40 protein-coding genes and 1 pseudogene (2 of these 41 running past the window's edge) are annotated in these 57671 nt (G+C 71.1%); 25 read left to right on the top strand and 16 right to left on the bottom strand.

Annotated elements, in window-relative coordinates:
* The 18 genes and pseudogenes from ACZ4EG_RS24855 to ACZ4EG_RS24770 all read left to right on the top strand — a co-directional run.
* Positions 1–3998, top strand: partial view of an amino acid adenylation domain-containing protein gene (locus ACZ4EG_RS24855; protein WP_467792138.1) — the 3' portion only. 607 nt of this gene lie to the left of the window's left edge; 3998 of the gene's 4605 nt are visible here — the last part of the coding sequence; the start codon falls outside the window, past its left edge; its stop codon occupies positions 3996–3998.
* Positions 3999–4034: 36 nt separating this feature from the next.
* Positions 4035–16973, top strand: coding sequence for an amino acid adenylation domain-containing protein (locus tag ACZ4EG_RS24850; protein WP_467792137.1), 12939 nt, complete (start codon positions 4035–4037; stop codon positions 16971–16973).
* A gap of 38 nt (positions 16974–17011) precedes the next feature.
* Positions 17012–18190: a cytochrome P450 gene (locus ACZ4EG_RS24845; protein WP_467792136.1), complete on the top strand. Its 1179-nt coding sequence runs from the start codon at positions 17012–17014 to the stop codon at positions 18188–18190.
* A gap of 54 nt (positions 18191–18244) precedes the next feature.
* The gene (locus ACZ4EG_RS24840; RefSeq protein ID WP_467792135.1) at positions 18245–19417 is read left to right on the top strand and encodes a cytochrome P450; all 1173 of its coding nucleotides are present in this window, start codon (positions 18245–18247) and stop codon (positions 19415–19417) included.
* Positions 19418–19428: 11 nt separating this feature from the next.
* On the top strand, positions 19429–20598 hold the full coding sequence (locus ACZ4EG_RS24835; protein ID WP_467792134.1) for a cytochrome P450: 1170 nt from the start codon (positions 19429–19431) through the stop codon (positions 20596–20598).
* Between the two features lie 14 nt (positions 20599–20612).
* Positions 20613–20849 carry a ferredoxin gene (locus ACZ4EG_RS24830; RefSeq protein ID WP_453548663.1) on the top strand — a complete coding sequence of 79 codons (237 nt, stop codon included), beginning with the start codon at positions 20613–20615 and terminating at the stop codon, positions 20847–20849.
* A gap of 183 nt (positions 20850–21032) precedes the next feature.
* The gene (locus ACZ4EG_RS24825) at positions 21033–21551 is read left to right on the top strand and encodes a hypothetical protein (RefSeq protein ID WP_390708080.1); all 519 of its coding nucleotides are present in this window, start codon (positions 21033–21035) and stop codon (positions 21549–21551) included.
* On the top strand, positions 21548–22930 hold the full coding sequence (locus ACZ4EG_RS24820; RefSeq protein ID WP_467792133.1) for a peptidoglycan-binding protein: 1383 nt from the start codon (positions 21548–21550) through the stop codon (positions 22928–22930). The genes ACZ4EG_RS24825 and ACZ4EG_RS24820 overlap by 4 nt, the downstream gene beginning before the upstream one ends.
* Positions 22927–23643, top strand: a complete 717-nt coding sequence (locus ACZ4EG_RS24815; RefSeq protein ID WP_363302167.1) for an ABC transporter ATP-binding protein — start codon at positions 22927–22929, stop codon at positions 23641–23643. Before ACZ4EG_RS24820 ends, ACZ4EG_RS24815 begins: the two co-directional genes overlap by 4 nt.
* On the top strand, positions 23640–24896 hold the full coding sequence (locus tag ACZ4EG_RS24810) for an ABC transporter permease (protein WP_467792132.1): 1257 nt from the start codon (positions 23640–23642) through the stop codon (positions 24894–24896). Before ACZ4EG_RS24815 ends, ACZ4EG_RS24810 begins: the two co-directional genes overlap by 4 nt.
* A gap of 295 nt (positions 24897–25191) precedes the next feature.
* Positions 25192–26031 (top strand): annotated as a pseudogene (locus tag ACZ4EG_RS24805) (alpha-hydroxy-acid oxidizing protein); the annotation flags it as partial.
* Between the two features lie 147 nt (positions 26032–26178).
* Positions 26179–27417, top strand: coding sequence for an aminotransferase-like domain-containing protein (locus ACZ4EG_RS24800; protein WP_467792149.1), 1239 nt, complete (start codon positions 26179–26181; stop codon positions 27415–27417).
* 241 nt (positions 27418–27658) lie between these two features.
* A complete protein-coding gene (gene dpgA, locus ACZ4EG_RS24795; RefSeq protein ID WP_467792148.1) occupies positions 27659–28714 on the top strand; it encodes a 3,5-dihydroxyphenylacetyl-CoA synthase DpgA in 1056 nt (351 codons plus the stop codon).
* Positions 28715–28728: 14 nt separating this feature from the next.
* Entirely contained in the window at positions 28729–29388 is a 660-nt protein-coding gene (gene dpgB / locus ACZ4EG_RS24790; protein WP_467792131.1) for an enoyl-CoA-hydratase DpgB, read from the top strand.
* Positions 29385–30692 (top strand): (3,5-dihydroxyphenyl)acetyl-CoA 1,2-dioxygenase DpgC, encoded by a 1308-nt coding sequence (gene dpgC / locus ACZ4EG_RS24785; protein ID WP_467792130.1) that lies wholly within the window; start codon positions 29385–29387, stop codon positions 30690–30692. Before dpgB ends, dpgC begins: the two co-directional genes overlap by 4 nt.
* Before the next feature lie 33 nt (positions 30693–30725).
* Complete coding sequence (locus tag ACZ4EG_RS24780) at positions 30726–31526, top strand: alpha/beta fold hydrolase (RefSeq protein ID WP_467792129.1); 801 nt, start codon at positions 30726–30728, stop codon at positions 31524–31526.
* Between the two features lie 62 nt (positions 31527–31588).
* Entirely contained in the window at positions 31589–31813 is a 225-nt protein-coding gene (locus ACZ4EG_RS24775; RefSeq protein WP_317633528.1) for an MbtH family protein, read from the top strand.
* A 54-nt stretch (positions 31814–31867) separates the two neighbouring features.
* On the top strand, positions 31868–34009 hold the full coding sequence (locus ACZ4EG_RS24770) for an ABC transporter ATP-binding protein (protein WP_467792147.1): 2142 nt from the start codon (positions 31868–31870) through the stop codon (positions 34007–34009).
* A gap of 103 nt (positions 34010–34112) precedes the next feature.
* On the opposite strand, the gene ACZ4EG_RS24765 is transcribed toward ACZ4EG_RS24770, so the two are convergent.
* The 4 genes from ACZ4EG_RS24765 to ACZ4EG_RS24750 all read right to left on the bottom strand — a co-directional run bounded on the left by ACZ4EG_RS24765 (position 34113) and on the right by ACZ4EG_RS24750 (position 38591).
* Positions 34113–34772 (bottom strand): sulfotransferase family protein, encoded by a 660-nt coding sequence (locus ACZ4EG_RS24765; protein ID WP_467792128.1) that lies wholly within the window; start codon positions 34770–34772, stop codon positions 34113–34115.
* Between the two features lie 35 nt (positions 34773–34807).
* The gene (locus ACZ4EG_RS24760; protein ID WP_467792127.1) at positions 34808–35854 is read right to left on the bottom strand and encodes a type III polyketide synthase; all 1047 of its coding nucleotides are present in this window, start codon (positions 35852–35854) and stop codon (positions 34808–34810) included.
* A 12-nt stretch (positions 35855–35866) separates the two neighbouring features.
* The gene (locus tag ACZ4EG_RS24755; RefSeq protein ID WP_467792126.1) at positions 35867–37378 is read right to left on the bottom strand and encodes an arylsulfotransferase family protein; all 1512 of its coding nucleotides are present in this window, start codon (positions 37376–37378) and stop codon (positions 35867–35869) included.
* Positions 37379–37637: 259 nt separating this feature from the next.
* Entirely contained in the window at positions 37638–38591 is a 954-nt protein-coding gene (locus ACZ4EG_RS24750; protein ID WP_467792125.1) for a DUF389 domain-containing protein, read from the bottom strand.
* Positions 38592–38784: 193 nt separating this feature from the next.
* On the opposite strand from ACZ4EG_RS24750, the gene ACZ4EG_RS24745 reads away from it, so the two are divergent.
* Positions 38785–39705, top strand: coding sequence for an aldose 1-epimerase family protein (locus ACZ4EG_RS24745; RefSeq protein WP_467792124.1), 921 nt, complete (start codon positions 38785–38787; stop codon positions 39703–39705).
* A 23-nt stretch (positions 39706–39728) separates the two neighbouring features.
* Here ACZ4EG_RS24745 and ACZ4EG_RS24740 read toward each other — a convergent pair whose 3' ends face one another.
* On the bottom strand, positions 39729–40253 hold the full coding sequence (locus ACZ4EG_RS24740) for a gluconokinase (RefSeq protein ID WP_467792123.1): 525 nt from the start codon (positions 40251–40253) through the stop codon (positions 39729–39731).
* 94 nt (positions 40254–40347) lie between these two features.
* Here ACZ4EG_RS24740 and ACZ4EG_RS24735 point away from each other — a divergent pair, with 94 nt between their 5' ends.
* Positions 40348–41292 (top strand): 2-hydroxyacid dehydrogenase, encoded by a 945-nt coding sequence (locus ACZ4EG_RS24735; RefSeq protein WP_467792122.1) that lies wholly within the window; start codon positions 40348–40350, stop codon positions 41290–41292.
* Between the two features lie 411 nt (positions 41293–41703).
* Here the strand turns inward: ACZ4EG_RS24735 and ACZ4EG_RS24730 are convergent, their stop codons facing one another.
* On the bottom strand, positions 41704–43035 hold the full coding sequence (locus ACZ4EG_RS24730; protein ID WP_467792121.1) for an NAD(P)/FAD-dependent oxidoreductase: 1332 nt from the start codon (positions 43033–43035) through the stop codon (positions 41704–41706).
* Between the two features lie 169 nt (positions 43036–43204).
* On the opposite strand from ACZ4EG_RS24730, the gene ACZ4EG_RS24725 reads away from it, so the two are divergent.
* A complete protein-coding gene (locus ACZ4EG_RS24725) occupies positions 43205–44791 on the top strand; it encodes a GMC oxidoreductase (RefSeq protein WP_467792120.1) in 1587 nt (528 codons plus the stop codon).
* Between the two features lie 45 nt (positions 44792–44836).
* Here the strand turns inward: ACZ4EG_RS24725 and ACZ4EG_RS24720 are convergent, their stop codons facing one another.
* A complete protein-coding gene (locus ACZ4EG_RS24720) occupies positions 44837–45949 on the bottom strand; it encodes a PQQ-dependent sugar dehydrogenase (RefSeq protein ID WP_467792119.1) in 1113 nt (370 codons plus the stop codon).
* Between the two features lie 190 nt (positions 45950–46139).
* On the opposite strand from ACZ4EG_RS24720, the gene pqqA reads away from it, so the two are divergent.
* Genes pqqA through pqqE form a run of 4 tightly spaced genes read left to right on the top strand, consistent with a single transcriptional unit; the run spans position 46140 to position 48415 of the window.
* On the top strand, positions 46140–46301 hold the full coding sequence (gene pqqA / locus ACZ4EG_RS24715; RefSeq protein ID WP_467792118.1) for a pyrroloquinoline quinone precursor peptide PqqA: 162 nt from the start codon (positions 46140–46142) through the stop codon (positions 46299–46301).
* Positions 46302–46341: 40 nt separating this feature from the next.
* Positions 46342–47058, top strand: a complete 717-nt coding sequence (gene pqqC / locus ACZ4EG_RS24710; protein ID WP_467792117.1) for a pyrroloquinoline-quinone synthase PqqC — start codon at positions 46342–46344, stop codon at positions 47056–47058.
* A 44-nt stretch (positions 47059–47102) separates the two neighbouring features.
* Positions 47103–47327, top strand: a complete 225-nt coding sequence (gene pqqD, locus ACZ4EG_RS24705; protein WP_467792116.1) for a pyrroloquinoline quinone biosynthesis peptide chaperone PqqD — start codon at positions 47103–47105, stop codon at positions 47325–47327.
* Positions 47324–48415, top strand: a complete 1092-nt coding sequence (pqqE, locus tag ACZ4EG_RS24700) for a pyrroloquinoline quinone biosynthesis protein PqqE (RefSeq protein ID WP_467792115.1) — start codon at positions 47324–47326, stop codon at positions 48413–48415. The genes pqqD and pqqE overlap by 4 nt, the downstream gene beginning before the upstream one ends.
* A 14-nt stretch (positions 48416–48429) precedes the next feature.
* On the opposite strand, the gene ACZ4EG_RS24695 is transcribed toward pqqE, so the two are convergent.
* The 9 genes from ACZ4EG_RS24695 to ACZ4EG_RS24655 all read right to left on the bottom strand — a co-directional run.
* The gene (locus tag ACZ4EG_RS24695; protein WP_467792114.1) at positions 48430–48711 is read right to left on the bottom strand and encodes a hypothetical protein; all 282 of its coding nucleotides are present in this window, start codon (positions 48709–48711) and stop codon (positions 48430–48432) included.
* A 56-nt stretch (positions 48712–48767) separates the two neighbouring features.
* Positions 48768–48923, bottom strand: coding sequence for a hypothetical protein (locus tag ACZ4EG_RS24690; protein WP_467792113.1), 156 nt, complete (start codon positions 48921–48923; stop codon positions 48768–48770).
* A gap of 193 nt (positions 48924–49116) precedes the next feature.
* Complete coding sequence (gene fxlM, locus ACZ4EG_RS24685; RefSeq protein ID WP_467792112.1) at positions 49117–51444, bottom strand: methyltransferase, FxLD system; 2328 nt, start codon at positions 51442–51444, stop codon at positions 49117–49119.
* A gap of 147 nt (positions 51445–51591) precedes the next feature.
* Positions 51592–52536, bottom strand: a complete 945-nt coding sequence (locus ACZ4EG_RS24680) for an MBL fold metallo-hydrolase (RefSeq protein ID WP_453548714.1) — start codon at positions 52534–52536, stop codon at positions 51592–51594.
* 257 nt (positions 52537–52793) lie between these two features.
* Complete coding sequence (locus tag ACZ4EG_RS24675) at positions 52794–54362, bottom strand: cellulose binding domain-containing protein (protein WP_467792111.1); 1569 nt, start codon at positions 54360–54362, stop codon at positions 52794–52796.
* A 156-nt stretch (positions 54363–54518) separates the two neighbouring features.
* The gene (locus ACZ4EG_RS24670) at positions 54519–55028 is read right to left on the bottom strand and encodes an AMIN-like domain-containing (lipo)protein (RefSeq protein ID WP_453548718.1); all 510 of its coding nucleotides are present in this window, start codon (positions 55026–55028) and stop codon (positions 54519–54521) included.
* A 126-nt stretch (positions 55029–55154) separates the two neighbouring features.
* On the bottom strand, positions 55155–55958 hold the full coding sequence (locus ACZ4EG_RS24665; protein WP_453548721.1) for an NAD-dependent epimerase/dehydratase family protein: 804 nt from the start codon (positions 55956–55958) through the stop codon (positions 55155–55157).
* A gap of 125 nt (positions 55959–56083) precedes the next feature.
* Positions 56084–57505, bottom strand: a complete 1422-nt coding sequence (locus ACZ4EG_RS24660) for a lamin tail domain-containing protein (protein WP_467792110.1) — start codon at positions 57503–57505, stop codon at positions 56084–56086.
* A gap of 132 nt (positions 57506–57637) precedes the next feature.
* Positions 57638–57671, bottom strand: the 3' end of a protein-coding gene (locus tag ACZ4EG_RS24655) for a hypothetical protein (protein ID WP_467792109.1). The gene runs 365 nt beyond the window's last position; the window shows 34 of its 399 coding nt (coding positions 366–399); its start codon lies off the right edge, out of view; it ends in the stop codon at positions 57638–57640.

Raw genomic sequence — 57671 nt, 5'->3', positions numbered from 1 at the left:
CGTGGCGGGCGGAGCTGGCCGGGACCGACGAGCCGACGCTCATCGTGCCGGCCGACCCGGCCAGGGTGGCGGTGCTGCCGGAGGAGTTCGCCACCGAGCTGTCCGAGGAGGCCACTCGGGCGCTGGAGGAGCTGGCCCGTACCCAGGGGGTGACGGTCAACACCGTCGTCCAGTGTGCTTGGGCGCTGGTGCTGGCGCGCCTTGCCCGCCGCCGTGACGTCGTCTTCGGCGCGACCGTGGCCGGGCGGCCGCCGGAGCTGCCGGGTGTGGAGTCGATGGTCGGCCTCTTCATCAACACCCTCCCCGTACGTGTGCGGCTCGACCCCGCCCAGCCGGTGGGTGATCTGCTCACCGAACTGCAGGCGCGGCAGTCCGCTCTGCTGACGCACCAGCACCTCGGCCTGGCAGAGATCCAGAAGCTCGGTGGAGCAGGGGCGCTCTTCGACACGCTGGTGGTGTACGAGAGCTTCCCTCGGCCCCCGGCACGGCCGTCCGATCCCGACGTGCTCACCTTCTCCGGCCTGGAGACGCGTCAGGCCACCAACTTTCCGCTCACCCTGGGCATCACCCCGCACGACCGGCTCCAGATCGAACTGACCTATCGGCCCGACCTGTTCGACCGGGACGCGGCAGCCCGGACCGGGCGTCGGCTGGTACGGGTGCTGCGACAGATCGCGGCGAACCCTCGGCTCCGGGTCGGCGAGATCGAGGTGCTCGACGGCGAGGAGCGGGTGTCGGTGGTGGAGCGGTGGAACGACACCGCCCGGCCGGTGCCGACGGGCACGGTGCTGGAGAGGTTCGAGGAGTGGGCGCGGCGCGTGCCGGAAGCCGTGGCCGTCCGCTGCGGGGCAGAGCAGCTGTCGTACGCGGAGCTGGAGGCGCGCTCCAACCAACTGGCCCGGTATCTGAGCCGCCTCGGGGTCGGTCCGGAGTCACGGGTGGCGCTGTGTCTGCCGCGCGGGGTCGCCATGGTCGTCGGCGAGCTGGCCGTCTGGAAGGCCGGCGGTGCCTTCGTACCGCTGGATCCGCAGTACCCGGCCGACCGGCTGGCGTTCATGATCACCGACAGTGCTGCCACGGTGGCCCTGAGTACGACCGACACGCTCGACAGCCTGCCGCCGGCATCGGAGCGGGTCGTGCTGCTCGACGAGTTCGAGCAGGCGATCACCGCGGAGTCTGCGGAGCCGCTGTCGCTGTCACCGAGCCCCGACCGGCTGGCGTACGTGATCTACACCTCCGGCTCGACCGGCCGTCCGAAAGGTGTGGCGGTCGCGCACGGCGGTGTGGCGAACCTGGCGGAGGCGATGCGCCCGGTGCTGGGCGTGGAGCAGGGTGTGACGGCGCTTCAGTTCGCCTCATTCAGCTTCGACGCGGCCGTCCTCGACGTGGCCGTCACCCTTGCCGCCGGCGGCACGCTGGCCATCGCGGCGAGCGAGGAGCGGGACGACCCGGGCGCGTTGGCGGAGATGATCCGTACGGCGGGTGTGGGCGTGGCGAGTGTGGTGCCGTCGCTGCTCGGTGTGCTGGATCCGGCCGCCGTGCCCGGGGTGACGAACTGGGTGCTGGGCGCTGAGCGGTTGAGCGCCGACCTGGCCGCCCGGTGGACGGCCCGGTCGAAGATGTGGAACACCTACGGGCCGACCGAGGCCACCGTGATCACCACGGCGACGGCCTTGGACCCAGGCATCCGGCCGCAGGACCCGGCGCCGCCGATCGGCCGCCCCATCGGCAACACCCGGGTCTTCGTCCTGGACGACTTTCTCCGGCCGGTCCCCCCGGACATCACGGGTGAGTTGTATGTGGCCGGCTCCGGCCTGGCCCGCGGCTATGTCGGCCGCGCGGCACAGACCGCGGAGCGGTTCGTGGCCTGTCCCTTCGTACCCGGTGGGCGGATGTACCGCTCCGGAGACCTGGCGCGCTGGAGCGCGGACGGGCAGCTGCACTTCGCCGGGCGGGCGGACGGGCAGGTGAAGATCCGTGGGTTCCGTATCGAGCCCGGCGAGGTCGAAGCCGTGCTCGCCGCTCACCCGGACGTCGGCCAGGCCGTGGTCGTCGCCCGCGAGGACCGGCCGGGTGACAAGCGACTGGTCGCCTACGCCGTCCCGGCCACCGGCGCCGGACTCGACACCGCACTGCTGCGCGAGCACGTCGCCAAGACGCTGCCGGAGTACATGGTCCCGTCGGTGGTGGTGGTGCTGGAGGCGCTGCCGTTGACGGTCAACGGGAAGGTGGACCGGGCCGCTCTGCCCGCACCCGAGGCGCCCGGCGGTAGGACGGGCCGGGCTCCGGTCACGCCCGAAGAGGAGCTGTTCTGCGGGCTGTTCGCCGCAGTGCTGGGGCTGGAAGAGGTGGCGGCCGACGCCGGCTTCTTCGAGTTGGGCGGCGATTCGATCATGTCGATGCAGTTGGCGTCGCGGGCCCGGCGCGCCGGATGGGTGGTCACGCCACGGCAGGTCTTCGAGGAGAAGACCGTCGAGCGCCTGGCTCTCGTTGCCCAGCCCGTCGACGGCCAGTCGCAGGGCGACGCCGACGATGGCGTGGGCGAGGTCGCCTGGACGCCCGCGATGAAGGCCCTGGGCGAACGGGCTGCCGACGCGCGGTTCGCGCAGTGGATGGTCGTCGGCGCACCGGCCGGACTCGACCGGGAGGCGCTCGGCACGGCCGTCGCTGCGGTCCTCGATGCGCACGACATGCTCCGCGCCCGCGTCGAGGACGGCGGATCGCGGCTGGTGGTGCGCGCGCCCGGGTCGGTGGACGCGGCCGCGCTGATCAGCCGCGTCGACGCCACCGACGGCGACCTCGATCAGGTGGTGGGCCGGGCGGCCCGCGAAGCAGTGGAGCGGCTGGATCCCACCTCGGGCGTACTGCTGCAGGTGGTGTGGGCCGATGCCGGGCCGACACGGGTGGGCCGCCTGGTGCTGGTGGTCCACCACTTGGCGGTGGACGGAGTGTCGTGGCGGATCCTGCTGCCGGATCTGCAGGCCGCGTACGAGGCCGTGGCCGCGGGCGAGACACCGGCCCTCGATCCGACGGGTACGTCGTTCCGCCGGTGGGCTGAGCTGCTGACCACTCAGGCCCGCAGCGACGAGCGGCGCGCCGAACTGCCGGGGTGGACCGAACTGCTCCGAGGTGAGGAACCGCTGCTCGGCGTCCGGCAGTTGGATCCGGACCGGGACACCGTACGAACACTCAGGCACCGCTCCTGGACCGTGCCGGTGGAGCAGGCGGCGGTGCTGGCCGGGCGGACGGCGGCCGTGTTCCACTGCGGGCTGCACGAAGTGCTGCTCGCGACCCTGGCCGGGGCGATCTCCTCCTGGCGGCCAGGTCCGGCCGGCCGGGTCCTGGTCGACATCGAGGGCCACGGCCGCGAGCCGGTGGAAGGGGTGGACCTGTCCCGCACGATGGGCTGGTTCACCGGTGTCCACCCCCTCCGGCTGGACACCGTCGGGGTGAACCTGCCCCAGGCCCGCTCCGGCGGCCCGGCTGCCGGAGCGCTGCTCAAGGCAGTCAAGGAGCAGGTGGGCGCCGTGCCCGGGGACGGACTGGGCTACGGTCTGCTGCGTCACCTCAACCCCGACACGGCCCAGGTTCTGGCCCAACTCCCCTCCGCCCAGGTCGGGTTCAACTACCTGGGCCGGTTCACAGCCGGTGAGCAGTCCGGCCCCGTCCGCGTCTGGCAGCTGGCCGGCGAGACGGCGGTCGGCGGTGCCGCCGACCCCGACGCCCCCGTCGCGCACGCCCTCGATGCCGGCGCCGTCGTCCGCGACACTCCGGACGGCCCCGAGCTGACCGTCACCCTCAGCTGGGCCGGCAGGCTGCTGGAGGAATCCGAGGCCGAACGCCTCGGCGGGCTGTGGCTGGAGATGCTGCACGGCCTGGCCGCACACACCACCGACCCCGCCGCCGGCGGCCACACCCCGTCCGACTTCCCCCTCCTCGACCTTGCACAAGAAGAAGTCGACGAGCTCGAGTCCGAATTCGCCGAGGACCACATCTAACACGCGCTTTGAGACGCTGTAAGGAGAGATGGAGCGATGACCCGATCTCGTGTCGAGGACGTCTGGCCGCTGTCGCCGCTGCAGGAGGGGCTGCTCTTCCACGCCGCCTTCGGCGACGAGGGCCCCGATGTGTATCAAGGGCAGCGCATGCTCGATCTGATCGGTCCGGTCGACGCCGGTCAACTGCGGGCGTCCTGGGAGGCGTTGCTGGCCAGGCACGCGGCGCTGCGGGCGAGCTTCCGACGGCGCAAGTCCGGCGAGGCGGTCCAGGTCATCGCGCGTGAGGTCGTCCTGCCGTGGCACGCGGCGGACGTCTCCGGCCTCGCGGAGGCCGATGCGGCCGCCGAGCTGGAGCGGTTGGCGGAACGGGAGCGCGCGGAGAAGTTCGATCCGGCGGTGGCGCCCCTGTTGCGGCTGCTGCTCGTCCGGCTTGCCGAGGACCGGCACCGGCTGGTGATGACCAGTCACCATGTGCTCATGGACGGCTGGTCCATTCCGGTCCTGCTCACCGAGCTGTCCGCGGTGTACACGGCGGGCGGCAGCACCGCCGGATTACCCCGCACGACCTCTTACCGGGAGTACCTGGCGTGGTTGAACCGCCAGGACAAGGCCGCGGCACGGGCGGCTTGGCGCGCGGAGCTGGCGGGGGTCGAGGAGCCCACCCTGGTCGCGCCGGCCGACCCGGGCAGGCCGCCGGTTGCCGCGGAGAACCTGATCCACGAGATCTCCGAGGAACTGACCCAGAGGGTGGTGCAACTGGCCCGTGGCCAGGGGCTGACGGTCAACTCCGTGATCCAGGGCGCATGGGCGATCGTGCTGGCACACCTGACCGGACGCACCGACGTGGTCTTCGGCGCCACGTCGGCGGGACGGCCCATGGAACTCCCCGGCGTGGAGTCGATGGTCGGTCTCTTCCTCAACACCCTTCCGGTACGGGCGCAACTCGACGCCGCCCAGCCTGTCGCCGCGCTGCTCGCCGATCTGCAGGCGCGGCAGTCCGCGCTGATGGCGCACCAGCATCTGGGGTTGCCCGAGGTCCAGCGCCTCGCCGGTGCCGGCGCGGTCTTCGACACCCTTGTGGTGTACGAGAACTACCCCCGCCCGCCCGCCGGGCCGCCCAGCCCGGACGGCTTCGCCATCCGCGCGGGCGGTGCGCAGGAAGCGGCGCACTATCCGCTGACGCTGGTCGTGGTCCCGGCCGACCGGATGCACTTCAAGCTCGACTACCGGCCCGACCTCTTCGACCGAGACGCCGCCATGGCGGTCGTCGACCGGCTGGTGCGGGTGCTGGAGCAGATCGCGGAGAATCCGCAGATCCGGGTCTGCGACATCGACGTTCTCGGCGCGGCCGAGCGTGGGCGGGTGGTGGAGGAGTGGAACGACACGGCCCGTCCCGTGCCGTCCGACACCTTGCTCGACCTGTTCCGGGACCGGGTGCGGCGCTCGCCGGAGGCGGTGGCCCTGCGGTGCGGGGACGAGACGGTCTCGTACGGCGATCTGGAGGCCCGTGCGAATCGGCTGGCCCGACATCTGCGCCGTCTGGGCGTTGGCGCGGAGCCGCGGGTGGGGCTGTGTCTGCCGCGTGGGGTGGACATGGTCGTGGGCGAACTGGCGGTGTGGAAGGCGGGCGGCGCCTTTGTGCCGCTGGACCCCGAATACCCGGCGGACCGGCTGGCGTTCATGGTCGCCGACAGCGGTACGGCGGTGGTGCTCAGCACGCGCGACACGCTCGGCGATGTGCCGCTGGAAGCCGAACACCTGGTGCTGCTTGACGACGCGGCGGAGGCGATTGCCGCGGAACCCGCGGACGCGCCGGAGTCGTCCCCGGAGTTCGACCAGCTGGCGTATGTGATCTACACCTCCGGTTCGACCGGCCGTCCGAAGGGCGTGGCCGTCGCGCACGGCGGTCTGGTGAATCTGGCGGAGGCGATGCGCCCGGTGCTGGGCGTGGAGCAGGGTGTGACGGCGCTTCAGTTCGCGTCGTTCAGTTTCGACGCTGCCGTTCTCGATGTGGCCGTCACGCTGGGGGCCGGCGGCACGTTGGCCATCGCGTCGAGTGAGGAGCGGGGCGATCCGGCCGCGCTGGCGGAGTTGATTCGTACGGCGGGTGTGGGCGTGGCGAGTGTGGTGCCGTCGCTGCTCGGGGTGCTGGACCCGGCCACGGTGCCCGGGGTGTCCAACTGGGTGCTGGGCGCCGAGCGGTTGAGCGCCGACCTGGCCGCCCGTTGGCGGGCGCAGGCACGGGTGTGGAACACCTACGGTCCGACCGAGGCCACCGTCATCACCACCGCCACCCCCATCGACGGCGCCATCACCGCTGAGGACCCGCCTCCGGCGATCGGGCGGCCCATCGGCAACACCCGGGTGTTCGTGCTGAACGACTTCCTCCAGCCCGTTCCCGCGGGTTCGGTGGGTGAGGTGTACATCGCCGGGCCGGGCCTGGCACGCGGCTACGTCGGCCGGCCGGAGCTGACCGCGGAGCGCTTCGTGGCCTGCCCGTTCCTGCCCGGTCAGCGGATGTACCGTTCCGGCGATTTGGCCCGCTGGAGCTCGGACGGCAGGCTGCACTTCGCCGGTCGCGCCGACGAGCAGGTGAAGATCCGCGGGCACCGAGTGGAGCCGGGCGAGGTCGAGGCCGTACTCGCCGCCCATCACGGCGTCGGCCAGGCGGCGGTCGTCGCCCGCGAGGACGGGTCGGGCGACACACGCCTGATCGCCTACGCCGTCCCCAACGGACAGGACGGCACCCCGGACACCGGCGCGCTGCGGGAGTTCATGGCGGCCTCGTTGCCCGACTACATGGTCCCGGCCGCGGTCGTGGTGCTGGCCGCGCTGCCGCTGACGCCCAACGGCAAGCTCGACCGCGCCGCGCTGCCCGCGCCCGACCTGGTGGTCAAGGGCGGCCGGGGACCGGCGACCCCGACCGAGGAAGTGCTGTGCGGACTGTACGCGGAGGTGCTGGGCCTGGAGCGGGTCGGTGCGGAGGCGTCGTTCTTCGGTCTGGGCGGGGACTCGCTGCTGGCGATGCGGCTGCTTGCGCGGGTGCGGTCGGTGCTGGACGCGGAGGTGAACATCCGTGAGTTGTTCGGTGCGCCGACGGTGGCGGGGGTTGCGCGGCTGATCGAGGGTGCGTCCGGCACCGGCCGGTTGCCGTTGCGGCCGCAGGTACGGCCGGAAGTGCTGCCGCTGTCGTACGCGCAGCAGCGCATGTGGTTCCTCAACCGGCTGGAGGAGACCGCCTCCGGCACGGCGGCCGCCGCCTACAACCTGCCGCTGGCGCTCCGGCTGACCGGTGAACTGGACACGGCCGCCCTGGAGGCGGCGCTCGGCGACATGGCGGTGCGGCACGAGAGCCTGCGCACCGTCTTCCCGAGCGTCGAGGGCGTACCGCGGCAGCGGATCCTCGACGGCGACGCGGCCCGGCCGTCACTGACGGTGGTGGACACCGTCGCCGACGAGGTCGCACAGGTGCTCGCCGAGCTGTCCGAGCGCGGCTTCGAGCTGAGCGAGGAACTGCCGTGGCGGGTGTGGCTGCTGCGGGTGTCGCCGAGTGAGCATGTGCTGCTGGTGGTGACGCATCACATCGCGTCGGACGGGTGGTCGATGGGGGTGCTGGCGCGGGATCTGCGGGCCGCCTACGCCGCGCGTCTCGAAGGCCGTATACCGGACCGGCAGCCGCTGCCGGTGCAGTACGCGGACTACGCGCTGTGGCAGCGCGAGGCGCTCGGCGACCTCGACGACCCGGACAGCATCATCAGCGGCCAACTGGGCTACTGGAAGCAGGCCTTGGCAGGCCTCGGCGAGGAGATCGCCCTTCCCACCGACCGGCCGCGGCCCGCTGTCGCCTCGTTCCGCAGCGGCAGCGTGCCGGTGGGGGTGGACGCGGCCACGCACGCCCGGCTGGTCGAGCTTGCGGGGCGGGGCCGTGCGACGATGTTCATGGTCGTGCACGCGGCGCTCGCGGTGCTGCTGTCCCGCATGGGCGCGGGCGACGACATCCCGCTCGGAACCCCGGTCGCCGGCCGGGGCGAGCCGCATCTGGAGGAGCTGGCCGGGTTCTTCGTCAACACCCTGGTGCTGCGCACGGACCTCAGCGGCGACCCGACCTTCGCCGAGCTGCTGGGGCGGGTGCGCGAGGCGGATCTGGCGGCCTACGCGCATCAGGACGTACCGTTCGAACGGCTGGTGGACGAGCTCAACCCGTCGCGCTCCCTCTCACGGAACCCGCTGTTCCAGGTGATGCTGGCGCTGCAGAACGTGCCGGAGGCACAGTGGGACCTGCCCGGTCTCCGGGTGGCGCCGCTGCCGCCCATGGAGGCGCCGCCGGCCCGGTTCGACCTCTCGGTCACCCTGGCCGAGGAACGCGACGCCGACGGCACACCGGCCGGTCTCGGTGGCGGCATCCTCTACGCCGCCGACCTGTTCGACGAGGACACGGCCCAGCGGCTGGCCCAGCGCCTCGCCCGGGTGCTGGAGCAGATCGCGGCCACACCGCAGCTGCGCCTCAGCGACATCGACGTCCTTGGTGAGGCCGAGCGTGCGCGGGTGGTGGAGGAGTGGAACGACACCGCGCGGCCGCTGCCGTCCGGCTCGATAGTGGACCTCATCGCCGCACGGGCCGAGGGCATTCCGCAGGCCACGGCTGTGCGCTGCGGGGCCGAGCTGCTCTCGTACGGGGACCTGGAGGCGCGTGCGAATCGGCTGGCCCGACATCTGCGCCGTCTGGGCGTTGGCGCGGAGGCGCGGGTGGGGCTGTGTCTGCCGCGTGGGGTGGACATGGTCGTGGGCGAACTGGCGGTGTGGAAGGCGGGCGGCGCGTTCGTGCCGCTGGACCCCGAATACCCGGCGGACCGGCTGGCGTTCATGGTTGCCGACAGCGGTACGGCGGTGGTGCTCGCCACCTCCGAGGCGTCGGCCGGGCTGCCGTGGGAGGCCGAGCACGTGCTGCTGCTGGATGAGGCGGCGGAGGCGATTGCCGCGGAGCCGGAGGAGCCGCTGGGGTCGTCACCGAGCCTCGACCAGCTGGCGTATGTGATCTACACCTCCGGCTCGACCGGCCGTCCGAAGGGTGTGGCGGTCGCGCACGGCGGTCTGGTGAACCTGGCCGAGGCGATGCGTCCGGTGCTCGGTGCCGAACAGGGCATCACGACGCTGCAGTTCGCCTCGTTCAGCTTCGACGCGGCTGTTCTCGACGTGGCCGTGACTCTGGCCGCTGGAGGCACGCTGGCCATTGCCTCCGGCGAAGAGCGGGGCGACCCGGCCTCGCTGGCGGAAATGCTCCTCACCTCGGGCGTCTCGGTGGCCAGCGTGGTGCCTTCCCTGCTCGGCGTACTCGACCCGGCCGCCGTGCCCGGGGTGTCCAACTGGGTGCTGGGCGCCGAGCGGTTGAGCGCCGACCTGGCCGCCCGCTGGCAGGCGCAGGCACGGGTGTGGAACACCTACGGGCCCACCGAAGCCACCGTCATCAGCACCGCCAGTCTCCTTGAGGACACTCTGTCTCCGGAGGACGCGCCCCCGCCGATCGGCCGCCCGCTGACCAACACCCGGATGTATGTCCTGGACGATTTCCTGCAGCCGGTGCCCGTCGGTGCCGTGGGCGAGGTGTACATCGCCGGGCCTGGACTCGCCCGCGGCTATGTCGGCCGCCCGGGGCAGACCGCCGAGCGGTTCGTGGCCTGTCCGTTCGCACCGGGCCGGCGTATGTACCGCTCGGGGGACCTGGCCCGCTGGTCGGCCGACGGGCAGTTGCACTTCGTCGGACGGGCGGACGAGCAGGTCAAGATCCGTGGGTTCCGTATCGAGCTGGGCGAGGTCGAGGCGGCGCTGGCCGCTCACCCCGACGTCGGCCAGACCGCCGTGGTCGTCCGCGAGGACCGCCCCGGCGACCGGCAACTCGTCGCGTACGCCGTCCCCGCCACCGACGCCGAGTTCGACGGCACCCTGCTGCGCGAACACATCGCCAAGTCCCTGCCGGAGTACATGGTCCCGGCCGCGGTCGTGGAGCTGGAGGCGCTGCCGCTGACCGTCAACGGCAAGCTCGACCGCACCGCCCTGCTCGCCCTCGACCCGGCAGCCCGCGACGAGAGCCGCGCCCCGGCCACGCCCACCGAGGAGGTGCTGTGCGGGCTGTTCGCGGAGGTGCTGGGCCTGGAGCGGGTCGGTGCGGAGGCGTCGTTCTTCGGTCTGGGTGGTGACTCGCTGCTGGCGATGCGGCTGCTTGCGCGGGTGCGGTCGGTGCTGGACGCGGAGGTGAGCATCCGTGAGTTGTTCGGTGCGCCGACGGTGGCGGGGGTTGCGCGGCTGATCGAGGGTGCGTCCGGCACCGGCCGGTTGCCGTTGCGGCCGCAGGTACGGCCGGAAGTGCTGCCGCTGTCGTACGCGCAGCAGCGCATGTGGTTCCTCAACCGGCTGGACGAGGGCGACTCGGGTGCGGCCGCGGCCGCCTACAACCTGCCGCTGGCGCTCCGGCTCGACGGCGAGCTGGATGTGGCCGCCCTGCGCGCGGCGCTGGGCGATGTCGCGGAGCGGCACGAGAGCCTGCGCACGGTCTTCCCGCAGTCCGAGGGCGTCCCGCGACAGCGCATCCTGCACGGCCCGGCCGCCCGCCCGCGCCTGTCCGTCGTCGAGACGAGCGAGGAGGAGCTGGCGGATCGGCTGGCCACGTACTCCAAGCGGGGCTTCGAGCTGAGCAAGGAGCTGCCGTGGCGGGTGTGGCTGCTGCGGGTGTCGCCGAGTGAGCATGTGCTGCTGGTGGTGACGCATCACATCGCGTCGGACGGGTGGTCGATGGGGGTGCTGGCGCGGGATCTGCGGGCCGCCTACGCCGCGCGTCTCGAAGGCCGTATACCGGACCGGCAGCCGCTGCCGGTGCAGTACGCGGACTACGCGCTGTGGCAGCGGGACGCTCTCGGCGACCTCGACGACCCGGACAGCATCGTCAGCGGTCAACTGGGTTACTGGAAGCAGGCCCTGGCGGGTGCGCCGCAGGAGTTGCGTCTGCCGGCCGACCGGTTGCGCCCGGCGGTCTCCTCGTTCCGCAGTGGGAGCGTGCCGGTCGGCGTGGACGCGGCCACGCACGCCTCGCTGGTGGAGCTGGCGGGGCGGGGCCGGGCGACGATGTTCATGGTGGTGCATGCGGCGCTCGCGGTGCTGCTGTCCCGCATGGGCGCCGGGGACGACATCCCGCTGGGTACTCCGATCGCGGGGCGCGGTGACACACAACTGGAGGAACTGGCCGGGTTCTTCGTGAACACCCTGGTGCTGCGCACGGACCTCAGCGGCGACCCGACCTTCGCCGAGCTGCTGGGGCGGGTGCGCGAGACGGATCTGGCGGCCTACGCGCATCAGGACGTGCCGTTCGAGCGGCTGGTGGACGAGTTGAACCCCGCCCGTTCGCTGTCGCGCAACCCGCTCTTCCAGGTGATGCTCGCACTGCAGAACGTGCCCGACTCCCGCTGGGAGCTGCCCGGACTGGAGATCACCCCGATCCCGGCTGCCGAGGCACCGCCGGCCCGGTTCGACCTGTCGGTCACCCTGGCCGAGGAACGTGACGCCGACGGCACCCCGGCCGGTCTCGGTGGCGGGATCCTCTACGCCGCCGACCTGTTCGACGAGGGCACCGTCCAGGGTCTGGCCGCGCGCCTGGCCCGGGTGCTGGAGCAGGTCGCCGCCGACCCCGACACCCGTCTGAGCGCCATCGACCTCCTCGGCGAGGCCGAGCGTGCGCGGGTGGTGGAGGAGTGGAACGCCACCACGGGGCCGATGCCGTCGGGCACGCTGGTGGAGCGGATCGCCGAGCAGGCGGAGCTGGCGCCGGACGTGGTTGCCGTGCGTTGCGGGCAAGAGCTGCTCTCGTACGCGGAGTTGGAGGCGCGCTCCAACCGGTTGGCCCGCCATCTGCGTGACCTGGGGATCGGCCGGGAGTCCCGGGTGGGGCTGTGTCTGCCCCGCGGCATCGACGTGGTCGTGAGCGAAGTGGCGGTGTGGAAGGCGGGCGGCGCGTTCGTGCCGCTGGACCCCGAATATCCGGCCGACCGGCTGGCGTTCATGGTCGCCGACAGCGGTACGGCGGTGGTGCTCGCCACCTCCGAGGCGTCGGCCGGGCTGCCGTGGGAGGCCGAGCACGTGCTGCTGCTCGACCAGGCCGCCGAGGCCGTCGCGGCCCGCTCCGGCCGACCGCTGGAGGCGCTGCCGTCCCCTGACCGGCTGGCGTACGTGATCTACACCTCCGGCTCCACCGGCCGACCGAAGGGCGTGGCCGTCGCGCACGGCGGCGTGGCGAATCTGGCCGAGGCGATGCGCCCGGTGCTCGGCGCCGAACAGGGCATCACCACGCTGCAGTTCGCCTCGTTCAGCTTCGACGCCGCCGTCCTCGACGTGGCCGTCACCCTGGCGGCGGGAGGCACGCTGGCCATCGCGTCCGGCGAGGAGCGGGGCGACCCGGCCGCGCTGGCGAAGATGATCCGCAGCTCCGGGGTCGGCGCGGCCAGCGTGGTGCCGTCGCTGCTCGGCGTGCTGGACCCGGCCACCGTGCCCGGCGTGGACAACTGGGTGCTGGGCGCCGAGCGGTTGAGCGCGGACCTTGCCGCGCGGTGGAGGCCGCAGGCGACGGTGTGGAACACCTACGGGCCCACCGAGGCCACCGTGATCACCACCGCCGTCCCGCTCGACGCGGGCATCCGCCCCGAGGACGCGCCGCCCGCGATCGGCCGTCCGCTGGCCAACACCCGGGTGTACGTGCTGGACGACTTCCTGCAGCCCGTGCCCGTCGGTGCCGTGGGCGAGCTCTACATCGCCGGTCCCGGTCTGGCCCGCGGCTATGTCGGCCGCCCGGGGCAGACCGCGGAACGATTCGTGGCCTGCCCGTTCGCGCCGAGCCGGCGGATGTACCGGTCCGGCGACCTGGCCCGCTGGAGCGTGGACGGACAGCTGCACTTCGCGGGGCGGGCGGACGAGCAGGTCAAGATCCGTGGCTTCCGCATCGAGCCCGGGGAGGTCGAGGCGGTGCTCGCCGCCCACTCCGACGTCGGCCAGGCCGCGGTCGTCGCCCGGATCGACGGTCCCGGTGACCCGCAACTGGTCGGCTATGCCGTCCCCGCCACGCCCGGGGCCGAACTCGCCCCGGCCCTGCTGCGCGAGCACATCGCCAAGGCCCTGCCGGAGTACATGGTGCCCGCCGCGATCGTGCCGCTCGCCGTGCTGCCGCTGACCCCCAACGGAAAGCTCGACCGCGACGCCCTGCCCGCCCCCGACTTCGGCGGCCAGGTGTCCGCGCTGATGCCGCAGGGCGAGGTGGAGGAGATCCTGTGCGGACTGTTCGCCGAGGTCCTTGAGGTCGAACGCGTCGGCGCGGACGACAACTTCTTCGACCTGGGCGGCAACTCGGCGCTCGCGATGCGTCTCGCCGGCCGGATCCGCACCGAACTCGGCGCCGAGCTGAGCATGCGGCAGTTCTTCGGCGCGCCGACCCCGGTCGGCGTGGCCCGGATGCTCGGCTCGAAGGTGCGCCCCGCCCTGCGCCCGGCCGACGAGCGTCCGGCGGAGATCCCCCTCACGGCAGGCCAGCTCCGTACCTGGCACATGGACCGCCGGCACGAGGACGCGACGGCCTACCAGACCGCGGTCGCGCTGCGCCTGGGCGGCCCACTGGACCAGGACGGACTCCGGGCGGCGCTCGGGGACGTCGCCGCGCGCCACGACATGCTGCGGACGCTGTTCCCCGAGGCCGGCGGCGTGCCCCACCAGCGGGTACTGGACCTCGACGAGGCCCGTCCCTCGCTCACGGTGACGCCGGCGACCGAGGAGGAGCTGCCGGAACTGCTGGCCACCCATGCCGCATACCGGTTCGACCTGGCACGGGAGACGCCCTGGCGGCCGTACCTCTTCCCGCTGTCCGAAGAGGACAGCGTGCTGCTCCTCGTCGTCCACCGGATCGCCGCGGACGACGCGTCGCTCGACCTGCTCGTCCGGGACCTCGCCGCGGCGTACGGCGCGCGGCGCGAGGGTCGGGTGTCGGAACGGGCGCCGCTGCCCATGCAGTTCGCGGACTACGCGCTGTGGGAGCGGGAGCTGCTCAAGGGCGAGGAGCGGTCGGACAGCCTGATCAGCGATCAGGTGGAGTACTGGCGCGAGACCTTGGCGGGCGTCGGCGCCGAGACCGAGCTGCCTGCCGACCGGCCGCGGCAGGCGTCGCCGTCGCGCCGCGTGGACGCTGTACCGGTGCGCCTCGGTGCCGAGGCGCACGACCGGCTGATGGAGGCGGCACAGTCCGGCGGCTCGCCCTCGGCGTTCATCGTGGTGCACGCGGCGCTCGCGCTGCTGCTCAGCCGGCTGGGGGCGGGCACGGACGTCACGCTCGGCACCGTACTGCCGCGCCAGGAGGCCGAGGACAGCCTGGAGGGCGTGGTGGGCCCGTTCGCCGGCCCGCTGCCGCTGCGTACGGACACCTCCGGCGACCCGACCTTCCTGGAGCTGATCGGCCGGTCGCGGGACGCCCACCAGGAGGCGCTGCTCTACCGGGACCTGCCGTTCGAGCGGATGGTGGAGGTGCTGCCCCTGCCCGACCCGGCGGCGCCGCACCACCCCGTCTTCCAGGTACTCCTGGAGGTGCACGACGACGACGCGGAGAAGTGGGACACCTCCGAGATGCCGGGCCTGAGCACCAGGCGCCTGGACGTGGGGACGGAGTCCTCCGAGCTCGATCTGACCGTCAGCCTCACCGAGCGGAGCCACGACGACGGCACACCGGACGGCATCGACGGCGTGATCCGGTACGCGACGGAGCTGTTCGACCGGGTCACCGTCGAGGCGCTGGCCGGCCGGCTGGTGCGGGTGCTCGAACAGGTCGCGGCCGATCCCGAACTGCGCCTGAGCCAGGTGGACGTGCTCCTGGACCCGGCCGAGTACCAGCAGGTGGTCGAGGTGTGGAACGCCACCGCGGCCGAGGTGCCGACGGGCACCGTGGTCGAGCTGCTGGCGGCCCGGGCGGCCCGCACCCCGGACGCCGTCGCCCTCGTGGAGCAGGGCCAGGACACCGCGCTGACGTACGCGGCGCTGCGGGACGCGGGCTCGCGGCTCGCGCGGCGGCTGGTTGAGCAGGGGATCGGGGCCGACGACGTCGTGATGGTGGCCGTGCCGCCGAGCAGCGGCGTCGTGGTCGGCGCGCTCGGCGTGCTGGAGGCCGGTGCCGTCTGTCTGTTCGCGGGACCGGACCGGCCTGTGGAGGAGGTCGGCGAGCTGGTGCGCGAGTCCGGCGCCGCGGCGCTGGTGTGCCCCGCGACCATTGCCGGGGTGGTGCCCGAGGACGTCACGATCCCGGTGGTCGCGCTGGAGGAGGAGCAGGAGGTGACCGGGGCCCGGGAGAGCGTGGCGGTGCGGCGGCCGCTGCCGGGCAGCGCGGCCTTGCTGCTGCCCGTCTCGCCGGAGGACGGCCTCAGCGAGGTCGCGGTGATCGAGCACCGGGCACTGCTCAATCTGGTGGCCCACCGGATGCGGTCGCTGCCGGCGGAGTCGGCGGAGCTGGTGCTCGACGGGCGGGCCCCCGTCCAGGCACAGGCCGCCCTGCTCGCGCCGGTGCTCGCGGCGCTGTGCGCGGGCGTGACCGTACGACTCGGTGCACCCGGTGCGCGGCCTGTGGCGGCCACGACGGACGGCACCGCGGTGCTGGTCACCACCGCCGGTCAGCTCCCGGACGGACAAATCGCCGACGGCGGGCCGGAGTTCGCGGAAGTGTGGGCGATGGGCCACGGCACGCCGGTGGTCGCGGATGACCTGCACAGCAGGCGGGCGGAGCACCCGCAGTCCCGGCTGGTGACCGTCCAGGGCGCGGTCGAGGCCGGAGGGGCGTGGTGGGAGCACCGCACCCCCTCCGGGGAGCACCGCACCCCCTCCGGGACGCTGTCGGCGGAGCCGCTCGCGGGCGGTCCGGTCGCCAACACCCGTGCGTTCGTGCTGGACGACTTCCTGCGCCCGGTACCGCCGGGAGCCGTGGGCGACCTGTATGTGGCGGGTGCCTCGTCGGCCCGCGGTTATGCGGGCCGGCCCGGTCGGACGGGCTCGCGCTTCGTGGCGTGTCCGTTCGGGCCCGCGGGGGCGCGGATGGTCCGCACCGGCGAGCGGGCGAAACGCACCGCCGAGGGCCTGATCGCCCTGCGGGACAAGGGGCAGGACCGGTACGGAGGTTCCGTGGCGGCGCGCCGCAAGGTCCGCAACCGCGACGACCTGGAGGTGCTGCTGCCGCTGCGGGCCGAGGGCAGCCGTCCGCCGCTGTTCTGTGTGCACCACAGCACCGGTCTCAGCTGGGGCTATGCGGCCCTGCTCCAGCACCTGCCGTCGGACCTGCCGGTCTACGGCGTGCAGGCGCGCGGGCTGGCCGGGCCCGAGCCGCTGCCGCAGAGCATGGAGGAGATGGTCGCCGACTACGTCGAGCAGATCCGGGGGCTGCAGCCCAGCGGCCCGTACCACCTCCTCGGCTGGTCCTTCGGCGGTGTGATCGCGCAGGCGATCGCCGCTCGCCTGGAGGAACTCGGCGAGCAGACCGCCCTGGTCGCCCTGCTCGACTCGTACCCCGCCGGGCTCGGCCGGGCCCTCGTCGGCGACGACGAGGCGGGGGAGACCCACTCGGCGCCGGAGCAGCGGCGCGAGTTCCACACCTCCCCGGACGGCGGCGAGATGCCGATGGGCGTGAGCGGTCCGCTGATGACGAACATGGAGGAGGTCATGCGGAACGCGGTCGGCATCTCCCGCAATCACACGCCTCCTCGCTTCGGCGGTGACGTCCTGCTGTTCGTCGCGACCGAGGACCGGCCCGAGGACCTGCCGGTGGCGGAGGCGGTGGACAGCTGGCGTCCCTACACCGCGGGGGACGTCGTGGTGCACGAGATCGCCGCCGCCCACAACGACATGCTGCAGTCCGCGCATCTGGCGGACATCGGGCGCGTCATCACCGAGACGCTCCGGTCCGGGACCGACGCCTGACCGGGCGCGACGACGAAGACGACGAAAGGGATCCGCCAATGCCGAAGCCGCCGGAAGTTCTGCAGAACCACACCCGGGACGGTCTGGAACCGCTGCCCGAACTGAGCCGGATGAGCGCCGAGACACCGATGCTGAAGAACACCGGACCGGGCATCCACGACTGGATCGTCACCGGCCGGGAACAGGTGCGGGCCGTTCTCGGCGACGCGCAGCGCTTCACCACCCGACCGCCCGCGGACAGCGAGGAGGAGTCCCGGCAGATCACCCAGATCGGCAATCCGCTGCAGTACGACCCGCCGGAGCACACGCGGTTGCGGCAGATGCTGACGCCGGAGTTCACGGTGCGGCGGATGCGGCGGATGGAGCCGCTGATCGAGAAGATCGTCGAGGACCGGCTGGATGTGCTGGAGCGCGCGGGACAACCGGCCGATCTGATGCGGCACTTCGCCTGGCCCATTCCCGGACTGGTCGGCTGCACACTGCTCGGAGTGCCCCGCGACGACCAGCCCGAACTGGCGCGCAACCTCGACCTCAGCCGGCGCGCCAACCGCAACTGGCAACTGCGACAGGCCGCGGTGAACGCGTTCGACGGCTATCTGGCCAGGTTCGTCAAGCAGAAGCGCCGAGACCCGGGCGACGACATGCTCGGCATGCTGATCCAGGACCACGGCGCCGACGTCACCGACAAGGAGCTCGTCGGCATCTGCGCGTCCGTCATCGCCGCCGGCATGGAGAACGTCGCCGGCATGCTCGGCCTCGGCACCCTCGCGCTGCTCGACCACCCCGGGCAGCTCGAACTGCTTCAGGAGAAGCCCGAGTTGATGGACCAGGCGGTCGAGGAAGTGCTGCGGTACGTCGCCGTCGTACCGATCGCCTCGCCGCGCACCGCGCTGGAGGACGTGACCATCGGCGGCCAGGAGATCAAGGAGGGCGAGATCGTCTCCTGCTCCCTGCTCGCCGTCAACCGCGCGCAGCTCGACGACACCGACAGGGACGAGTTCAGGGTCGATCGCGAAAACGTCTCGCACATTGCCTTCGGGCACGGCATCCACTTCTGCGTCGGCGCGGCGCTGGCCCGGATGGAACTGCGGACCGCCTATGCGGGACTCCTGCGCCGCTTTCCGGGTCTGCGCCTCGCCGTGCCCCGTCAGGAACTGCGCTTCCGGCCGCCGCTGCTCGCCACGTACGGCGTCGAGAAGCTGCCCGTCGCCTGGTAGCGGACCGGCACGACCAGCGGCTCCACGAGGCGTATCGAAGGAAGGGATCCACCCATGCCGAAACCGACAGACATTCCCCTGCATCAGGGCCGTGACGGGATGGACCCGCTGCCGGGGCTGCGCCGGATGGCCGAAAAGACGCCGGTCCTCGAAGACTCCGGCTCCGGGTTCCACGACTGGGTCGTCTCCGGCCGGGAGGAGGTGCGCGCGGTCCTCGGCGACGCGGAGCGGTTCAGCAACCGGCCGCCGGAGGCGAGCGCCTCGCCGGCCCGGCGCACTCAGTCCGGCAACCTGTTGCAGTACGACCCGCCGGAGCACACGCGGTTGCGGCAGATGCTGACGCCGGAGTTCACGGTGCGGCGGATGCGGCGGATGGAGCCGTTGATCGAGAAGATCGTCGAGGGCCGGCTGGATGTGCTGGAGCGGGCCGGGCAACCGGCCGACCTGATGCGGCACTTCGCCCGGCCCGTGCCCGGCCTGGTGGGCTGCGCGCTCTTCGGAGTGCCCCGCGACGACCAGGCCGAGCTGGCCCGCAACCTCGACCTCAGCCGCAGCGCCAACCGCACCCGGCAGCAGGCGGCGGCCAAGGCGTTCGAGAGCTACATGGGCCGGCTCGTGGCACAGAAGCGGCGCGACCCGGGAGCGGCCGACGACCAGCTCAGCATGCTGCTCCGCGAGTACGGCGACGAGCTCACCGACGAGGAGCTGATCGGCATCTGCGCCTCGGAGATGGCCGCCGGCTGGGAGAACAGCGCCGGCATGCTGGGCCTGGGCACCCTCGCCCTCCTCGCGCATCCCGAGCAGTTCGAACTGCTCCGGGAGAAGCCCGAGTTGATGGACCAGGCGGTCGAGGAACTGCTGCGCTACGTGTCCGTCATCCCGGTGGCCTCCCCGCGCACCGCACTGGAGGACGTGAGGATCGGGGACCAGGTGATCAAGGCCGGCGACAGCGTGATCTGCTCCCTGTTCGCGGCCAACCGGGCGCAGCCGGGGGAGGAGGACCAGGACGGTTTCGACATCACCCGTGAGCATCCCAACCATCTCGCGTTCGGCCACGGCATCCACTTCTGCGTGGGGGCCGCACTGGCACGGCTGAATCTGCGCATCGCCTTCGCCGCGCTGGTGCGGCGCTTCCCCGAACTGCGGCTGGCCGTGCCTCGGGAGGAGCTGCGCTTCAAACCGCTGGCGCCCCAGTACGGCGTCGAGACACTGCCCGTCGTCTGGTGAGGATGCCTGCCATGCCGAAGCCACCCGAGGTGCCTGTCCACCGGATCCGGGACGGAGTGGACCCCGTGCCCGAGCTGTGCCGGACGGCCGCGCAGACGCCCCTCGTCCGCGACGACGGGCCCGGGGCCAACGACTGGGTCGTCACCGGCCGGGAGGAGGTGCGCGCGGTCCTCGGTGACGCACAGCGGTTCACCACCAGACCGCCGGCGGAGACCGCCGAGGCCTCCCGCCGGCTGGTCGAGCCGGGCAACCTGCTCCAGTACGACCCGCCGGAGCACACGCGGCTGCGGCAGATGCTGACGCCGGAGTTCACGGTGCGGCGGATACGGCGGATGGAGCCGTTGATCGAGAAGATCGTCGAGGACCGGCTGGATGTGCTGGAGCGGGCCGGCAAGCCCGCCGACCTGATGCGGCACTTCGCCCGGCCCGTGCCCGGCCTGGTCGGCTGCGCGCTGGTCGGCGTGCCCCGGGACGACCAGGCCGAGCTGGCCCGCACCCTCGACCTCCGCTCCTCCGGCCGCGCCAAGAAGAACATCCAGGCCATGAAGGCGTTCAACGCCTACATGGTCAGGATGGTGGCGCAGCGCCGCCGCGCGCCGGGGGACGACCTGCTGAGCATGCTGATCCTCGGGCACGGCGAGGAACTGGACGACAAGGAACTGGGCGGCGTCTGCGCCTCGCTCGTCGCGGGTGGCTTCGAGAACGCCGCCGAGATGCTGGCGCTGGGCACCCTCGTACTGCTGGAGCATCCCGATCAGCTTCAACTGCTCAGAGAACGACCAGAGTTGATGGATCGTGCGGTGGAGGAGCTGCTGCGTTACGTCTCGGTCGTCTCCACCGCCTCACCCCGCACCGCGCTCGCGGATGTGCCCATGGGCGACCAGGTCGTCAAGGCCGGAGACCTCGTGGACGTCTCGCTCTTCGCGGCCAATCGCATCCAGCCGCCGGGCGCGCCGCCCGACCGGCTGGACATCACCCGCGAACAGACCAACCATCTCGCGTTCGGTCACGGCATCCACTTCTGCGTGGGCGCGGCCCTCGCCAGAATGGAGCTGCGCATCGCCTATGCGGCACTGCTGCGCCGCTTCCCGGATCTCCACTTGGCCGTCCCACTCGGCGAACTGCGCTTCCGCCCGCTGGCACCCCAGTACGGCCTCGAAGCCCTGCCCGTCACCTGGTGAGAGGAGAAGAGAGGATGGAGGTACGGGTCGACCGCGACACCTGCCTGGGCACCGGCCAGTGCATGATGGCGGTGCCGGAGGTCTTCGACCAGTCCGAGGACGACGGCAAGGTGCTCCTGCACACCGCGTCTCCCGACCCCGGGCAGGTCACGGCGGTACGGATGGCGGCCGCCAGATGCCCGGCCGGCGCGATCACGCTACGGCACGACGACGAGCGCACGAAGCAGCCCAGCGCCTCCGAGGCGTGCTGACCGGCCCCGCGCGCCCCCGCCTCGATGGATCATCCGAGGGCGGGGGCGCAGCCATGTCCGCCCACGGGACTTCGGCCTCATCGGGTGCCCGGGACTTTGTGCCCGGCGTGTGACCGCCCGACCCGTAGAACTTGGCCCATGTTCACGACACGCAAGCGAGTCATCTCGCAGACCTTAGTGGCCATGTCCGCAGTCATCCTCGGGTTTGGATTGAGCGGCTGCTCCGGTGAGTCGGAGGCGCAGACCAATGACAAGCCCAGCTCCTCCTCGTCCACTTCCGGTGCCGACCAGGCCGTGGCCTTCGCGCAGTGCATGCGTGAGAACGGCGTGCCCAAGTATCCGGACCCGGAGCCGGACAGCGACGGCCGCGTCCGCATCGGTCCCGGCAGCGGCGTGGACCCGAACTCACCGGAGTTCCAGAAGGCGATGTCGGCCTGCCGCGACAAGATGCCGCAGGGCCAGGGCGGACCCAACGGCGGCACCGTCGACTCGGCGAAGGCCGCGGAGTGGGCCAAGTGCATGCGCAAGAACGGTCTGCCCAAGATGCCCGACCCCGAGATCAACGGCAACGAACTGGTCGTGAACGTCGGCGACTCCGGCATCACACCCGGTGACCCTGCGTTCCAGAAGGCGCAGCAGGCGTGCCAGGACAAGTTCCCCGGCGGCATGCTCAGGCTCTCGGGCCCTGGCGGTCCCCAGTGACGTCCGAAGGCACCCACGAGTTGAACCGGGCCAACGGTGAGCGCGGCGCCCTCGAACTCCAGGAGAACGGCGAGGCGCCGCGCGAGACGTCGAAGGCGCTCGCCGCGCCGGGCGACGACGGCACGCTTGCCGTCGCGGACGACGGCGGGGGCGGTGAGGGCGGCGACGAGGCTCCGGCGCCGGCCGCTCGCCGGCCGCGCCGGCCCGCCCGGCTCGCGATGATCGTGGTGATCGCCATTGCGGTCGCCGCGGCGGCCGGTGCCGCCGCCTCGGGTGCCTTCGGCGGTGACGGCGGCGGGTCCGCCGCCGCGGCGCCGTCGGGCCCGCCGGCCACGGCGAAGGTGAAGCGCACCACGCTCACCAGCACGGAGAGCGTCGACGGCAATCTTGGCTACGGCGACGTGACCACCGTCAAGGCCCCGGGCTCCGCAGGCGGGAGCAGTGGCAGCAGCGGTGGCGGGCAGCCCTCGCAGGGCGACGGCTCGGCAGGCAGCGGCACCTCCGGCGGCGGCTCCTCCTCCGGGACCGTCACCTGGACACCCGGCGAGGGCGACGTCATCAAGCGCGGCAAACCCGTGTACAAGGTCGACGAGGAGTCGGTGCCCCTGCTCTACGGATCCGTGCCCTTCTACCGCACCCTGAAGGACGGTGTGGAGGGCGACGACGTCAAGGTCCTGGAGCAGAACCTCGCCAAGCTCGGCTACACCGGATTCACCGTCGACGACGAGTACACCTCCGGCACCGCCGACGCCGTCAAGGAGTGGCAGAAGGACCTGGGCCGGGACGAGACCGGCGTCGTACAGCCCGGCGACGCCGTCGTGGCGTCCGGCGCACGACGGGTCTCCGCCGTGGACGCCTCACCCGGTGACCAGTTGAGCGGCACCGTGCTGTCCTGGACCGGAACCGAGCGCGTCATCACCGTGGACCTGGACGTCCAGTACGAGGGCCTGGTCCACAAGGGCGTCAAAGCCACCGTGGCCCTCCCCGACGACACCACGGTCGATGCCGAGGTGACGGATGTCGGCAGCCCGACCGCGCCCGCCAACAACGACTCCTCCGGAAGCGGCAGCGGCAGCAACTCGAGCGACAGCAAGACGCCCACCCTGCCCGTGGAACTGAAGGTCAAGAACCAGCACGACCTGGGCAGTTACCAGGCGGCCGGCGTCGATGTCACCCTGAAGTCGGAGACACGCAAGAACGTGCTCGCCGTCCCCATCAACGCGCTGGTCGTCCAGCCCGGCGGGCAGTACTCCGTGGAGGCCGTCACGGACAAGGGCGTCGAGTACGTCGCGGTCAAGACCGGCATGTTCGCCGACGGCCTGGTCGAGGTGTCCGGCAGTGGCATCCACGAAGGGATGGAAGTGGGGGTCCCCAAGTGACCCGACCCATCGTCGATCTGACCGGGGTCTCCAAGACGTACGGCGACGTGGTCGCACTGCACGCCGTCGACCTGGTCATCCAGCGCGGCGAACTGCTCGCCATCGTCGGCCCGTCGGGCTCGGGCAAGTCCACGATGCTCAACATCATGGGCACGCTCGACCGCCCGACGGCCGGCACGGTGCGTATCGACGGCCACGACATCGACGACCTCAGCGACCGCGAACTGTCCGCGCTGCGCGCGGGCACCATCGGCTTCGTCTTCCAGCAGTTCCACCTCGCGCCCGGAGTCCCGGCGCTGGACAGTGTCGCTGACGGACTGCTCTACAGCGGCATGCCGCGCTCCGAGCGCCGACGGCTGGCGGCCCGCGCGCTGCGGCGGGTGGGCCTCGGCCACCGGCTCTACCACCAGCCGCACCAGCTGTCCGGTGGCGAGAAGCAGCGGGTGGCCATCACCCGGGCCGTGGTCGGTGACCCGCCGCTGCTGCTCGCCGACGAACCGACCGGTGCGCTGGACTCCCGCTCCGGAGCGACGGTGATGGCGCTGCTGCACGAGCTGCACAGGTCCGGGACGACGGTGCTGGTCATCACCCACGACCGCGACATCGCCGCGTCGCTGCCCCGCGAGGTACGGGTCAAGGACGGGCGGATCGAGCACGATTCCGGACGTCGGCCGATACCGCTCGCCCGCGTCACCGAGGAGGTTGCGGGATGAGCGCGCTGGACATCACGAACAAGCCCGAGGGGGCCGACCGCGCCACGGCACCTGCGCCCCGCCGGCCCAAGCCCGCCCGGATGGGGTTCGCGGACGTGGTGCGGGTCGGTGGCTCCGGACTGCGTTCGCGCCCCATGCGGGTGTTCCTGTCGGCGCTGGGCATCGCGATCGGCATCGCCGCCATGGTGGGCGTGGTCGGCATCTCCAGCTCGTCGACCGAGAACCTCAACCGCCGCCTCGCCGCCCTCGGCACCAACCTGCTGACGGTCACCCCCGGCCAGACCCTGGCCGGTGACTCCGCGCACCTGCCGAAGGAGTCCATCGGGATGATCGCCAACAACCCGTCCGTCGAGTCGGTGTCGGCCGTCGGCAAGACGACGGCCAAGATCTACCGCAACGACCACATGCCGAAGGAGGAGACCGGCGGCCTCAGCGTCAACGCCGCACGCCTGGACCTGCTGAAGTCCATCGGCGGCGAGATCGTCGACGGTCAGTGGCTCAACAAGGCGAGCAGCCGCTACCCCGCGGTGGTCCTCGGGTCCCACACGGCCGAGCAGTTGGGGGTCTACCGGGCGGGATCCGACGTACGGGTCTGGCTCGGCGGCCGCTGGTACACCGTCGTCGGTCTGCTCGCCCCCAACGAACTGCTGCCCGCGATGGACTCGGTGGCCCTGGTGGGCTGGCCCATCGCCGAGAAGCAGCTGGACTTCGACGGCTTCCCGACGACGATCTACACGCGCGCCGACGACTCCGCCGTCACCGAGGTCCAGGGCGTACTCGGCGCCACGGCCAACCCGGAGAGCCCCGGCGAGGTCGATGTCTCCCGGCCCTCCGACGCGCTGGCCGCCAAGGAAGCCACCGACGACGCCCTGAGCGGCCTGCTGCTGGGCCTCGGCGGCGTGGCGCTGCTGGTCGGCGGTGTGGGCGTGGCCAACACCATGGTCATCTCCGTCCTGGAACGGCGCGCCGAGATCGGGCTGCGCCGCTCCCTCGGCGCGACCCGCGGCCAGATCCGCACCCAGTTCCTGTCCGAGGCACTGCTGTTGTCCGGCCTCGGCGGCGTCGGTGGGGTGCTGCTGGGCATCGCGGTCACCGGCGGCTACGCCGCCTACCAGAACTGGCCCTCCATCGTGCCGGTCTGGGCGATGGCGGGGGGCGTCGGGGCCACCCTGGTCATCGGCGGTCTGGCCGGCTTCTATCCGGCCGTACGAGCGGCCCGGCTGCCTCCGACCGAGGCGCTGGCCGCCCACTAGACCGCGGTGCTCCTGCCGGAGTGTCCCCCCGTGCGCAGGAGCACCGCTCTGTCCACGACTCCGGCCGTGCCGTCCAACCGTGCGCTTTTCACGGTTGGACACCCGGCCCACGGCTTTCACGGAGTTTACGATTCCGCTGAATTGAGTCCCCCACAAGAATAAGCAGGAACAGTCCCCCGTCGCATGGGTGCTGTTGCGTTCCGGTGAGTTGGACGCCGTTGTAGACACGCGTCGCTCATGGAAATCTAATCACCGGAAAGCCAACGCAATTGGCCGCTGCTTGTGGGGGAAATTCATGGCGGTACGGGGGGCCGGCGGGACGACGTCGGCATGGCATGGCAAGGCCCGCGTGCCGCACGAGTTCCTGGCCGCAGAGGAGCGCGCCTGGGCGGCCAACCGCGAGGCGCTGTCCCGGGTGGGCCTGCGCCAGGGGACGTCGGACGCGATCGGCCGGCCCGACACGGCGACCAAGATCCTCGGCCGTACGTGGGCCGCGCCGCTGGCCGTCGGGCCCTTCGCCGCGCCGACCCGTCCCCAGGACGAACTCGCCCTGGTCGAGACGGCAGGCGCGGCCGGTCTCCCGGCCGTCGTCAGTGCGTACGGCGCACGCGAACTCCCTGACCTGACGGCGGCCGACGGCCCCGCACCCTGGCTGCGACTCCACGGCGTGGGTGACCGGGAGACGGCCCTGGGCCTCGCCCGCCGCGCGCCGGCAGCCGGGTTCGGCCCTCTGCTGGTGACACCCGACCACCTCGGGCTGCCCGCCCTCACGGCAGTACGCGAGACCGCTGGACTTCCGCTGCTCGCCGCGGGCATCGACACGGCCGCGGACGCCGTACGCGCGCTCGACGCGGGCGCCGACGGCGTCGTGGCCGCCTCCTTGCACACGCTGGCGGAGATCGCGGCGACCGTCGCGGGCCGTTGCCCCGTCCTGCTCGACGGCGGCATCCGGCGCGGCGCCGATGTGCTGGTGGCCCTCGCCCACGGCGCGGACGCGGTGCTGCTCGGCCACCCGGCGGTGGCCGGACCGCTCGCCGCCGGGCCCGAGGGCCTGCCGCGGGCCCTGGACCGCCTCGTCGCGGAACTGGCCGAGGCCATGGCGTTCACCGGGACCGGTACGGTCGCCGACGTCCGGCCGGAGGTGGTGGCCGGACCGGGTACCGCGGTTGCGCCCCGCTCCGCGCGCCCGGCCCCTTCGGCGGCCGGGCCGCAACCGGAGCCTGCGGCGGTCCTGCGCAAGGCGGACCTGCATGCCAGCGTCTCGGACCCGGTCCTGGACACCATGAACTTCCTCAACGAGGTGACGTTCCGCTACCCCGACGCGATCTCCTTCGCGCCCGGCCGCCCCTACGACGGGTTCTTCGCCACCGAGCAGATCTTCACCCACGTCCGCGGCTATCTGGACCACCTGACCGAACAGGGCGCCACGGAGCAGGACATCCGTACCGCCATGTACCAGTACGGCCCGACCGCCGGCCGGATCTGCCAGATCCTCGCCGACTCCCTGCGCGTCGACGAGGGCATCGACGTCCCCGCCGAGTCCCTCGTGGTGACCGTCGGCGCCCAGGAGGCCATGCTGCTCGTGCTGCGCGCCCTGATGGCGCGGCCCGAGGACGTGCTGCTGCACGCCAGCCCCTGCTACGTGGGCATCACCGGAGCGGCCCGGCTGCTCGACGTCCCCGTCCATGGCGTCGAGGAGCGCTTGGACGGGCTCCACTGCGCCGACGTCGAGGCCGCGATCCACGAGGAGCGCGCCCGAGGGCGCCGGCCCCGTGCCTTCTACGTGGTCCCCGACCACTCCAATCCGTCCGGGACCACACTGAGCCTCGAAACCCGTACCGAGCTGCTGGAACTGGCCGACCGGCACGGCATCCTGATCCTGGAGGACAGCCCGTACCGGCTGGTCAGCCCCGGGCCGCCGCTGCCGACACTGAAGTCGCTCGACCGAGCGCGCCATGTCGTGCACCTCGGCTCGTTCTCCAAGACCGTCTTCCCCGGCGCCCGGGTCGGGTTCGTCGTCGCGGATCAGCGGGTCGTGGACGACTCCGGCCGCATCGGACTGCTCGCCGACGAACTCGCCAAGATCAAGAGCATGGTGACGGTCAACACCTCGTCCCTCGGCCAGGCCGCCGTCGCCGGCACCCTGCTGGCCGCGCGGGGCCGGGTGTCGGAGCTCAACTCCGGCCCCGCCGCGTACTACGGCGGCGCCATGCGCGCCACGCTCGAACAGCTCGACCGGCGCCTGCCCGCCGCCCGCAGGGAGACCCTCGGCGTGCGGTGGAACAGGCCCACCGGCGGATTCTTCCTGCGGGTCGAGGTGCCCTTCGAGGCGGACAACGCGGCCCTGACCCGGTCCGCGGAGGAATTCGGCGTCATCTGGACGCCGATGCGCAACTTTCATCCGCACGGCGGCGGCCATCGCGCCCTCCGCCTGTCCACCAGCTATCTGACGCCCGAGGAAATCGAAGAGGGCATCGGGCGGCTCGTCCGCTTCATCGAAGCGGAAGCAGAGGCGTCCTGACACGTATGCGTACACCTACCCGTAGGCGTATCCGTACCAATTCGCGATCGATTCAGAAAGGCATGCACGTGATCAGCGTTCGTGTCACTCGGCGGCGACGGCTGTTCAGCAAGCCGCGAATGTGGGGTTGGACTTTCCGATGACCGTCAATGTTGCAATTCCTGAAGCGCCGGAAGCGGATCTGCTCGGGTCCCCGGTCCCGGTCGGCGTGCGCCTCGACCCGGCCGCGGCCCGTCCGCGGATGATCGGCGTCGGTACGGCAGCGCCCGCCACCTCGTACACGCAGCAGGAGGTGCTCGACGCCTTCGCCATCACCGATCCCAGGATCCGTTCGGTCTTCATGAACAGCGCGATCGAGCGTCGGCACCTGGTCCTGCCCCCCGAGGACGAGAACGGGGTGCGGGTCTTGGAGCCGCAGGGCGATCTGCTCGACAAGCACAAGCGGTCGGCGGTCGAGATGGGGGCGGAGGCCCTGCGAGCCTGTCTGAAGCGGGCCGGCGCCGAGCTGTCCGACCTGCGCCATCTGTGCTGCGTCACCTCCACCGGCTTCCTCACCCCGGGGCTGAGCGCCTTGCTCATCAAGGAACTGGGCATCGACCGCCACTGCAGCCGCTCCGACATCGTCGGCATGGGCTGCAACGCCGGCCTGAACGCCCTCAATGTGGTCGCGGGCTGGTCCGCCGCGCACCCGGGCGAGCTCGCCGTCGTACTGTGCGCCGAGGCGTGCTCCTCGGCGTACGCCATGGACGGGACGATGCGCACCGCCGTCGTCAACAGCCTCTTCGGCGACGGCGCCGCCGCCGTCGCGCTGATCAGCCAAGGCGGCCGCGGACACGGCGGATCGGCCGGCGGCGAGGGCCCCGGCATCCTGAAGTTCGCCAGCTGCATCATCCCCGAAGCCGTCGACGCCATGCGCTACGAGTGGGACCGCGACCAGGGCAGGTTCAGCTTCTATCTCGACCCCCTCATCCCGTATGTGGTCGGAGCCCATGCCGAGATCGTCGTCGACCGCCTCCTGGAGGGCACAGGCCTGCGCCGCAGCGACATCAGGCACTGGCTGGTGCACTCCGGCGGCAAGAAGGTCATCGACGCCGTCACCGTCAACCTCGGGCTGACCCGGCACGACGTGCGCCACACCAGCGGTGTGCTGCGCGACCACGGCAACGTCTCCAGCGGCTCGTTCCTGTTCTCCTACGAGCGGCTCCTCGACGAAGGCGTCACCAGGCCAGGCGAGTACGGCGTCCTCATGACGATGGGGCCCGGCTCCACGATCGAGACGGCGCTGGTCCGATGGTGAGCTCGGAGGGTGTGATGAGTGAACCGCTCACGCTGGTGATCGACGGGACCCGGCCGCCCACGGCCACGACGGTCGCGGCGCTGGCGTCGCTGTGCGACGAGGCCGAGGACCGCGGCGGTGGCATCCTCTGCGTGCATGTGTCCGGCGCCCCCGGCGACGACTGGGCCGACGGCCTGGACGTGATGCTGGTGAGCAAGTGGGAGCGTGCCCTGCGCCGACTGGAGCGACTGCCCGTGGCGACGGTCGCGGTGGCTCGCGGTGACTGCGGCGGTACGGCGCTGGACGCCTTCCTCGCCGCGGACATCCGGGTGGCCACGCCCGGCATGCGGCTGCGCCTACCGCACGACGGCGAGGCCACCTGGCCGGGCATGGCCGGTTACCGCCTCGTCCGGTTCGCGGGCGCCGCCCGGATCCGCAAGGCCGTGCTCTTCGGGCTGTCGCTCGAAGCGCCGGAACTGGTGTCGCTGGGCATCGTCGACGAGCTGGTCGTCGACCCGGCGAGCGCGGTGGCCGCCACGGCCGGGCTGGTCAGCGGCCTGTCCGGCAAGGAGATCGCGATCCGGCGGCAACTGCTCTTCGACGCCGCGACCACAAGCTTCGAGGACGCGCTGGGCACCCACCTGGCGGCCTGCGACCGCCAACTGCGCACGATCGCCGCCAAGGAGGCCTCATGACCGCCGTACGGGTCGCCGAACAGACCGCGTTCCGTGTGCCGCCGGGCATCGGCGAAGCGGCCGCACGCGTGGCGGAGCTGGTCGCCGCCCTGCCGGAGCCCGCCGAGCGAACTCCCGCACAGCGGGCCGAGATGGCCGCGGCGCACAACGTGGCCCGCACCGAGCGGGCCCGGTTCCTGGACCGGCATGCCGAGGCCGTCTACGACGAACTCACCGACAACCGCTCGGTCTTCCTGCGGCTGCCGGAGCTGGTCGAGGCCGCCGCGGACGCCTGCCCCGGCCTGGTGCCGACGGCAGCGCAGCTGGCGTCCGAGCGCACGCACCGCCAGGCCGGCAAGGAAGGCTACGAGATCGACCAGGGGATCTTCCTCAGGGCGGTCCTACGGTCGCCGGTGGCCGGTCCGCACCTGCTCGACGCCATGCTGCGGCCCACGCCGCGGGCGCTGGAGCTGCTGCCGGAGTTCCGTACCACCGGCAGGCTCGAACTGCGCTCGGTGCGGCTGGAGCGGCGCGACGGCGTGGCGCATCTGACCATGTGCCGGCAGGACTGCCTCAACGCCGAGGACGAGGCCCAGGTCGAGGACATGGAGACGGCCGTCGACATCGCGCTGCTCGACCCGGGCGTGTCCGTGGGCGTGCTGCGCGGCGGGGAGATGACCCACCCCCGCTACCGAGGGCGGCGGGTGTTCAGCGCGGGCATCAACCTCAAGAGCCTGCACGCCGGAGACATCTCGCTGGTCGGCTTTCTGCTCCGCCGCGAAATCGGCTACATCCACAAGCTCGTGCGCGGTGTGCTGGTCGACGAGGCGGCTTCCTGGCAGTCGCCGACGGTCGAGAAGCCGTGGGTCGCCGCCGTCGACACCTTCGCGATCGGCGGTGGGGCCCAACTGCTCCTCGTCCTCGACCATGTGGCGGTCGCGTCGGACGCGTACTTCACCCTGCCGGCCGCCCGGGAGGGAATCGTGCCGGGCGCGGGCAACTTCCGCCTCGGCCGGGCGCTGGGGCCGCGCGCCTCCCGCCAGATCATCCTCCAGGGCCGTCGTGTCTTCGCGACCGAGCCGGACGCGCGGTTCCTGTTCGACGAGGCCGTGGAGCCGGAGGAGCTCGACGCCGCCGTGGCCCGGGCCGCGGACCGGCTCAGTGCGCCGGCCGTGGTGCCCAACCGCAGGATGCTGCGCGTAGCCGAGGATCCGCCGGAGGACTTCCGGCGCTACATGGCCGAGTTCGCGCTGCAACAGGCACTGCGTCTGTACGGCGAGGACGTCATCAGCAAGGTCGGCAGGTTCGCGGGCCACGCCGGGTGACCGAACCCGGTCGGACGAAGGGGGGTACAGGACATGCCGGTTGCCCGCATCAACGGGATCAACCTCGGCTACGACGACCACGGCACGGGGGATCCCGTCGTGATGGTCACCGGCACCGGGGCGCCGGGCCGGATGTGGCGCACCCACCAGGTGCCCGCCCTCAGAGCGGCGGGCCACCGGGTGATCACACTCGACAACCGGGGCATCCCGCCGAGCGATCCGTGCCCGGACGGATTCACGCTGGACGCCATGGCGGCGGACGTCGCCTCGCTCATCGACCACCTCGGCATCGGTGCGTGCCGGGTCGTGGGCTTCTCGCTGGGCGCCGTCGTCGTCCAGGAACTGCTCGTGGCCCGGCCGGAGTTGGTGCGGCAGGCCGTGCTGATGGCCACCACGGCCAGAGCCGACGCCCTCACCGACGCCATGACGGCCGCGGAGCTGGAGCTCTGCGACAGCGACATCAAGGTCCCGCCGCGCTACGCGGCCTACGTACAGGCGCTGCAGAACCTCTCGCCCGCCACGCTCAACGACGAAGCCCGGCTGCGCGACTGGCTCGACGTCTTCGAGATGTCGATGGTCGACCTCGCGAGCGTGCGCGGACAGCTGGCGCTCCAGATGATCCCGGACCGGCGGCCCGCATACCGGGCCATCGCTTGTCCGTGCCTGGTGATCGGATTCGGCGACGACCTGGTCATGCGGCCCCATCTGGCGAGAGAAGTGGCCGACGCGATCCCGCGGTGCCGCTACACCGAGATCGCGGGGTGCGGCCACTACGGATATCTGGAGAAGCCGGAAGCGGTGAATTCCGCGATCGTCGCCTTCTTCGCCGCATAAGACACCTGTTTTCCACGGCATTTGCGCACATTCCGTGTGACAACCATCTGACGGGAGTGACCATGACCAACCCCTTCGACGACGAGAACGGCTCCTTCCTGGTGCTCGTGAACGACGAGAACCAGCACTCGCTGTGGCCCGTGTTCGCCGAGGTACCGGCGGGCTGGCGGACCGTCTTCGGCGAGAGCAGTCGAAAGGAGTGCCTCGACTACATCGAGGAGAACTGGACGGACATGCGCCCGCAGAGCCTCATCGACGAGATGAGCAAGTACGAGACAGCCAACTGAGCCTGCCCGTCCCGACAGGAATCCCGAGACAGGACAGAGGTGGTATCTGTGGCCATGATGGGTGGCCCGGGACCGGTGTTGATCCACGGGGAAGGGCCGGAGACGCCCTCGGGCAAGATGCGGGTCAAGCCCGGCACGGCGAAACGGATCGTTCCCTACGCACGGCCATACCGCGGCATCATCAGCGCTCTCCTGGCCATTACCACGCTGAACGCCGGCATCACCGTGGCGATGCCGCTGATGTTCAAGTACCTCATCGACGACGGAATCGCCGACCACGACAAGTCCGTCGTCGCGTGGATCGCCGTCGCGGTGGGCGTACTGGCCGTCGCGGCGGCCTTCCTCGCGTACGCGGAGTCCTGGTTCTCGGCACGGGTGAGCGAGGGCCTCGTCTACGACCTGCGGACCCGCGTCTTCGACCATGTGCAGCGGCAGCCGATCGCGTTCTTCACCAGGGCGCAGACCGGCGCCCTGGTGAGCCGGCTGAACACCGACGTGGTCGGAGCCCAGCAGGCGTTGACGAACCTGTTCGCCACGGTGGTCTCCGCAAGCCTCACCCTGGTCTTCGTCCTCGTCACGATGTTCTATCTGTCGTGGGAGATCACCGTCATCTCGCTGTTGCTGCTGCCGTTCTTCGTGCTGCCGGGCAGGATCGTCGGCCGCCGACTGCAACGGCTGCTGCGCCAGCACATGCAGATCAACGCCGAGATGGGCTCGATGATGAACGAGCGCTTCAACGTCACCGGGGCGCTCCTGGCGAAGCTCTACGGCCGTCCCCACAGCGAGACGCGGCTCTTCGCCGGGCTGGCGGGCCGGAGCCGGGACGTCGGAGTGCGCAACTCCGTGTCCATGAAGATGCTGTTCATCACGAACATGCTGGTGATGTCGCTGGCCACGGCCGTGGTCTACGGCTTCGGCGGGGCGATGGCCATCGACGGCGCGTTCCAGATCGGCACGCTGGTGGCGATGGCCACGCTGCTCACCCGGCTGGGCGCGCCGATCGGCCAACTGTCCAATGCACAGGCGGATGTGATGACCGCGCTGGTCAGCTTCGACCGGCTCTTCGAGGTGCTCGACCTCAAGCCGCTGATCGCGGAGAAGCCGGACGCGGTGGCACTGCCGTCCCCCGCCGCACCGGAGCAGAAGGCGCCGGAGATCGAGTTCGGCAACGTGTCGTTCCGCTACCCGAAGGCGTCGGAGGTCTCGCTGGCCTCACTGGAGTCCATCGCGATGCCGACGAGGGAGCGCGACAGCGACGCATGGGTGCTGCGCGACCTGAACTTCACCGCGCCCGCGGGCAAGCTGACCGCGCTGGTCGGCCCGTCGGGCGCGGGCAAGACGACCATCACCCACCTGGTGCCTCGGCTCTACGACCCGGTGGAGGGCACCGTCCGCATCGGCGGCCACGACATCCGCGACCTGACGCTGGAGTCGCTGCACGACACGGTCGGCATGGTCACCCAGGACGCGCACCTCTTCCACACCACGCTGCGGGAGAACCTCCTCTATGCCCGGCCGGAGGCGACCGAACAGGACATGATCGAGGCGTGCAGGGCGGCGCAGATCTGGGAGCTGATCGAGTCGCTGCCCGACGGGTTCGACACCGTGGTCGGTGACCGCGGCTACCGGCTGTCGGGCGGGGAGAAGCAGCGCATCGCCATGGCCCGGCTGCTGCTGAAGGCACCGCCGATCGTGGTGCTCGACGAGGCCACCGCACATCTCGACTCCGAGTCGGAGGCGGCCCTGCAACGGGCGCTGAAGTCCGCGCTGGCGGGCCGGACCTCGCTGGTGATCGCGCACCGGCTCTCCACCATCCGGGACGCCGACCAGATCCTCGTCATCGACGACGGGCGGGTCCAGGAACGCGGCACGCACGACGAGTTGATCGCGCGCAACGGCCTCTACGCGGAGCTGTATCGCACCCAGTTCTCGCGACACGACGACGCGCCGCTGCCGGAGCCGGCGCCAGAGCGTACCCCCGAACCCGCCGGCGCCCCCGGTCCGGGCTACCACCACTTCGGTCCGGGGGCCGGTTCGCCCGACCTCAGCCGGGCCGTTCCCGGCGGGCCTCCGCCGATCTTCCATCACCACGGCCCGCCCCCGGGCGGCGGCGCGGGCGATTCCGACGGCGCGGGCCCCGGCGGCCCCGGGCCGGTCCATCACCACAACGGACCACCTGGGCCTCGCAAGAGGTGACGGCACGGGCCGACGAGAACGGCACGGCAACGTGAAGAAAGCCGACGTGCCCGCGGCCGGGGGAGCCCCGCCGCGGGCACGTCGGCGCGTGCCTGGAATGCGCTCAGCCGGTCGGCTCCGCCGTGCTGCCGGCGGTCCTGAGCCGGGCGATCTGCTCGGCGAAGGCCGCCCGGTCGTTGCTGCGCGGGAAGGGCTCGTCGGGGACGGGCACCCCGAGGAACGCGCACAGCGGCTCCCAGCCCTGGCCGACCTCGAAGACGAGTAGCCGTGCGGGGTCGAGCTCACGCTTGACCGCGGCGATGTGCGCCTCGTAAACCTCCAATGCGTGCTGTCGGTCGGCGAACCGTCCGCCGAAGACGCCGTCCCAGACGACGTCGAGCGACATCTGCCGCACCCGGGCGAACAGCGGGTCGGCGTCGTCGGGCAGCGGTGCCACGGCGGCGGCGTGGATGCTGCTCTCGGCGCTGGCGTACCAGGCGTCCGGGTCGCGTTCGGTCAGGATCACCTTCGCCCCGGGGAAAGCGGCGGTGATCTGCCGCCAGAAGGCGGCGCCCGGCCAGTCGACGCCCGACCGGTAGCCCTGGTACACCCGCGTCCAGTCGACCTGTTCCCCGCGCGCGGCGGCCTGCCACAGCGCAACGGTGTCCGGGTCCTCGAACAGGCCCAGCATGTGATGGCACGGGCCGAACCCGAGCCGCTCCAGGGCCTTCTTGAGCGACAGGGTTCCGGTGCGCCCGAAGCCCACGCCGAAGATCTCCAACATCGTCTCTCCTCATGTCGTACGGGTCTTACGGGTGCTCACGCGCCGCGCAGCAGCACCGCCCAGATCGTGGCGCCGGGCCCGAAGGCCAGGACGACGCCGTGCTCTCCGGGGGCCAGCGGCCGGGCCGCCTGCAGCCGCCGCAGCACGCCGAGCACGGCCGGGGCCGCGGTGTTGCCGTATGCGCGCATCTCGGCGCGGGCCACCGCCACGGAGTCCTCGGGCAGACCGATCGCCTCCTCTACGCGGTCGAGGATGCGCCGGCCGCCGGGATGCACAGCCCACCAGACCACGTCGCCCCACGCGAGACGGTTCCTGGCCAGCAGCGCCTTCGCCGGGACGCCGACGGCTGAGGCCACGACGTCCGGCATGGTGGCGGCGAGCCGGATCCGCAGCCCGAGGTCGCCGACGTGCACCTGCAGGTCCTCGGCATGCGCCGGGACGGTCAGTTGCTCGGCGTCGACCACCTGCGCGCCGGAGGCGCCCCGCCTGCCCTTGTCGGGCAGCAGCACGACCGCCGCCGCCCCGTCGCCGAAGAGTGTCCACACCACCGCCGCCTCCTTGTCGTACGGCGGCGGCTGCATGTGCGGCGAGAACAGGTCCACGGCCAGCAGTACGGCGGGCTTGCGCCGGGCCGCGACCCAGTGCGCGCAGGTGGTCAGGGCCGGCAGGGCCGCGTAGCAGCCCATCGGACCGAGGGAGAGGATCTCGACGTTCTCGCGCATGCCGAGTGCCGGGGCGAGGGCGTCGAGGCCGGGGGCCGAGTGGGTCGTGGTGGTGACGGTGGCCAGCAGCCCGACGTCCCGCGCGCGCAGTCCGGCCCGGCCGAGCGCCTCCAGCACCGCCGCCCCGCCCAGCCGGGAGGCCTCGGCGAGGCTGCGGTCCATCCGCTGCCGGGTGGACCACCATCGTGGGTCCTCGGCCAGCACGTTGACCGCCATGCCCTTGGTGAGGATGGCCGAATTGCCGACGACCTTGGCGATGGCGAAGCCGCCGACGTCGGAGGCGACATGCCCCGCCAGTTCCGCCATCTTCACCAGCGGCGGCGTCCGGAAGGAAAGGGCCGCGATCCGTGCGTGTGTCATCCCGACCCCCGCTCAGCGGACGCCGGACGCGGCGGCGCCGACGGGTGTGACGGGCGAGCTGTCGATCACCTTGCCCCGCTCGTCGAGGGCCTGGACCTGGAGCCGCGCGGCGTCGCGAGCGTCGGCGGGCAGCTTGATCGGCGTGTCGAACCCGTCCCAGGCCACGGTCGCGACCGGCTTCAGGCCGCCCTGCGATCCACCGGCGAGCAGCCGCCAACGGGCCACGTCCGAGGCGCCGTTCCAGTTGGCCCTGACCGCACCGGAGGCGACATCATCGACGATGAGCTCGGGCTTGGTCAGCGGCCGGCCCTCCCAGCCGAGCCGGTAGGCGCGGTAACTGCTGCCGTTGTACGGGAACGTGGCGTCGAACAGCAGCCTGCCGTCGCGCGAGAACTCCGACATACGGCCCGGCCCCGCTACACCCCAGCTCACGAAGGTGTCTCCGTTGGTCAGCGCCTGGCTGTTGCCCTCCACCGGGCTCGACATCAGTTTCGGGTGGACCTGCTGGCGTATCAGCTTCGACGTGCCGTGAGCGGGGTCGATCCTGATCCACGCCACCCGCGACTCGTAGCCCTCCAGTCCGCGCCGCGTGCCATTGTCGAAGACGCGGTACGTGTTGTGGCCGACGGACCGGACATCGTGCTGCCAGCTGAAACGTACGCCCGCGCCGAGCCGGAAGTCGCTGTGCCGCCCGCCCAGCCGCCAGATGATTTTGCCGGTGCGACGGTCCACCTTGTAGATCGTGCTGGCCCCGTTGCCGGAGATGAGCAGGTTCCCGTCGGTGTCGACATCGACGGAGTTCACATGCAGGTAGTCGTAGGGGACGGTGCTGCCGGGGGCGGGCCGGAAGTCGGAGTCGGTGAGCGGCACATGCGCCAGGCTGCTCCAGTTCATCACCTTCCTGCCGGTGGCGATGTCTATCTCCTGGACGACACTGTCGACGACCGAGCCGTCCTTGGGCCCGCCGTACTCGCTCAGGTCGTACGGCTTCTGCTGGTAGCTGACGATGAGCGCGGTCCCCTGCGGAGTCAGCAGGAACTCGTGAAGGTCCATCACCTCGCCGGGATCCGGGGTCTGCACCGTGGCGATGATCTCGTAGTTCTGGTTGGCGATGTATCCGATGCCGGAGCCGACGCCGGTGTTCGTTGACTCGCCCTCCCACCACGTCAGCACCTTCTGCCCGTGGTACTCCTGCACACGGAAGTCGCTGGCGAAGTTGCCGTCCGGCACCTTGCGGAACCAGATGGGGCGGCCGTGGTCATCCATGATCTGCGGCCCTCGCGGGAACTCGGTCTGCCCCTGGGCCGTGACGAAGAGGTCTCCCTGAGCCCGTCCCGGGCGATGGACCAGCACGTCGACGGGCGGCGGTTCGTCCACCGCCGAAGAGGCGACGTCTCCCGGGTGCAACACGGAGCCCGGGCGCGCGGAGGCGGGGGCATGGGTGGAGACGGCCGACGTGGCAGCTGTGGCGGCCGCTGCCCGCACGGCCGGGGTTCTGCCAGTGCTGTTGGACACGACCACCATCAGGGCGGTCGCTGCTAACGCGGTACAGGTCCGGAGCCGATGAGCCATCCGCTTGATCTCCTGTGTCAGAGGGGGTGGCGGGCGGGTGTGCGCTGATCTACCGGCGTTGCACGCTGACGCGCTGTCGCTGCTGCGCGGCTCGGCAGGAGCGCCGCGACGGTCCCAACGTTCTATCTGCTCTTCGGTCACCGGACAGTCATGAGCCCTGTGACCGCTGGGTGACCATGGCCGGCCGCCGACTCGTGTGATCGCGGTCCCGCTACTCCTGGGACGTTGCGGCGGCCCTTCGCGTCGCGCGGCGCCAGATGCGGCGTTGCAGACGCAGGGTGAGGACGCCGACGACCACGAGGACGACGATGTTGAGGAGGAGCTGGACCAGCGAGCCCCATGCCTCGTGCCAGTCGGCGAAGGCGATCGAGACGGCGATGTCCGAGGCGGCAGGGATCGTGGTCACGGAGATGAAGACACCCAGCAGGGCGCTGCTGCGAGCCTCGGTGAGCGAGACGATGCCGACGACACCGGCGAGGGCGGCGACGACCACCGAGAAGAAGTCGGGGGTGTTGATGAGGTGGGACACCGGCCGCAGACCCAGCTCGAAGGCTTTGGACTGGAAGCCGGCCGCCCGCGCGAGTGCGGCGAACCCCAGAGTGACCACGATGGCCAGTAGGAAGCCGAGCGTCAGCGCGCGCAGGCCGTCCCGCACCCGGCGACGGTTGCCCCGGTAGAGGCCCAGGGCGATGCTCGTGATCGCGCTGTACTCCGGGCCGACCACCATGGCCGCCACGATGAGGATCTGCGAGTTCGTCATGATCCCGACGGAGCCGATGAGTCCGGCGATGACCAGGAACAGATAGAAGGACGGCAGATAGGTTCCCTCCGCCCGGATGTGTGCCTCGACAGCCGCCCACAGCGGTGCGTGCACGAGCGTGCGGGGCTGGTCCGCCTCGATCCGCTCCGCGCGCCGGGAGAACATCATGTCGACATCGTCGACGGCGATCGATCCGTCGCGGTCGATGCCCAGCCGGTGCAGGCCGGCCAGCACACCGTTCGCGGCGCCCTTCATGACATCGCATTCGAGCGCGTCCCCGTCCGGCCATTGAGCCGCCGACTTCACGACCACGAGGTTGAGCACGCGGCCGTCCGCGGTCAGCAGGTCCACGGTCTGCTGGGTGAGCGCGGTGGGTGTCACCATCCGGAAGTGGACCAGATCCATCCGAGCCTCCTGCCCCGCATGCTAGACAGACCTGCGGACCGCGGCCGCCGTACAGCGCGCGGCGTTCATCCGATCGGCCGGTGTTCGCCGCCCGGGCCCGTTCATCACCTCAATGGGCGACTTACGGACTCAATTCCGTTGCCGGCCATGTGTCCTGCTTGCTCGGTCCCGGTGCGATTCGCACGCTCGACAGGTGCACGAGAACCAGACCGGACGTCAGCTGACACTGCGGCACCACGACCATAGGGCCGTCGTGGTGGAGCTCGGGGGCACACTGCGGTCCTACTCCGTCGGCGAGCGGCAGGTGCTCCACGGGTTCGGCGCCGATGACCGGGTCACCGGCGGCCGCGGCCAGATCCTCGTGCCCTGGCCGAACCGCATCAGCGGCGGACGCTACCGGTGGGGCGGCGAGGACCTCCAACTACCGCTGTCCGAACCGGAACACGGGAACTCCATTCACGGACTGCTCCGCTGGACCTCATGGCAGGTGACCGAATCCGATGGGCACCGGGCCGTGCTCCGGAGCACTCTGTGGCCCCAGCCGGGCTACCCCTTTCACCTACAGGTCCACGCGGAATACGCGGTCGGCGACACGGGCCTGGAGGTGACGGTGACCGCGTGGAACAGGGGCGACAGCACCGCGCCCTACGGGGTCGGCCAGCACCCCTATCTCACGGTCGGTACGGCGACGGTGGACGAGGTGCTGCTCACCGTCCCGGCGGAGACCTGGCTGCGCACCGACGACAGGGGCCTCCCGGTGGCGGAGGAGCCGGTCGCCGGGACGCCGTACGACTTCCGCACGGCGCGGGCCATCGGCCGCGAGCAGTTGGACACGCCGTTCGGCAAACTCGTACGAGACGCACACGGACGCACCGCGGTGCGCCTCGCGCATCCCACCGGCGAGCGCGGCGTGGATCTCTGGCTGGGCGAAGGCGCGGACTACCTGCAGATCTACACCGGCGACACGCTCGCGGAGCCGGAGCGGCGCCGGGCCATCGCCGTCGAACCGATGTCGTGCCCGCCGAACGCGTTCGCCAGTGGGACCTCGGTCGTCGCCCTGGAACCCGGTGATCGGCACAACCTGCGCTGGGGGATCACCCCGTGGGGCGAGTGACCGCACCGTCCCAGGAATCGGACCTACGCATCCGGCCGGGTGAGCCGGCGCAGCGCCGCGTCCAGGATTTCCGCCGTGCTGCGCGATGCGTCGACCGTGATTCCGGGTTCGTCGGCCTGCAGCGGTTCCAGCGTCTCAAGCTGGGAGTCGAGCAGTTTCGGGGGCATGAAGTGCCCCTTCCGGCGGGCGATCCGCTCCGCCGCAACCTCAGGGGCCAGGGCCAGATGGAGAAACTGTACGTTCGCCCCGGTGCGGCGAAACTGATCCCGGTACGTGCGTCTGAGGGCCGAACACGACACGACTCCGCCCCGCTCTTCGGCAGCCGTCCGGATCCAGGCCGTGAGGGCTGCCAGCCAAGGCCGGCGATCCGCCTCGTCGAGAGGGTGCCCGGAGGCCATCTTGGCGCGATTCGCGGCCGGATGGAGATCGTCGCCCTCCAGGAACGGCAGGCCGAGACACCGCGCGAGCCGCGTTCCGACCGTGGACTTCCCGGATGCCGACACACCCATCACGACCACCACCGGCGCATGTCCAACGGGCCTGGTCAACGGGCCTCCCTCGCGTCACGGTGGGAAACTGGTTCATGTCCACTATCGCCTCTCACCATGTGGTCGACACCTCGCCATGCCAGGAGTCCAGCCGATGACTTCCCTCGAAGCGTCTGCCGGGGCGAGGACCCTCCTCCCCTTCGCTCCGTCCGACCTCGGCGGACTCCCGGAGGGCTGGAACGCGGTCGTCTGGGACGGTACCGGTCAGGCACCCGGCGGCACCGATCTGCAGGCCGTGGAGTTCTTCGTCATTCCCTACACCTTCACCAGCGCGGCGCTGCCCCTGCTGCCGGGGCTGCCCAGCCTGCGTGTCGTGCAGTCGCTGAGCGCCGGCGTGGATGACCTGCTGCCCCATCTGCCCGCAGGCGTCACTCTCTGCAACGCCCGAGGGGTGCATGACGCGAGCACGGCCGAACACGCGGTCGCGCTGACCCTTGCCGCACTCCGTGACATCCCGGATTTCGTCAGGGCGCAGGACGCACAGCGGTGGACCGACGGGTTCCACCCCGCGCTGGCCGACCGGACCGTCCTCCTGCTCGGCTACGGCGCCATCGGCACGGCCGTGGAGGCCCGGATGGCTCCGTTCGAATGCCGTATGCTGCGCGTCGCCCGCACGGCGAGGGAAACACCGCACGGACAGGTGCATCCGCTGACGGACCTGCCGTCCCTGCTGCCCGCGGCCGACGTGGTGCTGTTGACCCTCCCGCTCACCGACGCGACCCAGGGGCTGGTCGACGCGGAATTCCTCGCCCGAATGAAGGACGGCGCAGTGCTGGTGAACGTCGCCCGTGGCCCGGTCGTCGACACCGCCGCACTGCTGGACGAACTCCGGGCCGGGCGGCTGAGAGCGGCACTCGATGTCACCGATCCCGAGCCGCTGCCGCCGGGGCACCCGCTCTGGACGGCCCCCCACACCCTGATCACCCCGCACATGGCGGCGACCACCTCGGCGTTCCGCCCCCGCGCCCTGGCACTGGTCCGCGCCCAACTGGCGCGCTACGCGGCGGGGGAGCCCCTCGCCAACGTGGTCAGGACCTAGGTGTGTTGTCCGGAGAGGTTGGTGCCGCGGCTGGCGGGTGTTTGGCCGGTGGGGCACGAGGGCCTCCTGAGCTAGGTGCAGATGTCGCAATCCACACCGAGCCAGAAGGCCCTCACCCATTTCAAGAACCCAACACGCGTGTCACCAACGTCCCCGGACAACACACCTAGGGCCTGTCGGCCGATTCCCGTCTGCCCCGCGACGCCATGCACGCTCCCCCAAGCTCTTCGAGCAGGGGGGACCCCCACTCGCCGCACCGGGCCCCGACCCAAGTACATCCAGTACGAGGGCCGAGACCCGGTACGCCGAGAGCACGCTCCCCCAAGCTCTCGGCTTCGCTCGAGCAGGGGGGACCCCCATGACGCCGAGAGGCCCGCCCTCCGGGCGACGACGGGAATGTGACGACAGGACCTAGCCGCCCGGGGGACGGCCGGTGGTGTACGGGTCGTGCTGGACATCGATGGCCGCGCCGATGAACGGCCGTTCGCGGCGGATGCCGCGTGTGAACGCCAGCGCCCAGGTGAGGATCGCACCCACGCGGTTGCGGTAGCCGGTGAGAGACGCGATGTGGATGAAGAGCCAGGTCAGCCAGCCCGGCATGCCACCGAACTGCAGGCGGCCGACGCTGACCACCGCCTGGCCCCGGGAGATGTACGCCGCCGAGCCCAGGTCGAGGTACCGGAAGGGACCGGGGGCGTCCTGCCCGGTGGTCAGCCGCCTGATCCGGTGTCCGGCGTACAGTCCGCCCTGCATGGCGACCTCCGCTACGCCCGGCAACTCGTCCAGGCTCATCAGATCGCCGACGACCGCGATCTCGGGGTGTCCCCGCACGGTCAGGTCGGGTTCGACGCAGATGCGGCCCGCCCGGTCGCAGGAGGCGCCGGTGGCCTTCGCCAGCGCGCCGGCGAGGGCGGGAGCCTGCACCCCTGCCGTCCACAGCACGGTTCCCGCGTCATAGCGCGTCTCGTTGCCCTGCCGGTCCCGGGCGATCAGCCCATCGGCGTCGACGTGGGTCACCAGGGCACCCATGTGCAATTCGACTCCGAGAGCCCGCAGAGTGCGGGCCGCCTTGGCGGCGAGTTTGGGTCCGAAGGCCGCCAGCGGCTTCTCGGCGCCGTCGAAGAGCAGGACACGCGCGTCCTCGGGCTCGATGGCGCGGAACTCGGACCTGAGCGTGTGCGTGGCCAGTTCGCGCAACTGCCCGGCGAGCTCCACACCCGTCGGTCCCGCCCCGACCAGGGCGAAGGTGAGCAGGCGCCTGCGTTCGACGGGATCCGCAGCCGTCTCGGCCTGTTCGAAGGCGCCGAACACGCGTCGCCGGATTTCCAGAGCGTCGGCCAGGGTCTTCATACCCGGCGCGAAGCGCGCGAACTCCTCGTGCCCGAAGTACGACTGATGGACACCGGCCGCGACAATGAGGTGATCGTAGGGAAGCTCGATCTCCTCCCCGCCCGGCCGGCGCGCCAGCACCTTGTGGCCCGCAAGGTCGAAATCGAACACCTCGGCCAGGACCACCTCGGTATTGCGGTGGCGTTTGAACAGGTCACGCAGCGGCACGGAGATCTGCCCCTCGGACAGAATTCCGGTGGCGCACTGATAGAGCAGCGGCTGGAACAGATGATGGCCGGCACGGTCGACGACAGTCACATCGACCGCTGCGTGGCGCAGCTCGCGGGCCGCGAACAGCCCGGCGAAGCCGCCGCCGATGATCACGACCTTCGGCCTGGTAGCGATACGGTCCATGTCGTCGGGCCCGTCTTCGTTCAGCGGTAACTGTGCAGGTCAAGGGTATGAGCACGGCATCATCCGGGCGAGCCGGACGCCGTGAATCACTTGAATGGGCCAACTCGCAGGAAATATCGCCCGGAGATACCTTTGTGTGGGAGTCCAGGACCCGAGGGCGGTGGCCGAGATGACCGAAGCGCAGCACTACGACGTCATTGTCATCGGTACAGGTGCGGGCGGTGGCACGATCGCCCACCGGCTGGCGGACACGGGAAAAAGGATCCTCCTTCTCGAACGTGGCGACTATCTGCCCCGTGAACGCGACAACTGGGATTCCACCGCGGTCTTCGTCAAAGGCAAATACCGTGCTCCGGAATTCTGGTTCGACAAAAACGGGAACCAATTCCCGCCCGAGGTGAATTACTATGTGGGCGGCAATACCAAGTTCTACGGCGCCGCGCTCTTCCGGCTGCGCCCCGAGGACTTCGGCGAACTCCGTCACCATGACGGCATCTCGCCCGCCTGGCCGCTGCGCTACGAGGACTTCGAGCCCTACTACACCCGGGCCGAACACCTCTACCTCGTGCACGGTCGGCACGGTGAAGACCCCACCGGCGGTCCCACCAGCGCCCAGTACGCCTACCCGCCGGTCCAGCACGAGCCCCGCATCCAGCAGCTCAGCCACGACCTGGAGAAGCAGGGCCTGCACCCCTTCCACCTCCCGATCGGGGTGAACCTCAGCCAGGACGACCGGGGCCGGGCCGTGCACACCAGCGTCTGCATCCGGTGCGACCGCGTCGACGGCTTCCCCTGTCTGGTCGGCGCGAAGTCCGACGCCCAGGTCATCTGTGTCGATCCCGCCCTCGAACACCCCAACGTCGAGATGATCACTCATGCGGATGTGCGGCGCCTGGAAACCGATGCGACCGGCCGGAGTGTCACCTCGGTCGTTGCCACCGTGGGGGACGGCGACCCTTCGACTGTGAAGTTCAGCGCCGATATCGTGGTCGTCGCCTGCGGCGCCGTCAACTCAGCGGTCCTGCTGCTGCGTTCGGCCAACGACCGGCACCCGCAGGGCCTGGCCAACAGCTCGGACGTGGTGGGCCGGAACTACATGCGGCACAACAACCTGGCACTGATGGCCGTGTCCAGAGAACCGAACGACACCAAGTTCCAGAAGACCCTGGCGCTGCACGACTGGTACCTGGGATCCGACGACTGGGAATACCCCCTCGGCGGGATCCAGATGCTCGGCAAGTCCGACGCCGAGCAGATCCACGGCGAAGCACCCCGCTGGGCCGGGGCCGTGACCCCCGACATGCCGTTCGAGGTGCTTGCCCACCATGCGGTCGACTTCTGGCTGTGCGGGGAGGACCTGCCGATCCCCGACAACCGCGTCACCCTGGACCGGGACGGCGGCATCCACCTGGCCCTCGACGAGAAGAACAACATCGCCGGGCTGCAACGTCTGCGGCACAAACTGCAGGACATGCTCAGCCACTTGGGCATGCACGAACACCATCTCCTGTCGCGCAGCATCTACCTGCACAAGGGGATGCCCATCGGTGCCACCGCGCATCAGGCGGGTACGGTCCGCTTCGGCAGCGACCCCGCAAGCTCGGCCCTGGACGTCAACTGCAAGGCCCACGACCTCGACAACCTCTACGTCGTCGACACGAGCTTCTTCCCGAGCATCGGAGCGGTCAATCCCTCCCTCACCGCGATGGCCAACGCCCTGCGCGTCGGCGACCACATCGCGGAGCGACTTGAATGACCTCGGCTCATCCGGCCCAAGAGGGGACCCTGCGCACTGTGCGGATCACGGCGCCGTAGGCTTCAGAGCCGCTTCGAGCACCTGGTCCGAGCCGTCGGGCTGGTTGCCGTTGTGGTCCGTGTTGCCCGTGAAGAGCCACAGCGCAGCCCTGCCCGGAACCTTCTGTACGGCGCGGAGGCGGCCGTACTTGTCCTGGTAGTACGCCACCGGTGTGCCGACGTCGGTGCCGCTGACGGGGATGCGCCACAAGCGCTGGCCGCGCAGGCTCGCCATGTACAGATTGCCGTCGGCGTAGGCGAGTCCGCTCGGGGACGCGTCGCTGACGGACCAGGTGGCCTTGGGGTTGGTCATTCCTGCGGTGTCGCAGGGCCCGACGCAGGTGGGCCAGCCGTAGTTGTTGCCGGGCTCGATGAGGTTCAGCTCGTCGTTCGAGTCCGGGCCGAGCTCGGACGCCCACAGACGGCCCGCCGAGTCGAACGCCAGACCCTCCGGGTTGCGGTGCCCGTAGGAGTAGACGTATGTGCCGAACGGATTGCCGGGCGCGGGTTTGCCGTCGGTGGTCAACCTCAGGATCTTTCCGTTGAGGGAGTCCTTGTCCTGAGCGAGTTGATCCTGGTGTGCGTCCCCGGCCCCCGCGTAGAGGTAACCGTCCGGGCCGAACACCAGCCCGCCGCCGTTGTGCCAGTCGCCCCGTTTGATACCGGTGAGCAGCGCATGGTAGTCACCGAGCGTGGTCCCGTCGTAGGTCATCCGCGCGATCCGGTTGCCCTCGTCGGCCGTGTGGAACAGGTAGATGTAGTGGTCCTCCGCCCAGTGGGGCGACACGGCGATGCCCAGCAGACCGTCCTCCTGCTTGGTGGTCACCGTCTCCGGAACGGACCCCACGAGGATCTTCTCGCCGGCGGGGCTGAGCCGGTAGATCTTGAACGTCTCGCTCTCACCGACCAGCGCGGAGCCGTCCGGCAGCCAGCTGACGCCCCAGGGGGTGGTCCACCCGGTCGAGACGCTCGTGACGTCGCCCGGTTCCGTGGCGGCACGCGGTCCCGGCAGGCGGGACGCGCCGCTTCCGGGATCGGCCAGCGCGAGCAGGCCGGCGACCATGGCGGCGACGGCGGCTGCCGTACACAGCGGCCTTCTGCCCGGGGTCCTTCGGGGCATCGCGACAGTGGGCAAGGCGCATCCTCCAGGCGGAACCGGCAGTTCACCCGGAGCGTAGGTCGGCCTTGCCGCACGGAGGCACGGACAGGTCCGAAGGGACACCCGTCTGGCCGCCCCCCGGTTGCCCGACCTGCAAAGACTCCGGATGCTGCGGTGGGGACCCCACTGCCCCACCGGAAGGAGAGGCGACATGCCGAACGAAGCGATGGACCACACGAACGGTCCCGGTCGGGAAGCCCGCACCGAGGCGGCCCCGCGCCCGAGCACGGCCGAGGCCGCCTGGGAGCGACCCGACTACGTCGTCGTCGACACCGCCCTGGAAGTCACCGCGTACTCGCTGGCCACCCGTTAGGGCCGCCGCGGACGTGACGCCGACGGAAGAAGATCACGCCATGGTGGCTGCGGAGGCCCTGCGGCCGTGGGGGCGCGAGGAGTTCGAGGAACGGCTGCGGGCGGTGGCCGAAAAGCACTACCACGACCGCCATCCGTTCAACCTCCGCATGCACGAAGGACGTTTGAGCCCGGCAGAGCTCCGGCGCTGGATCACCAACCGTTTCCACTACCAGCGGCACATCCCGGTCAAGGACGCCCTCATCACCGCCAAGTTCGACTCGCCCGACCTGCGGCGCATGTGGCTGCGCAGGATCGAGGACCACGACGGCCGTGAGGAGGGCGAGGGCGGCATCGAACGGTGGCTGCGGCTGGGCGATGCCGCCGGCCTGGACCGGACCGTACTGCTGTCCGGCACGGACGTGCTGCCCGGGGTACGGCTCGCCGTCGACGGATACGTCAACTTCTGCCGACTGCGGTCACCACTGGAGGCGGTCGCCGCATCCCTGACCGAACTGGCGGCTCCGGACCTGATGCAGCGGCGCATCGAGGCCTTCGAGCGGCATTACCCGTGGATCGACCCCGACGGTCTGGCCTACTTCCGCACACGCGTCCGGCAGGGCCGACGGGACAGCGGTGAGGCGCTGCCCCTGGTCCTGAAGTGGGCACGCGGCAGGGCAGAACAGGAACGGGCGCTGGCGGCGCTCGCGTTCAAATGCGACGTCCTGTGGTCTCTGCTGGACGCCGTGGACCAAGTACCGCGGCAGACCCGCTCATGACGGCGGGAGCCGCGCCGCACTGGCGCCCCAGACTCGCTCCTGCCGTGACGCTGCGGCACGACCGGGTGCGCGGCACCGATCTGCTGGTCATGCCGGAACGCGTGGTGGTGCTGACCGGGCAGGCCGGCACCGTCCTCGGCCTGTGCGACGGTGAGCGCGACGTCCGGCGGATCGTCGGCGACTTGGGTGCACGCTTCCCCGGATCTCCGGTGGCCACCGACGTTCCGGTGTTCCTCGGCCGGATGCGGGCCGAGGGCTGGCTGCGATGAGCCGCGTGCCACGACCCTGGGCCCTGCTCGCCGAGCTGACACACGCCTGCCCGCTGCGCTGCCCGTACTGCTCCAATCCGCTGGAACTGACCCGCCGATCATGCGAGTTGTCCACGGACCAGTGGGTGGACGTGATGCGACAGGCCGGGGACCTGGGCGTGGTCAGCACCCATCTGTCCGGCGGGGAGCCGCTGTTGCGGGACGGTCTGGAGGCGATCGTCGCCGGGGCGGACTCCGCGGGGATCCACACGCAGCTCATCACCAGCGGGCTGGGGCTGGACCGGGCCCGGATCGCCGGGCTCCTGGCGGCCGGACTGCGCAGCGTACAGCTGTCCGTACAGCACGCGGACCCCATCTCCTGCGACCGGATCGCCGGGCGTCGGTCGTTCGCCGCCAAGGAACGCGCGGCGGCGCTGGTCCGGCAGGCAGGCCTTCCCCTGGGGGTCAACGTCGTCCTGCACCGCGACAACCTCGACGCGATCGACGCCCTGGTACGACTCGCGCTGGAGTGGGGCGCGGACCGGATCGAGCTCGCCAACACCCAGTTCTACGGCTGGGCCCTGCGCAACCGTGCCGCACTCATGCCGAGCCGCGACCAGCTGCGCCGCGCGTCGGAGACCGTGGCACGGTGGCGGAAGCGGCTGGCCGGACGCACCGAACTCGTCTGGGTGGTACCGGACTACGTCGACGGGGTCGCGAAACCGTGCATGGGCGGCTGGGGCGCGGTGTCGCTCACGGTCGCTCCGGACGGCACCGTGCTGCCCTGTCCGGCCGCGGCGACCCTGCCCGGCCTCGATCCGCCCAATGTCGCGGACCGTCCGCTCGCATGGATCTGGGAGCACTCCGGCGCCTTCAGCCAATACCGCGGCACGGACTGGATGTGCGAGCCGTGCCGCAGTTGCCCGCGCCGTGACGAGGACTTCGGCGGCTGCCGCTGCCAGGCCTTCGCACTGACCGGCGACGCCACCCGCACCGACCCGGCGTGCCGCCTGTCCCCGGACCACGACCTCGTCGAGAAGGTGGTGGCCGCGGAAGGAAGCGGGTCAGGCTACGAGTACCGGGCGTACGCGGAACGCAGGACGCGCTGAGGGCACGCGAAGGTTCAGATCTCCATGACGGCATCACAGTCGGGGCAGACGACGGACGCGTACTCGGCGGGATACCAGGGAGCCCCGGGGCTCTCGGCCGGCTGCCCAGGGGCCTTCTCCATGGCGAAGGTGTCCTTGCCGCACAGTGTCCGCGGTCCCGCGGCATCGGGCCTGCCAGGGGCGGTGGGCGCGGCGTGCACCCGGCGGGGGAGCCGTTTCGCATCGGGCGAGCCGGTCGCGGACGTACGCCCCGACACCGGCTTGTCGAGCTCGTACACGACGACGATCTCGCTCATGTGTCGACGCCAGGCTCATTCGCGGCTGAGCCGCCGAGCAACGCGTTCACCCGCGTTCACCCGTGTCCGGCGCCGGGGAGGGTGAGTTCACGGCCGCGGTAGAAGCCCTCGCTCTCCTCGACGACGTAGGGGGCCATGGCCGCCCGTCGCTGCTCCTCCGAATCCGAGGTCCGCCATGAATCGCATGCCTCCTGGGATTCCCAGAACGACACCCCGGTGATCTCCTGGCCGTCCTCGGACCAGTACGCGAAAGCGCGGCGCAGCCCTTCCGGGGCGGGGGCCGGGCGCCACGCCCTCTCACTCCTCCAGCGTGCCCTGCTGAATGCGGCGCGTCGTCACCCAGACGTAGTGCTCCTGCATGGCGGCTTCCTTCGTAGTACGCGTTCGGCTTGCCCCCTCTCAGATTCACCGTAGGTCCGATGCGCCACTTCGGCGCGTCTTGGACGTCCAGGTGAAGAGGAGCCGGCTGTGCGTCTTGTTCAGGATGTGTCCGTGAGGCAGCTCCCCGTCGGGGCTGTCCGCGGGGTGCACCTGCAGTCGGGGGCTGGTGTCGCGGGCGTCGCGGTCCCACGCGACGACCAGGTCGGCCATCGCGTCGGCGAGGGCGTCGGCGTGCGGGCCGTGGGCATGGATGCCGAACTCCGACACGCTGGGGCCGGAGCCGTCGGTCGCGAGTTTGCGGGTGAGGAGGTGGGCGAGGGAATCGTCGCGGATCAGGGCGGCGGTGTCCCAGCTGCCGGAGCGGTGGAGGAGGCCGGTGTCGAGGTCGGCGTCGACGGCGAGGCGGGCGAAGCCGTCACCGAGATGGTTCGCCAGCCACAGCAGGAGCATGTCGAAGGGCACGTCGCCGGGAATGGTCACGCCGGTCCAGCGTTCGGTGCGGGGCATGTCGAGGGCGGCATCGAGGCGGCTGGTGTCGGCAGGGGTGCCGTCGGCGAACCGTACGGTGATCTCGCCGCCGCGGAGCCGGGTGACGACGTCGCCGCGGTAGCCGGGACCCTGGAGGGGCACGAACCCGCACACGGTGTACGTGTCCGCGATCAGTACTCCGCCGCGTTTGGTGAAGGGGATGGACCACGTGTTGCCGTGGATGCGCAACGGGACGACGAGACGGCCGCCCTCGGCGAGGCAGTCGACCCAGGCGGGCGGAATGTCGCGGGCCTCGACGGTCACGATGAGGGCGCCCACGCTCCCGGTCGGCACGAGGTGGGCCGGGGCCTGCTCGCCGTCGGCGAGGTGGACGCGGACCCGGTGGTAGCCGGTCTCGGTGAGGAAGCGGCGGGCGCGCTCGGTGACCCATGGGTCGATGTCGATGCTGATCACGGTTCCATGGGGGCCGACGACCTCCTGGACGAGGGCGGCGTTGTAGCCACCGGAGCCGATCTCCAGCACGGTGTCGCCGGGGCGGAGAGCGGCGTCGCGGATCATCTCGGCCTGCAGCCAGGGCGCCGACACGCTGCTGGTGGGCGCCCCGCGAACGGTGCGCTTGGTGACCGGGGCCCGATACGCGTCATGGGCCTCGTCGAGCGCGACGCCGGGCAGGAAGCGGTGACGTGGCACGCGCCGCACGGCGGCCTCGATCGTGCCGCCGGCGTCCATCCGGCCGTCGGCCAGCAGCCGGTCGGCCATCGCCTGCCGCAAAGGTGCCGCCTCCAGCGCCTGTTGGACGGGCTCGGGTACTTCTAGGGGCGCGATCGGGTAGCGGTGGACGGGCGGCAGCTCGGGCAGCAGACCGGGCCAGATGGTGTCGATGACATGCGCGCTCGGCGTGAACAGCGGTTGAGCGAGCGCGGGCAGGTCGGTGAGCTCGTGCCATTCCCAGCGGCTCAGCAAGTGCGGTTCGGTCACGGCCGGTTCGCCGCTGTAGGCGGTGACGCGCACGGCGGCCGTCACCCGGGGGATGCCGTGCACGGAGTCCATCAGGAGGGCCGGCAGCCGTGCGTCGGCGCGGTCGGCCCGCAGCCCGGTCTCCTCTTCCAGCTCGCGGACGGCGGCGTCGAGGAAGTCCTCGTCGCCGTCGTTCTTGCCGCCGGGCAGCTCCCACACACCGCGCCGGGTGGACCAGCCCAGCAGGATCCGCCCCGCGGAGTCGGTCACGACGACACCGGCCCCGGTGAGGGCGTGCGCGGCAGGCCGCCCCTTGTCGGCGCAGGTGATCCGCGTGGCGGCGGGGTCACGCAGGACGACGAAGGCGAGCCCGTCCGCGTCGTGTCGCTCGGCGAACGTCCAGCCTTCCTGGAGCAGGCCGATCTCCTTCTCGTCGAGGGCGATGTCCTGGCGGCTGTCCGGCACGGCCTCGCTGACGGGTGTGATGATGCAGAGCGTGCCGCCCGGGCGCAGGCGTTCGCGCAGCCGGTTGACGATGCGGGTGCGGTCCCGGACGAAGGCCCAGCTGAGGCGGAAGGTGATGAGGTCGTAGGCGGGGTGGGGCAGATCGTCGAGGCCGTCCCCCTCGATGTCGCCGAGCCGGTAAGTGACCGCCGTGGCAGAGGTGTTCCGGGCTTCGGCCTGGGTGAGTGCGGCGGGGGCGTAGTCGATGGCGTCGACCCGGTAGCCGCCGGCGGCGAGGTGGCGGGCCAGTTCGCCCAGCCCGCAGCCGACATCGAGGGCGAGGCAGCCCGGGGTGGCCGGGGCATGCTCGGCGAGCAGCCGGCGTTCGGCGTCGCCGAGGGGCCGGAAGCTCTTGCCGCTCGCGTAGTACGTGTCCCACTCGCCGGGCGTGGTGTGTCCCACCAGGAGGGCTCCCTGTCTGGTCGAAGTGGCCCTGGCCGCCGGCCCGTTCCGTCCGGATCCCGGGTCCGCCCCGCGTCGCCGGAGCCGTCCGTGGACGCGGCGACGAGGGGCGAGACGACCCACGTCCTTGGAGATCGGGGCGCGGGGTCAGGCGAGGCAGGTGAGGGGACGGCCGCCGTTGTAGGCGATCATGTCGGCGATCGCCGCGGCGACGTCGATGGGTCGGCCGAGGGGACCGTCCTCCAACTCGGCGTACGCCCGGTGGAGGTTGCCGACGATACGCTCGCGGTCGAGCAGGTCGGCGTAGGGGCCCAGGTCCACTTCCCGGGCGGTCTCCAGCGGCGTGAGCCCGGCCTCATGGCCGGCGCGGGCGGTGGTCTGCACGAACCGCAGATAGCCGAGCACGTCGTCGATGAGGTCGGGGCCGGCGACACCGCCGTGCCCGGGGACGATGGTCGTCGCTCCCAGGGGCCTGATCACTTCCTCCAGGACCTGGATGGCACCGGCCACGGATCCCTGGACGAGGAACGGCGTGCCGCCGTTGAACAGCACGTCACCGCTGAAGAGCAGCTTCCGCTCCGGCAGCCAGACGATCGAGTCGTTCGTCGTGTGGGCGGCCACACCGACGTGGCGGACGTCCGCGCGCAGCTCGTCGGACCAGACCGTCACCGCATCGGTGTAGGTGAGGAACGGAGGCTCGGGGACGATGTCACCCCAGTCGACCTCGGTCCAGAACGGAGCTATTGCCTTCGGGTCGCCCCACTCCAGTACGTTCGCCCGGGTGGCCTCGTGTCCGACGATCGTGGCGCCGCCGAAGAGATGGTTGCCGAAGGTGTGGTCGCCGTGGTGGTGAGTGTTGATCAGAGTCCGTACCGGCTGCGGGGTGATGGAGGAAATGGCGTCCAGATAGGCGCGGGTACGACGTACCGTCGAGCAGGAATCCACGCTGATCACCCCGCGCTCGCCCACGATGAAGCCGGTGTTGTTGATCCACCAGCTGCCGTCGGGCTGTATGTAGGCGAACACCCCGTCACTGACCTCCTCGACCCGCGGCGGGGGAAGCTCGGTGACGTCATGGTGGACAGTGCTCATGCTGGGCTCCTGCCGTAGTGGGTGGGCGGTGTGCTCGAAGCGACCAGGAGGTCGACGACAACATCCTCCCGGACGCGAGCGGCATCGCCGCGATCATCGCATCGGCGATCGGCGCGTCGGTACCCCACCGGTCGGCCAACCCGAGCAGACCACTGCGGCGTACGGCAGCGCCGACAGGCCGGGAGGGGCCCTTGTCACACCGGACGGCTTTACGTCTGGCGTGGCAGGGGCGTCCCTTCCAACCTGTCGACGGAGCGTCAACCTCGGTACGCCGCGAAGATCTTGGCGAACTCGTACGGCGACTGAGTGATGTTGGTGCACCGGTACAGGGCACCCGTGCACGCGTTGCGGTCGCGGGTCGCCTCCCAGAAGGCGAGCTCGCCGAGATGCTTGCTCTGGGCGAAGGCGACCAACTGGCGGGCGTCGGCCTGGTCGTAGATGTGGCCGTCGTCGTTCTGGCCGAGCATCGGCGTCACCCCGACCATCGCCCACACCTGGGCGTCCGACTTGCCCGGGTAGAGGGACTTCAACTGGGTGAAGGTGCTCTGCGCGGCCTGGAGCGCGGCATCGCCGTAGTCGACACTGCGGTAGTAGTCCATGGCCATGACGTTGACGACGTCGAGGTCGACCCCGGCGTCGCGGGCGGACGTGACCACGTTCAGCCCGTCGGCGGTGAGGCCCTCCGGGAGCACCGGGAGGGTGAGCGAGATCCTCAGTCCCGGATGGGCCTGCTGCAGACGTGCCAGGGCCTGGGAACGGCGGGTGACGGAGGCCGGGTCGGCGGTGGCCGCGCCCTCGATGTCGAAGTCCACGTATGTCAGGCCGTAGGCGTTCACGACGGCGTTGTACTCGGCGTAGAGCGAGTCCACCGAGTTGCAGGCCTGGGCCAGTTCGACACCGGATGCACCGCCGAAGGAGACCTTGACGTCCCCTCCGCCGGCCCGGATCGCGTCGATCTGGTCCTTGGCCCAGCCGTCGCGCGGATCATAGGCATTGAACCACATTGCCTTGCAGCCCGAGGCGGTGATGAATGCCATGGTGTAGCTCGTGACCCCGCTCGCGGAGGCCATCTCGGGCATGCTCGGGGTGGGCCAGGCGCCCATGTCGACATAGGGCGCGGTGTGTACGCCACCGCCCGGCGGGGTGCCGCCGGACGTGGTGGTGCCGCTGACCGCCGCGCTGTAGGCGGAGACGTTGCCCGCCGCGTCCTTGGCCCGGACGCGGAAGGAGTAGCTCGCGCCCGTCGTCAGTCCGGTGGCGGTGTACGAGGTTCCCGTGACGGTGACGGGTGTGCCGCCGTCGCGTGAGACCTCGTAGCCCGCGACCGATCCCGAGTCGTCGGTGGCGGCGGTCCACCGCACGGTGAGCGACGAGCCGGTCGCCGAGCCGACGGTCACTCCCGTCGGCACGCTGGGCGGTGTGGTGTCGCCTCCGCCCGAACTGCCCGTGCAGGAGCCTCCGTTGAGCCGACAGTTGGCGGGTGTGCCGGTGCCGGTGGACACCCAGCCGAACGTGGTGGAGGCGCCCGGCGCCAACGTGCCGTTGTACTCACGGTTCTTGAAGGTGTAGTGGCTGCCGCTCTGGGTGAGCAGAGCGTCCCAGTACGAGCCGACCGTGGTGCCGGAGGGCAGGTCGAACTCGACGGTCCAGCCGGACAGTGCGGTGCTGCCGCCGTTGGTGACGGTGTACGCGCCCTGATAACCACTGTCCCAGGAAGCGGACTTGGAGAAGGCGGCCGTAGCCGATCCCGCGGCGTCGGCGGGCGGGGCCACGAACAGGAGGAGCGCCCCGATGAACAGGGCGATGAGTGCTGACGGTCTTCGCATTGCTGCCTCCACTGGGGGGTTGGGCGCCGGGGTGGCGCGCGAGGCTGCGCAGGATTGGTCCATACCAAGTGCTCTGTCATGTACGTACAGAGCGGCGGACCGTCCGTCAAGCAGAAAGGCCCTGCCGTTCAGTGACGGCAGGGCCAGGAGGCGGGGTCAGGCACAGCGGTTGGCGTGCCTGACGTCGAGGACGAAGCGCTCCGGGGAGTGGAGCTTGAGCGTCTTGTAGGCGGGCTTGGTGTGGAAAGCGGCTCCGAAGGTGACCGCACCCTCGAAGTCGCCGGTGAGGGCGAGGCCCTTGAGCGCGGGCAGGTGGATCTTCACCAGCTGGGGCCCTCGGTAGACGGACTGGCCCGCCTCGTTGTGCGCGGCGGCGGGGGAGAGCTTGATCTCCAGGAAGTACCTCCCGGCGAGCGGAACCTTCTTCCCGGAGGCGTCGTAGCGGAGTTCCTTGACCGGTTTCACGGTGACCGGGGGCATGGTTCCCCGGACGTCGATGACGAGCCGGTCGTAGGTGCAGTGTCCGCCCCAACGGGCGTTGACCACCAGCGCGGTCGCGGGAGCCTGCCGGGACTTCGGGGCGGCGGAGGCGGGAACCGTGGCGCCGAAGGCGGCGATGAGAAGAATTCCGGCCGCGATGGCCGTACGGCGTGGATGGTGGTGCATGACGCCCCCGATCTTTCTCGCAAGGGGACAGCGATTTCACCAGGGGAGACATGCGAGCGGGCCATACGGTTGCATCGCCCACGAGCAGCGTCTCATGCGTCCGCACCCCTGTGAGGGGCGAGTGGATCAGGCCTTGAGGTGCCTGAGGGTGAACTCGGGCCGCGCATAGGGACCAGCCTGGGGCGCGGCCGGGTCGGCAGGGAGGTCCGCTCCGGGAATGTCCGCAGCGTGGAGTTCGGCGTCGTCGACGGGGGTGTAGTCCAGTACGGCCGGATCGGGGAGCTCCCAGAAGCGGCGCGTGTTGGCGGAGACGGCGTACACCGTGGCGAAACGGGTGGTCGGTGGGGCGGTCAGCGCGGCGCGCAGATAGCCGACGGCGTCGCGTGGGCTCAGCCAGGTCGCGAGATGCCGGGGCTCGCTGGGCTTGTGCTCGAAGCTGCCGATACGCAGGCAGATCACGGACAGGCCGAACTTGTCGGCGTACAACTGCCCGAGGGCCTCGACGGCCACCTTGCTCACCCCGTAGAGGCCGTCGGGGCGTACCGGCTCCTGCGGACCAGTGTGATGTCCCACGGGGTAGAAGCCGGTGACACGGTTGCTGCCCGCCAGCACCACCCGCCCGATCCCCGTGCGCCGCGCCGCCTCCAGGACGTGATGGGTGCCGAGCACGTTGGCTTCGAGCAGATCGGCAAGCGGCGCCTCGTCCGGAACACCGCCCAGGTGGAGCACCCGGTCGGCCCCGGCGAGCGCCGACTCCACGGCGGCCGCGTCCCTCAGATCGACGGTGTGGACGGTCTCGTTCTCGGCCTGCGGCGTCAAGGGCACCCGGTCGACCAGGACCAGACGCGCCGCCTCGCCCCGCAACGCCTCGCGCACCACGGAACCGATGTTCCCCGCCGCGCCCGTGACCGCCACCGTTCCCAGTTCCACTGTGCCTCCCCAGGTTGCGACAACCCTCGCATCCGTGTGGCGGCCGAACCACTCATTAAGTTGGCGCGTGGAAGGGACCGCGGCCCAGGCCTCAGGTCGGCCGGGGCCGCAGTTGTGCGGTGGGTTCAGCAGGTGATGGTGCCCCTGCGCAGTGCGTGGCCACCGTCGTTGCTGTCGTCGGCCCAGTACACGGGCTTGGAGCCGCCGACGCACTCATCGGCTCCGGCCACCGAGAAGCCCTCGTTGTTGAGGTTGGCCATGCCGGTGGGGCGGTTGTAGATCGCCGTGGTGGCGAAGGCGCCGGACGCATCGACCTGCATGGTCCGGTGCTGGCCGCCGCAGGTGTCGTCGCAGACGACCCACAGGCGCGAAGCCTGCGGCTCCCACTGCAGTTCCATGACGCCGGCCATGCCGCTGCTGATGGACGCGACGCGGGTGAAGGCGCCCGAGTCCTGGAGGACGTAACCGTAGATCATGCCGGTGCCTTCGACGCCGACGAAGAACACCCCGCCCGTGTGCGCGCCGTACAGGCTCGGGTTGTACGCCGAGCCCGTCGACTCGTCCTTGAACCCGGCGGCGGTCAGGGTGGCGTCGGGGATCCAGGTGATGCCCTCGAACCCGAGGTTGGACCCGACGGACGGGAGGCCGGACGTCAGGTTCCACTCCTTGGCGGCGGTCAGCGTCGTACCGGTCCCGCTGACGTCGTACTTGAGGACGGAGAGGCGGCTCGTGCCGGACGAGTCGCCGTTGCGCTCGCTCGCGACGAACGCGCCTCCGGCGGAACCGGCGCCGGTGAGCGTGACGCCCTCGCTGTCAGGGGTACCGGAGCCGTTCGGGAAACGGAGCGTCTTGCCGGACGTCCATCCGTTGGCCGTGTCCGGCTTCCAGCCACCGGAGCCGTTCGGGACGAGTCGCCACAGCTTGCCGCTGTTCTGTGCTCCCCACATCACGCCCCCTTCCTGGTAGAGGCCGCTGAGATCCGTACCGAAGACATTGGAGGCGTCGGCGGTCGTGACGGAGCCGCTGCCCGGCCACGCCACCGGTGTGATTCCCCCGCCAGCGCCGCAGTCGTTGGGGCCGCCCAGGGTCAGTGCGGCCTGGCCGAAGCTGCCCGTGCCATCGGGGCAACGCGACCACGAAGGGTCGGAGTGGCTGCTCCAGCTGAAGCTGTCGACCGGAGTCGTGCCGTCCGGCAGGTAGAGACGCGCCGCGTCGCTGGAGCCGAGACCGAACGAGCCATGGACATCGAAGGCCCGGAACGCGCCGACGGCCAGCGTGGTCCCGGAAGCGATCTTGTACTTAGAGCTGTTGTTGTCGTCCTTGAGAATCCATCCCGAGATGTCGACGGCGGTGGTGCCCTTGTTGTACAGCTCCACCGAGTCGTTGACGTTACCGGTCGTCACCACCTCGTTGATCCGGATGTCGTCGGCCGGGGCCGCGTGGGCCGGCGACGCCGTCAGGGCGCCGACGGCCAGTGTCGGGCCGACAACTGCGGTGAGGAGAAGACGGAGGCTACGGCGCCACCGGGGAACACGTGATTCGCTCACGAAGTCCGTCCTGGGATCGGTCTGACAGGCCGCCAGGACCCTTCCGACACGGACCGAACGGGCTCCCTACGATGGGTGAGTGTCGTGTGAACGATGAACGAATCGGAAGCGGAGCGCACAGCCGCCGGCGACTCACGCGTCAGTGTGCTGCCAGGGGAAGGGCGCG

This window comes from Streptomyces sp. NPDC025638, assembly GCF_055558775.1.
This window is presented reverse-complemented; position numbering and strand designations above follow the sequence as displayed.

Coding starts and splice junctions, on each gene's coding strand:
- ACZ4EG_RS24850 (WP_467792137.1), top strand. CDS start 4,035: ATGACCCGATCTCGTGTCGAGGACGTCTGGCCGCTGTCGCCGCTGCAG.
- ACZ4EG_RS24845 (WP_467792136.1), top strand. CDS start 17,012: ATGCCGAAGCCGCCGGAAGTTCTGCAGAACCACACCCGGGACGGTCTG.
- ACZ4EG_RS24840 (WP_467792135.1), top strand. CDS start 18,245: ATGCCGAAACCGACAGACATTCCCCTGCATCAGGGCCGTGACGGGATG.
- ACZ4EG_RS24835 (WP_467792134.1), top strand. CDS start 19,429: ATGCCGAAGCCACCCGAGGTGCCTGTCCACCGGATCCGGGACGGAGTG.
- ACZ4EG_RS24830 (WP_453548663.1), top strand. CDS start 20,613: ATGGAGGTACGGGTCGACCGCGACACCTGCCTGGGCACCGGCCAGTGC.
- ACZ4EG_RS24825 (WP_390708080.1), top strand. CDS start 21,033: ATGTCCGCAGTCATCCTCGGGTTTGGATTGAGCGGCTGCTCCGGTGAG.
- ACZ4EG_RS24810 (WP_467792132.1), top strand. CDS start 23,640: ATGAGCGCGCTGGACATCACGAACAAGCCCGAGGGGGCCGACCGCGCC.
- ACZ4EG_RS24800 (WP_467792149.1), top strand. CDS start 26,179: ATGAACTTCCTCAACGAGGTGACGTTCCGCTACCCCGACGCGATCTCC.
- dpgA (WP_467792148.1), top strand. CDS start 27,659: ATGATCGGCGTCGGTACGGCAGCGCCCGCCACCTCGTACACGCAGCAG.
- dpgB (WP_467792131.1), top strand. CDS start 28,729: ATGAGTGAACCGCTCACGCTGGTGATCGACGGGACCCGGCCGCCCACG.
- dpgC (WP_467792130.1), top strand. CDS start 29,385: ATGACCGCCGTACGGGTCGCCGAACAGACCGCGTTCCGTGTGCCGCCG.
- ACZ4EG_RS24780 (WP_467792129.1), top strand. CDS start 30,726: ATGCCGGTTGCCCGCATCAACGGGATCAACCTCGGCTACGACGACCAC.
- ACZ4EG_RS24775 (WP_317633528.1), top strand. CDS start 31,589: ATGACCAACCCCTTCGACGACGAGAACGGCTCCTTCCTGGTGCTCGTG.
- ACZ4EG_RS24770 (WP_467792147.1), top strand. CDS start 31,868: ATGATGGGTGGCCCGGGACCGGTGTTGATCCACGGGGAAGGGCCGGAG.
- ACZ4EG_RS24765 (WP_467792128.1), bottom strand. CDS start 34,772: ATGTTGGAGATCTTCGGCGTGGGCTTCGGGCGCACCGGAACCCTGTCG.
- ACZ4EG_RS24760 (WP_467792127.1), bottom strand. CDS start 35,854: ATGACACACGCACGGATCGCGGCCCTTTCCTTCCGGACGCCGCCGCTG.
- ACZ4EG_RS24755 (WP_467792126.1), bottom strand. CDS start 37,378: ATGGTGGTCGTGTCCAACAGCACTGGCAGAACCCCGGCCGTGCGGGCA.
- ACZ4EG_RS24750 (WP_467792125.1), bottom strand. CDS start 38,591: ATGGATCTGGTCCACTTCCGGATGGTGACACCCACCGCGCTCACCCAG.
- ACZ4EG_RS24735 (WP_467792122.1), top strand. CDS start 40,348: ATGACTTCCCTCGAAGCGTCTGCCGGGGCGAGGACCCTCCTCCCCTTC.
- ACZ4EG_RS24730 (WP_467792121.1), bottom strand. CDS start 43,035: ATGGACCGTATCGCTACCAGGCCGAAGGTCGTGATCATCGGCGGCGGC.
- ACZ4EG_RS24725 (WP_467792120.1), top strand. CDS start 43,205: ATGACCGAAGCGCAGCACTACGACGTCATTGTCATCGGTACAGGTGCG.
- ACZ4EG_RS24720 (WP_467792119.1), bottom strand. CDS start 45,949: ATGCCCCGAAGGACCCCGGGCAGAAGGCCGCTGTGTACGGCAGCCGCC.
- pqqA (WP_467792118.1), top strand. CDS start 46,140: ATGCCGAACGAAGCGATGGACCACACGAACGGTCCCGGTCGGGAAGCC.
- pqqC (WP_467792117.1), top strand. CDS start 46,342: ATGGTGGCTGCGGAGGCCCTGCGGCCGTGGGGGCGCGAGGAGTTCGAG.
- pqqE (WP_467792115.1), top strand. CDS start 47,324: ATGAGCCGCGTGCCACGACCCTGGGCCCTGCTCGCCGAGCTGACACAC.
- ACZ4EG_RS24695 (WP_467792114.1), bottom strand. CDS start 48,711: ATGAGCGAGATCGTCGTCGTGTACGAGCTCGACAAGCCGGTGTCGGGG.
- ACZ4EG_RS24680 (WP_453548714.1), bottom strand. CDS start 52,536: ATGAGCACTGTCCACCATGACGTCACCGAGCTTCCCCCGCCGCGGGTC.
- ACZ4EG_RS24675 (WP_467792111.1), bottom strand. CDS start 54,362: ATGCGAAGACCGTCAGCACTCATCGCCCTGTTCATCGGGGCGCTCCTC.
- ACZ4EG_RS24670 (WP_453548718.1), bottom strand. CDS start 55,028: ATGCACCACCATCCACGCCGTACGGCCATCGCGGCCGGAATTCTTCTC.